Here is a 57,671-nt window from a genome sequence, read left to right on the forward strand (position 1 = left end):
TCGTGCCATGGCGTCGTCGCACCCTCACAATGCCGCGAAACTCAGCATTCCTTACCCATTTGCGTCCGCATTTCCACTGTCTTCGCGCGACGGGCCCGGCCAACCGCCCGCTTCTGGCGCGCACCACCCCGTGCGCCTGGCATCACAAATCACCGCGACGATCATTCAATGCCCATAAACGCCAGCGCTTGCGGAGCGGTTTAGCACAAACATTTTTTTGATTACCGATCGCGGACTGGTCCCGATCGGCCTGTTCACGTATCAGTGGCCGCGATCGCCAACCAAAAAAATCTCTGCTCTATTGCCTGCAGGCAATAGACTGGAAAGCACGGTTCGCTATCTTCGGCATTGGGGTCGACGATGCCCTCGAGATGGCGGAGCAGACCGAAGTATGATGACTGACGGCCGGCGAGCGGTCGCTTGCCGGATCGAAGCGATTTGCGTGACATCGTCCTTCTGGAACCGTGGCGTCGGGACGGCGTTAATGATCACCGCCTCGGAAAGACTCTATGCTGAGGGCTATTCGGCAGTCACGCTCTGGGTGCTGCGAGACAACAAGTCGGCGCAGTCTTTCTACGATCAGCGCGGATTCAGACCGACGGGGCAGCCAAGGTCATCGAAATTGGTGGCGCCTCCCTGACGGAAGTGCGCCTCAAAGGGAGTATTGCTGTCCGATTGCGAAACGCTCCCAGATGACCGACCGCTATTGAGAAGCTTGGGTGGCGGCAACGGGTCTCGGCGCAATGCGATTCAAGGTCATCGTCACGGGACGGGCCGAATGCGATCCAGCCAACTACCGTGTCATTCACTACGCGACGAATACGTGTGGCGTTCCAGCCGTCAGCGTCTTCAGCCATCTCTCAGCCCTGGTGAACACATCGAGAGCGGCGAGGTATCCGCTTGGCACGATGCCCTTGTAGGCATCCCGCCATGTGTCCACGTGAACCGTGGCTATTCCTTTGGCGTCGGCAGTCGTTGCGGGGCGAATCTCATGTTCGAACGATGAGGTTGTTTTCATTGGACGAGCAGACCCTGTTTTGAAATTGAAAGCTAGAGAGAGCGTCTCGTGCTGGCCGACCGCCGCTGCAGTCAGCGACTGAGCCCAGACGGTCCTTCTGATTTCGCCAAGCGGGCTCCTGATCCCTGATCTTACTGGCCAATTTGTTTGGCCGGTAACGCTGTCTCAATCACCGTGTCGCCTGCGCGGTAAGCTTGATACGCGGTCGATCCCGTTCGCCACGAAAGCACGCTGTCGAGGGAAGTGCCCAAAAACATAGCGGCCGCAAAGTCATCAATTGCAATCGAAGGTGGGAAACCGTGCGGGCTTGTTGTGATTGCGCCTGCACTCATGCCCGCGAGCAGCACGCCCCTCTCCCATGTCTCTCGCGAAACTGTATCAAGCCCCCACTCGCGCCAAACGGCAAGTGCAGACTTGGTATTACCGCCGCCTACATAAATGGTGTCCTGTTCAAGCAACTTTGAGCGGAAGTGGGAGACAGGAATCGACCTCGAGTCGGGCTGCCGAAAGAATACAAGATGAGAAGTTTCACAACCCATACTGCCGTAGACGGCGTGGAGCTTGTCGAGATGCGCAGGCAAATCTCCGCTGGGCATAGCCAGATAACAGATGCGCGGCCGCAACTTTCCCGTGAGGCTAGTGATATGCCTGTCGATTGGCGATGGTGAGTCCTCCATCATGAAGCCGCCACCGCCTATGGCAAGGATACGTTGCATGGATCTCCCGTCGTTGATCGTCGATTCCTATGCGCTTACCCTTTTCCCCGGGAGTCGGCTCGCGAAACACTGGCTATGAAATTGCAACGACTTCCATCCGTTAATGTCCAGCGGGCACCGTCGCCATCGGACCTTGATGCGGGCAGTCTGCCGCGTATTCGTCCCAAAGTCGGCGCTGCGCCCTGTTGAGATCGTCGGGATAAGCTGCATCGTCGCCAGTTGCTGGGTCGTAGCCAAGCGCTTCCAGTTCCTCCAGTTCGTTGATGAGTTGCCGGTGCGTTACGGGTCCCTGCGGCTTCACGAACGGGTAATCGTTGCACTGTTGCGGTGTCAACGTAGGTGCGGCGAATGCGCTGGCACCGGCAACCAGTAACGAGATCGTGGCGACGCATTGGGTAATACGGTTCATGATACGTTATCCTAATCAACACCCGGAGCGGTGATTCAATGGAAAATCGGGGGAGGTCGCGCTCCCTTTTCCAATGCATCCCTACATCAATTTCCGTTATACAGAAGCGCGTTCAAGCGGGCCAACGAACCGTCCTTCTCCGCCTGTATCAACTCCTGACGGACGTCTACACGTGTTTTGCCGACCGGTGCGACACTACTTGTCATCGGCGTCGTTTGCGGCGCTGATGGCGAGCCCGCTTGCGACAGATCGTAGCGTCGTTGCCCGATACGGCCGGTGCAACGTTCTGCTCTGCGGCATTGATGTGCGACGTGCCAACCGCCAGGGTGGCAACCGCGATCCAGGTTATGTGTCTCATGAAAATCTCCACCTACTCTACCGGACCCCGCAACGCCCTGCCCATCGGGGTCGGGTAGTTCCGCGCGGGAACGCCACGCCGCGCCAATGGCAGGCGCCTGACGCCTATCAATCAGCTGGACGTGTACTCTTAATACCGGGACAGCGGGTGTCTTATTCCCAACACATTCACTCGTTGCCACCACCGCAAATAAGGAGGAGTAACCCGGACCTCGGTATTCGCCCATTGCCACCTCCTTCGCGATGTCCGGTGTCGCCGACCAGTTACTTTCAGTTAGCGCACTGCGGCGCGATGGATCGGAGGAAGATTTGATGGCATATTGACCTCGCGAGGGAATGCCAGAATCGCCCTGCCGGACCATCCCGCGGGCCTGCCTTTACCCCTGGTCAGCAGAAGGAAGCACGCCAAGGGCTCGCACAGGGCGCCTCAGTGTCGGAGGTAGCACGGGTATTCAAAACGACGCGACAGACCATCATGCATGTCCGCGCAGTTGAGGAGTCAGCAGCAAGACCCCGAACTACAGCAAAATGGACGAGTGGGTTAGCACTGCGCGCAGACGGTGGCGATATGACAGCGGCACGCGATGCGCTGGAATCAATTGCGGACCACCTACGGAAGTGATGCCAGCCTGTGTGACTGGTATCTGGCCTTTCCGCTCAGCCTGCGTCACCTTGAGCGGATAAAGGCCGAGCGCGGCGTCGCAATTGACCATTCGGCCGTGCACTGCTGGGCACTCGAGCTGCTGCCTGCATTGCAGAAAGGAAAGCGTGCGTTTCGCGCAGTATAAGCGCCGGATGGGCAAGATCTGGTGCATCGAGATGCGTGGGGAGTAGAGCATGTCAAACTTTCGCTATCTTCGACGGTTGGGGCGGGGGGTGTGCGGTCGGTCCGACTGGCCACCGGTCTGGTGCTGTTGACCTACGTGGGCACGCACCTCCTGAATCACTCGCTGGGGAATATCTCGCTCGCATGGCTGGAGCGTGATCTGCTAGTGCAGAAGTTCATCTGGCAGGGATGGCTTGGAACGGCGGTGCTGTACAGCGCGTTGGTGACGCATTTCTTCCTGGGTCTGTGGGCTCTGTACGAACGGCGCTCATTGCACTGGACTCCGGGTGAGGTGGCGCAACTCGTTCTCGGCTTGTGCATACCGCTAGCCAACCATGTTGTGAACACGCGGGTCGCCTTAGCCGAGTTCGGCTTGAACAAGGGTTACGCGCAGTTGCTGTACTCATTCTGGATCGATTCACCGTTCTTCGGCCGTGTGCAACTGATGCTGTTGGTGGTCGCTTGGCTGCATGGGTGTTACGGCATTTGGTTCTGGTTGCGCTTGAAACTATGGTTCGGGGCGTGGCGGAGCGTGCTGCTGAGCGCTGCTGTCCTGCTCCCGGTGCTAGCGCTGCTAGGCTTCTTGCAAGGCGGACGGGAAGTGATCGCGCTCGCGCAAGATTCCAAACGGGCGAAAGGTATTCGCACCGCTCGGATTTTCGGTGCTCGAGGCTAGCCGCATGGCCGGCGTTCCCCATGCCAGCAGTTGTGGTGGCCGGGCCCGATGCACGTTGTGTCGGGTACGCGTGCTCAGCGATGTGCCGCTGCCCGCGCCTGCCGAGGCGGAGCGACGCGTTCTGGAGCGACTGGGAGCTGATTCGCAGATAGTGCGCCTCGCCTGCCAGTTGCGGCCAACCCATGATCTCTCCGTGTGGCCGCTGGTGCCACCGGAAGCATCAACGGCCTTCTTGAAACGGCGCCAGCGGGACGTCATGCCGCAAGAGCGATTCGCGGCGTTCATGTTCGTGGATATGCGGGATTCCACAAAGCTTGCGGCGGCACAATTACCGTTCGACAGCCTATTCGTGGTCAGTCGCTTCCTGAGTGCGGTCAGCTCCGCGGTAGTCCACGCGGGCGGCCTGCCAAACCAGTTTCTGGGGGACGCAGTGCTCGCGATATTTGGCTTAAACAGCGAGCCGTCCACCGCCTGTCGTCAGGCGCTCGGCGCTGTGCCGCTGGTGGCGGCCAATATTGACGAACTCAACGCTGCGCTCGAGCAGCAGTTGCACGCGCAAATTCGGTTTGGCATTGGATTGCATTGCGGCCGGGCGGTAATGGGTGAGATTGGTTTTCGCGAGCATGTTACGTTCACTGCGATTGGTGACCCGTTGAATGTGGCCTCGAGACTTGAGCAGTTGACAAAGGAAATCGCTTGCGAGGCGATCGTCTCAGAACAGGTCTTCCAGCATGCCGGCGTTTCAGCCGCAGGCCTGCCGCGGCTTGCTGCACGCCTGCGAGGCCGCGATGACTTGGAGCCCGTCCGTATACTGTCCAAGGCGGCGCAGATGCCCCGGACCTGACAACGCCCTCCGCGCCGCGCTCACGGACCGCGTCGTGTCGCTTGACGCGCCCGAGCCGCAGGTCCCTTTTTGGCGCGAGAGCGGCCCCTCGCAGCAATCCGTTGACCGGCAGCATCGGGTCGCTTGCGGGCATACGCGTCAGGCTGTAGGCGGAGTGATGCGGCCGTCCCAACGGCAAACTTCCTCCGCCGCTGAGCGGCCGGTTGTGGCCGGGCTAGCGCCCGACGGCCGAGTGCGACGATCGCATAGGGTGCGTACCTCATGCAAACGACATAATCCGACCCATAGGCGACCCTCGCGCTTTCATCGTCCCAATGTCAGCTATCGGACGGCGAGCGGCCCGTCACACCGCGTGTGGGCGGCGGGGGTGTCTCGGTTTTGTTCGGCACATAGGGCGCGGGTACGCACGACTACAGCCGCACTTGACCGTAGTCGCACTTTAGAGCGCATGGCACGCTCAGCGGACCAACAGCTTCAACCCGCCAACCTCGTGATCGCCACCTGGCTGCCCGCTTGCTCCCGCAGACGAAACTTCTGGATCTTGCCTGTAGCGGTCTTGGGCAATTCTCCGAAGATCACGCGACGCGGGCATTTGAAATGCGCTAGCCACTCCCGGCAGAACAGGATGACATCCTGCTCCGTGATGTGGGAGGCATCCGGCTTCAGTTCGATAAACGCACAAGGAGTCTCGCCCCATTTGTCATCAGGCTGAGCGACCACGGCTGCGTTGAGCACGCCGGATATGCGATAGATGACCTCCTCCACTTCTACAGACGAGATATTTTCTCCCCCCGAGATGATGACGTCCTTGGAGCGGTCTGTGATCTGGATATAGCCGTCTGGGTGAACGACCGCAAGATCTCCGGTATGAAACCAACCGCCGGCGAAAGCTTTTGCCGTTGCGTCGGCATTCTTGAAGTATCCCATCATTACCGTATTCCCCCGGACCATAACCTCGCCGCAAGATTTGCTATCGGCTGGCACCGGTTCAAGCGTCGCAAGATCGGCCACCGACATGTTCTCGAACGCGGCCGCTCGTACACCTTGCCGTGCTTTCAATTTTCCTTGCTGCTCCGACGGCAACGTATCCCACTCGTCGTGCCATGCACAGCTGATTGGCGTACCGGCAATCTCGGTGATTCCAAAGACGTGGTCGACGTCGAAACCCATTGCGCCAACGGCCTCGAGAACAGCCGCGGGCGCCGGCGAGCCCGCGGTAAGGACCCGCACACGACGCGGCAGCGGCTGCCGTTCCGATTCGGGCATGCTCGCGATGCCTGCGAGGACAATCGGTGCCGCACAAAAATGATCGACACCGTGTTCGGAGATGGCCGAAAGAATATTCGCGGCATTCACCTTGCGCAAACAGACGTGCGTTCCCGCCGCGGCCGTAATTGCCCATGTGAAGCACCAGCCGTTCGCGTGGAACATGGGAAGTGTCCACAGGTAAATCGGCGCACGGGGGAGCGGCCAGTTCGTCATCTGCAAGAGGCTCATCAGATACGTGCCCCGGTGGCTCGGAACGACGCCTTTCGGGTCGCCAGTGGTGCCCGAGGTGTAGTTCAAGGCGATCGGAGTCCACTCATCGGCCGGGCGGCGGCCCGCAAATGCCGGATCACCGCTCGCCAGCAGCGACTCATAGTCAGTTTCCCCGATGGTGGGACCGTCAGGTGCTTCGTGATCGTTGATGTCTATCAAGCGCGGCGGATTGGGAACTGACTGCAACGCTTTCTCAACGAGCGGTGCAAATTCCCGGTCCACCAGCAGGAGTTTGGATTCTCCGTGGCGCAGAATGAATGCAATGCCCTCAGCATCAAGGCGGCAATTAATGGCATTGAGAACGGCCCCCGAGAGAGGGACGCCGAAGTGTGCCTCAAGCATGGCCGGCGTGTTCGGCGCAATGATCGACACCGTGTCGCCCGGTTCAATCCCCAACTGAACGAGCGCCGACGCGAAGCGATAGCAACGCTCGCGCGTTTTCGCCCACGTCTGCCGGAAGTCGCCATGAATGATCGCGGTTCGATTTGGATAGACGTCGGCAGTTCGGTCGAGAAAGGTCAAGGGCGTCAATGGAACGTGGTTTGCCGCGTTCTTCTCAAGTCCTCGAGAATAGGCCGTTGCACTCATGACTTTGTCTCCATTCATTCATTATAAAAAGTAGTGAAGTCGCGTACCGGACTGCGCTCCGTTACCAGAGTGTTCTCGATGCAGCTGTGATCGGCATAACCCAGACTCATTCCGCACACCAACATCTGGTTGTCGGGAATGGACAGTTCTTTGGCGATGACACGGTGGAATTTGTTGAAAGCCGCCTGCGGGCAGGTGTCGAGGCCCCGCGCCCGGGCGGCGACCATGACGCTTTGCAGGAACATCCCCGTGTCGAGCAGACTTCCTTCACGCATGACCCGGTCAACCGTGAAGAACAGGCCCACGGGTGCATCAAAGAAGCGGTAGTTGCGACCGTGCTGGACGTGCATCCGCTCCTTGTCACCCTTCTCGATGCCCAGCAGGCCATACAGGTTCCAACCAACCTCACGCCGGCGATCCACATACGGTGCGATCCATTCGCGCGGGTAGTATTCATAGGGCTCGTCCAGGCCGGAGCTGCGAACGGGATCGTCATTGATTTCGTTGATGGCGGCAGACAGGCGGGACTTCATTGCGCCTGTCACGACATGCACATGCCAGGGCTGGATATTGACGCCGGTTGCGCTGAAGCGAGCAACGTCGAGGATGGCCTCGATTTGCCCGCGAGGAACCGGCGTGGGCAGGAAAGCACGGACGCTGCGCCGCGTGACGAGCGCCCAATCGACGGCTCGGTTCACGTCGGCAAGCGAGCTCAACGGAGGAGGAGATAGACGGTCCATTTCGATGCCAGCATTGAAAGTTGCTTTGCACTGAGCCATGTGGCGTTTGTTGAGGGTAGAGTTCATACAAGCTGCACTATTCGTGAGAATCTCGGCCATAAAGCTGCGTATGGCAGAAACATTGCCGCCTTGTGGCGCCGGGATCGACCGTTGCCGTCGCGCTGTAACCAGTGTCAGGCGGACGCAGCTGACAATCCATGTCCATCAACTTCAACCTGAATGAGGTCACCGAACACCCGCTTTCCGGCGTCGCGCCATTAGGGGCAGCTCGCGAATTTGTCAGGCGACGACACCGATTTCCAGTTGGAGAAATCGGTTCTCGGGGCGTCAGGAGATCGACCATCTCGGGCCAACTTGCATCGGTTTGCCGTTGCGAGCCACAACCGGGGATGATCCGCATCGATCAGCTCCGCGCGATGGTCGAGCCGCATGCCGTATAACGGAGGTATCTGGAATGCGATGACCCCGGTCAGTGTGGCGGCGAGCTGGATGCCGTAGCGCTTCGTTGATGACGTGATGCTGTGCATCGGGCCGGAACATATGCGCCCAGTCGCGTCAGCGCTCGCAATTCCGCGCGGATTCTGAACCGGGTCAACCTCTCGTCTCCATATTTGTATTGCTACCGCAATGCGCTGCTCATCGAGGGCAATATCTCCTCCCCCCCGCTGATTCGGTGACGCGTTGGCGAGAAACCTGCTGCCCAAATAAGCGATAACACTTCACTTATTTTTCGGCGGTGATCAAGGGCGGGGCTTTCGTGGAGCCGGCTCCGGTTACTCTGTGGAACCGGGCGCGAGGCTTGTTCTGATCTGCGGTGCCGAACGCACTGCAGTGTCACCCCGGCTGGGACGCCAATCCATGCCCGCCGACCTCAGTTTGCATGAGGTGTGTGGACACGCTGGGCTTTCGTTCTGCTTCGTGTGTTGGCTGCCCCATCACCCCGAGAATTCAAGTGAGGATGGGGGGAATGCCGCTTCGGCGCTGCCCGTCTATTTGCGATTCATCGGTTGCACGGCTTTGCTTTGCCTAGCCTCGGCACCCATGCTTTCGCGCAATGCTTGTTTGGAAACGAGGATCGAGCCTTTCGACCGCTCAGACGTACAAGCAAGTCGGAGCGCGCTCCAATTCCGCTATGACAACAGTACGAGTTCTAATGTTAAGAGTCCGGCCTGCCGTGGCGGTACATTCCCGGGCTGGCCCCCGTCCACTTCCTGAAGGCCCTGTGAAAAGCACTGGTTTCCTGAAATCCAGTCCGCGCAGCGACTTCGGCGACCGTGAGAGAACTGCTGGAAAACAAGTCGATTGCGATGTCACGGCGCAATTCGTCTTTCAGTTGCCGGTAGTTCGTGCCTTCGGCCAGCAGGCGGCGTTGCAGCGTGGCGGCGGAGAGATTCAGTAACCGCGATAGCGCGTCGAGGTCCGGCCAGTCGTCGGGGGCCTGGTTTCTTAGTCGGCGCCTGACCAGGGCCGTAGTGCTCGATTCATTGCGATACTTGACCAGGATATTGGCTGGTGCTTTCTCCAGGAATACACGCAGGCTCGCTTCCGTCCCGGACAGTTTGAGGCCGAGGAAACTGCGATCGAAGCGGATCAGGGTCTCCTCTGCGGAGAACGTCACATCCTCGCAGAAGCGCATGCGGTAGTCGCTGTCATCGATTGGTGCGGACGCGCGAAATCTCATCTCCACCAGTGGAATCCGTCTGCGTGCGAGCCAGCATGCAAGACCGTGCACGAGGATGAACCATGTCCCGTAGGCAAAGAGCCGGCGTGTCCGCCCATCGTCATGCAGGATGATCACTGCATGCTCGCCTTCGCAGCGCAACTCCCCGTGAATGTCGTCGAGAACGGCACGCAGGAACTTCAGCATGCGACGCAGCGCGTGTTCCAGATTGTCCGCATGCAGCACCGCGTGACACATCAGCGCGTAACTACCCCGGCGCAGTGCGTGGCTGTCGAGACCAAAGAACTCGTCGTCCATCAAGTCGGCCAGAGCCGCCCACAGGCGCGAAAAGGCCAACGCCGGCACACGCGCTCTCGGCGCATTCAACAATTCTGCAGCGATTCCAGCGTGCTGGAGGACGGCCGACACATCAAGATTGCGTTGTGTTGCCACGAGAATTGCCTCACGTACCAGGCTGATAGACGTTGTGCCCTTGTCTTGAGCGTCATTCATGGTCAGGCTCACCCACGGAAAGTGTACTGATGTTAATTGCTGCCGGGCGCAAGTGGAACCGGCTACCCGACTCTGCGCGGGCAGTCATCGGCTAAAGAGCGCTGGCGGGCGACCCACGCCCCGCCCCAATATGTCCGAAGGGCTCACGCATGAAGAGGTCTATGGGCATGTGCGCACGCCCGTCTGCCGCTTACCATGGCCACTCAGTTCGTCGTCGCGAGTGTGGCATTGTTGGCCGAGGTCATACAGCATGGCGGTCATATCACATGACCCATGCAAGGGGCATCCGTGGCTCTGGGAGCCAGAGCTTCCGGCGAAGCACAGGCCGGTCCGTTGCGCGTCCGGGTGGTTACTTTTGGGAGACAGCAGTGCAGATTCAACATAGAGGATTCGTCATCACGGGTGGCGGCTCAGGGCTGGGCGCCGCCACGGCGCGCCGTCTGGTGGCGGGCGGCGCCTCGGTGCTGCTTGTAGACCTGGACCAGGACGCCGGTACTGCGCTGGCGGCGGAACTCGGCGGCAATGCCCACTTCGCCAAGGCTGACATATCGGACGCGACGGGCGCCGAGCGTGCGTTGAACGCTTTTTGCGACACCTTCGGTGGGTTGCACGGACTGATCAATTGCGCAGGCGTTGCCCCCGCCGAGAAAGTGCTCGGACGCGAAGGCCCGCACCGGCTGGAGAGTTTCGCGCGCACCGTTCAGGTCAACCTGGTCGGCGCTTTCAACATGGTACGGCTGGCCGCAGCCTGCATGGCCAGGAACATGCCCGAGGCTGATGGCGAGCGCGGGGTGATCATCAATACTGCTTCAGTCGCCGCCTTCGATGGCCAGATTGGGCAAGCGGGCTATGCTGCGTCCAAAGGCGGTGTCGTCGCGATGACGCTGCCTATCGCGCGGGAATTGGCCCGCGATGGCATTCGCGTGCTTGCAGTCGCGCCAGGAATCATGGAGACGCCGATGCTCAAAGGCATGCCCACCGAGGTACAAGACGCCCTTGGCAAGATGGTCCCCTTTCCCGCGCGCCTTGGTCGGCCAGAAGAATTCGCGGGCCTTGTGGTGCACATCCTCGAAAACACCTACCTCAACGGCGAGGTGATTCGCCTTGATGGCGGCATCCGTATGGCGGCAAGGTGAACTCGGCGTCTGGAGTGCACGTCATTGTTCCGGCTACCGCCTTGCTTGAGTTCGGCGAATCGCCGAATCCGGAAGGGCTCAGATGACCTGTGGACTGCCAAACTTTCCCCACACCTTGCAACGCCGCCGCGCAGCGGCGGATGGAGACTCGCATGCCTACCTCTTCGACTTCAGATGATCCCGTCGTAATCGTCGGTGCCGCCCGCACGGCGCTAGGCGGCTTTCAGGGCGACCTTGCGTCGCTGGCGGCTCCGCAACTCGGCGCCATCGCCATCCGTGCCGCATTCGATCGCGCAGGGCTGCAGCCAGAGGCGGTAGACGAGATACTCATGGGTTGCGTGCTGCCCGCCGGCCTCGGGCAGGCACCCGCACGCCAGGCGGCGCTGAGAGCCGGTTTGCCGCTTTCGGCGGGGTGCACCACGATCAATAAGGTCTGCGGCTCGGGTATGAAGGCAACGATGCTTGCACACGATCTGCTGCTGACTGGGAGTCAACAGGTGATCGTGGCCGGCGGCATGGAATCCATGAGCAACGCGCCCTACCTGTTGCCCAAGGCCCGCTCGGGCCAGCGCATGGGACACGGCCAGGTACTGGACCACATGTTCTTCGACGGCCTGGAGGATCACTACAGCCTCGCCTCCCGTGGCCGCCTTATGGGCACCTTCGCCGAGGACTGCGCGCGCCACTACGGTTTCACGCGCGATGCACAGGACGCCTTTTCTTCCACCTCGACGCTGCGCGCGCAACAGGCGCAGCGTGACGGCTTGTTGCGGTGGGAGATCACGCCGGTGGCGGTGCCGGGCCGCAGTGGCGAGAAACTCGTCGACGAGGACGAGGCGCCAGCGAAAGCAGAACTAGCCAAAATTCCCAGCCTCAAACCCGCCTTTGGAAAGGACGGCACAGTCACGGCGGCGAGTTCGGCCTCGATCGCCGATGGTGCAGCGGCCGTGGTGCTGATGCGCCAGTCCACCGCGCACGAGCGTGATTTAGCACCGCTGGCCGTTATCCGCGGGCACGCCACACAGGCTCAGGATCCGGCCTGGTTTACCACTGCGCCCGTGGGTGCGATCCAGAAGCTGCTAGCCAAGGTGGGGTGGCAGGCGGCCGATGTAGACCTGTGGGAAATCAACGAGGCATTTGCCGTGGTCGTGATGGCCGCAATGCGCGAGCTGTCGCTTCCGCACGAGCGCGTGAACGTGCATGGTGGTGCTTGCGCGCTGGGTCACCCGATCGGCGCGACGGGCGCGCGCCTGGTCGTGACGCTCCTGAGCGCACTCCGCCAGCGCGGCGAGACGCGAGGCGTCGCGAGTCTGTGCATCGGTGGTGGTGAGGCCACGGCGCTTGCAATTGAGATCGTCTAAGCAACATGATCGGCGCTTCGGGAACACCGTGAACCCACCGCTCGCGCAGCATATCGGGATTGAATTCGCTCTCAAGAGTTGCTTGAGCCGCTCGCCGACAAGCTCAGCGCGGCACTTGGCGCGTCGCGCACAGCGGTCCAAGCGGGCTACTTGCCGAAGAGGTTGGCCAGACCCGCAAGATCGTCGCGCCGCAACCGTACATCGCTGTGGGCGTCTCGGGCGCGATCCAGCACCTTGCGGGCATGATGGACTCGAAGGTGATCCTGGCGGTCACGAGGACGAAGAAGCGCCGATCTTCGGCGGGGCCGACTACGTGCTCGTCGGCGATCCGTTCGCGCTCGTACCGGACTTCGTGGATGCAGTTTGATTGCGCTCGAGTTGCAACTCCTGGATTTTGAATTCGCTGGAGTATGCCGATGGTTGCACGGGAAAGATCGCTCCGTGACGTCGTTAATATTTGGCTCGGTTCAGATGTGGCAGGCCGGTCTCGGGTGACTCGCATTACACGCTCACGCCGCGAGGCGTGGCGTTGCGTTTGCGTTGAGTCCGAAGGTGATCAACGCTCCTTGAAGATCATGTTCTTCCGCCACGACGATGGTTGTTGGTTCGTCTTTCCACCTGCACCCCAGCGCCCTGCAATGGGGGTTGCGGTGCACGCCGAATATCAGGGAGCGACCGGCCAACGATGAACACATGGCGTCCGGGGCGATTGGACCGGCGGGCCTGTCCGCGGCGATTCGTCTGAAGCAACTGGCGCAGGAAAGGGGCGTCGCCATCGGCGTATGCGTGCTGGACAGAGCTCGGAGATCGGGGCCAATGTGTTCGTGGGACGCATCCGAGCGTTGCTGACGGCATAGCGGTCCGTGGCCTTCAGGGCGCAAGGCACGTGCTGCCCGATCAGCGGAAGTGCGAAATACAAACGCGAATACTCCTCATCACGCAGGAAATTCTCTCGCCGCATCTGCGTACGGCTCGAGTATTTGACCACCACAGAATGAGCGGCCGCTCTCTCGGCAGTAACTGCCGTTCGAACGACTTTCTGAGCGCGCTGGTGAACGTCGCCTCCTGGCCGAGAGCACTAGTTCGATGAAGGTTCTGCTGAGCTGCCGTTGATATCTTCAATGGCAGCTTTCGAGCGGCTTCTGTGAATGAGTACAGTCGGCCAGGAGACTCATTTTTTATTTATGGCCCGTCCGCTCAGCGCAGACAAGCGCCAAACGATCCTCGAGGCGGCCACTCGGCTGATCGCGGAGGCGGGACTGTCCGCTTCCACAGCTCGCATCGCGAAGGCCGCCGGCGTGGCCGAGGGGACCATTTTCACCTATTTTGAGAGCAAGGACGAGCTGGCCAACCAGCTGTATCTGGACCTCAAAGGCCAGCTGCGACTGGCTTATTCGGACCTGCCGGGCTCGAAGGATCTGCGCGAAAGTCTGTGGCAGTTTTGGGCCGCCTACGTGAGCTGGGGGCTGGCGCATCCAGCTCAGCGCCAGGCGATGGCGAAGCTCCAAGTCTCCGACCGAATCGGCCCCGCAACGCGGGAGTCGGTCGCGGAAAGCTTCCAGGTCGTCAGCGGCCTGTTGATGAAGGCCAGGTCGCCGGGGGCGCTGCGCAAGCAGCCGCCGGCCTTCGTCGCCGCGCTGATGGTTGCGATGGCCGAGGCCACCATCGATTCGATCGCCGCGGAGCCGAAGCTCGTCAAGACCGCTTGCGCTGACGGTTTCTCGGCATTCTGGCGCGCCATCGCGATGGGCTGATTCTTAACGAGCGACCCGCCGTTCTTCGACCGAATTCAAGAAGGAACGAGAGATGAATGAACCAACCTGACGCGACTTTCTCGCGGTCGCGGCCCTCGGCGGCGTCGGACTCGCCGCGGGCTGCGCGTCGCCGGCCGAACGGAATCTACACAACTTGGAAGGAAGCGTGATGATGCGCGAAGTGAGTTTCAAACGAGATGGCTTGACACTGGAGGGAAACCTGTTCGCGCCAGGGAACTTCAATGAGACCGGACGCTATCCGGCGGTCGTCGTGGCGGGTTCTCTCAGTTCCGTCAAAGAGCAGATGGCGGGCGCTTACGGACGCAAGCTGGCGGAAAACGGGTTCGTGGCGCTTGCACTCGACTACAGCCACTATGGCGAAGCGAAGGGCAGCCTCGTCAATTAGAGTCTCCCGCTGCCAAGCTGAGCGATCTGAAAGCCGCCGTCTCGTATCTAACGGCCTTGCCTTATACGAAGGCTGTCGGGATGGTCGGAGTGTGCACATCGGCCGGAAACGGCGCCTACCTCGTCGCCGACGATGCGCGCGTCAAGGCGTTTGCGACGGTCGCTGCATTCCTGCCAGACCCCGAGTTAAACGAACGTCTTATCGGCACGGCGGAAATTGCGCGGCGTCTCGCGGCCGGAGCGGAGGCGAAGCTGAGATTCGAGCGGAGCGGAGAGCAGGTGACGGTGCCGACCTACAGCGTGAATGATCCGAGTGCCCTGAATTACAACCCGAGGGGGAACTACGACTACGACTTCAACAAGGCACGCGGCGGCGTTCCCGAGTGGAAGAACGAGTTCGCCGTGATGTCATACGGGCCCTGGCTGGATTTCGACCCGATGAGCAAGGCGCCGGCCATCAAAGTTCCGACGATCATGGTGCACTCCGACGGATGCGCCTTCCCTGAGCAGGCCAAGAAATTCTACTCGCGCCTGGGGGCAGTGAAGGAATTGGCGTGGGGGGACGGCACCCATTTCGACTATTACGATCAACCGGCGCAGGTCGGCTATGCGGTAAAGAACGTCGCCGCTTTCTTCCACAAACATCTGTCTTAGGATGTTCTACGACACGGGTGAGGCTACCGACGAGATCAACCGTCCGATCGACTGATCGCCGGCGTCAATGTGGGACGACTGGATGCTCACCCTCAATCGACCAAACAGTCGTCTGCCTATGTGTTCCCATTCCGCTGGCACGACTCGGCGAGCCCGAGGAAATTGCGAGCGCAGCGCTCTTCCTCGCCTCGGACGATTCAAGCTTTGTGAATGGCGCCGAACTGTTCGTGGACGGTGGTCAGCAGCAGATCTGAGCGTCGGGTTTGGTTGTGGGCGCACCGAGCAGTCGATACGTCCGCATCCGCCATTTCACGCGCCCACGGGGGAGACGCGTTGTGATCGACATTGCCCTTTTCTTGCACGCGGTGACAATTCCGCTTCGGCGACGTCGGGCGGCCTCAGACGGTGTCTGAACGTTTTCAGGTACCGCCGATTATCCAGACGGTGTCTGGATAATCCCTTACTCCGGGCACTGGCGACCGGGTAATCAGCCTCCATCGCGCCAAGCTCAAATGAGCTACAATGGAGGCTCATTTGATTTAAGACGGGAGCGCGCCATGCAACTCGTTTCCCCCGAGAAGATCGCTGCAGTCATGGGACTCAGTCCGGTACCGCATTCGATCGCCGAACTCGAGGCGCAGGTCGCAGAAGGCCTGCCCAAATCCGCGCTGCGTAACGGTGTCGAACAGATCGCCCTGACTGCGGAGGCAAGGCGCGCGCTTCAGGCACGCATCGTCCCTGAGGCAACCTACAAGCGGCGTCGCGACAGGCTGACACCTGATGAATCGGAGAAGACAGAGCGCCTCGCACGGGTCTACGCGAGCGCGGCCTACGTCTGGGACGATCCGGCGGACGCACGCACCTTCCTTGCCACGCCCCACCCCTTGCTGGAGGGGCGCGTTCCCCTTGAGGTTGCCCTGACCGAGCTAGGTGCGCGGCGCGTGGAAGAACTCCTCTGGAAGCTTTTCTACGGGCTACCGGCCTGATGAGGATTTTCCGCATTGCCGACAGGCGGCATCCGCTATGGAGCGGCACCGGCGCCATGCTCGTTGGCGGTCGCTTCAACAGTCCCGGCCGTCCCGTGATCTATGGCGCGCTCACGTTCGCGGGAGCCATGCTCGAGGTGCTGATACACGCACGGATTGGCAAAGTGCCGAAGACACACGTCTGGGTCGAGGCGCAGGTTCCTGATGATCTTCCCGTCGAAAGGCACACCCCGGGCACACTGCCTGCGGGATGGGACGGGCCATCCACTGAAATCGCGCGTGATTTCGGCAACCGCTGGCTGGAGGAATGCCGCTCCGCGGTCCTGATCGTGCCTTCGGTAGTCGCACGTGCCGAGTCCAACGCGCTGGTGAATCCCGCCCATCCAGACGCTACGCGGATCATCGTATCCGAAGCGCAGCCGGTCGTATGGGACGAACGCCTGTTCGTTCTACCTGCGATAGCCGGTCCTGGAAAACCGGAACACCACTGAAAGCGCAGAAACCGGGCCGCGACAATGCCCCTGACTGGCACACCTCGAGGCTTTGCCAGACAGAGCAGAACTGGCCGTTGTTCCTTGCGTGATGCAATCCGGGAAGATCCTGCGCGACCTCTCACCGACCTGTCAGTTTCAGTAATCGAGTTTTCACCGCGGGTCAGCCCGCGCCCGACCACATCGGGCAGTAGTCGGCTATCTTCAGGCCTTCGACCGCGCGCCATGAAGTACATCCGGACGTCGGCTCTGAGCCAGACATCGGACGCTCGCCGGCCGGCCATGATGTAACTCGTAGCCATTGACGGGCGGCGGAGGCCGGCGATGCGATACCCTGCGGCGCGGAATACGAGGCCGGCTTATGATGAAACGGCGGGATGGACAGGTGCCGTGAACTGAAAGATCGCGCCGCGCGGTGCGTTTGCGCTCGCCCACAACAGGCCGCCGTGTGCGTCGATAATCGAGCGGCAGATCGACAGCCCCGTGCCCATCCCGCTAGCCTTCGTCGTATAAAAAGGCTCAAAGAGGCGCTCGATGTGCTCGGGAGCGACACCCAGCCTGGAATCGCGCACCGTCACGAGGCGGCACTTGGCTCATGCATGGCGGTCCTGACCGTCAATTCCCGCGCCCCATTGTCCACCGCGCACATCGCCTAACTGGCATTGATAATCAGGTTCAGCTTCACCTGCTGGAGCTGCACCCGGTCGCCTTTGATGAGCGGCAAGTCCTCTGCAAGCTGCAGCCGCACCGAGACGTCGCTTCTGTTAGCTTCACTCGACGGGTGGTCGAGTGGACCCCAACCTTGCGCCCTGTCCCTGTCACCAGTTCACATACGGACAGAGCACACAGGCGGCAAATCTACTTCTTGAAAATGGAGATGTTTTCGGCAAGCCACTGAGTCAAGGGCAAAGGAGCTTCCCCCGTCACCTCCTGGACAGTCGTGGTTGTTTCACTCATTGCGGAGTCGCGGAACACCTGGTCCAGACCGACAAGCAAATCTGCGACGAACGCTGGCAACCCTTCTGCTAATAGAACCTCTCGTTGCTGCTCGAGGGTCCGCTCTCCGTAAATGACACTACGACCTAGCAGTTTTGAAAGTTCGTCCGCAATTTCATGCATAGTCACGGCGCGCGGACCCGTGAGGTGATAAACACGCTGAGACTCAGGTTGCACGTGCTCGAGCAAAGCGATGCGCGCCACTCTCGCAACGTCGCGCGTATCGATGAAATTGACCCGTCCGTTGCCAGCAGCGCCAGCCCACGAGTCTGAAGCGATGTAGGCGGCAGACCGTTTGAGAACGTCCGCAAATGTGGATGGCCGCAGTACGGTCGAGGCAACAGATTGTCTGGCCAGATGCGCCTCAATTTGCATATGCCACGCCATCGGGTTCAAGCGGGTCGGAGGCCCAAAGGACGAAAGCTTGACGATGTGACGGACCCCCGAAGCGACAGCGGCATCAATCAGCGCGATTTCGTTTGCCACCTGCTGCAATGATGTGCCATGTGAGACGAACAGGCGCTCACTACCTTGAAGCGCATCGACGAGTGTCCGCGGTTCATTGAAGTCCACTCTGACTGCTTTCACTCCTGGTGGCAAATTTAGTGCATTGGGCGTGCGGGTCAAAGCGACGACGTCAACAGGCTCTGGGGCAAGGAGGCTGACCAGCGTCGAACCGACGCGGCCGGTGGCCCCGGCGATCGCGATGCGCGGTCGTTGAGACGTGACGGGTGAATCGACGGTCATGACGGGTCCTTTGATGTATCATGGAACGAACGGTACAAGAATGCTGGAACTATCGTTCCAGATTGTCAAGCTGTTCCTGAGGATTCCATGAGCGGAAAGCCGCAATTCGACGACGCGGCCGTAATCGATGCGGCCATGAGGGTCTTTTGGCGCCACGGCTATGCGGCGGCATCAATCAATCACCTTACCGAGGCGACGGGCCTGTCCCGCTCCAGCCTCTACCAAAGATTTGGTGACAAGGACGGTCTCTTCCGGGAGGCGCTTGCAGCGTACACGAAGCGAGTGCTCAATCGGATGAACGGAGTAGAAGCAGATACGGCGCGGGGGCGTCTCGAAGGGATCCTGCGGGCCTACTTGCTGCGCGCGACCCCCGACCGGAAACGTCCAGCGGGTTGCCTGATATCGCGAAGCTGCGCAGAGATGGTGGACCTCACAGCGGACGGGAAAGCAGCTGCGCGAGCAAGCGCGGGGCTGCAGTATGAGATGCTTGCAGGTCTCTTGCGCGATGGGATCGCGAATGGCGAATTGCCGAACGACACGCGCGTTGACGCACTCGCGTGGCTTTACCTCGGGGTCTTGCATTCACTTTTGAATTTGCCGCAGGCCGGCGCAAGTGCGGACGCGCTCGATCGCATGATTGACATCGCTATGTCGACGTGGCCACCCTCCTCACACGCTCAGCCGGCGTCAACGTAGGCCGCAAGAAATCTGTCAATACCCCGCGCGGCAGTGGTTCGGGCGTGTTTGCCGTCAATCTTGCGGCTGCGACGCCATGCGTGCATCGAACACTACGCGGGCGGTATCGAATTCGCCGAGATGTTCGAGCATCCAGTCATGGAGCGCCTTGAGCGGCCGTTGCAGCGCACGCCCCAAAGGCGTGATCTCATATTCGACGGCCACCGGCGAAACGGGTATCACCGTGCGGGAAACAAGTCCGTTTCGCTCGAGCCTGCGCAGACATTGCGTCAGTGCTTTCTGGCTAACGCCCTCCAGATGCCGCTTGCTCGCGTTGAAACGCAACGGCCCGCCATCCAGCACCGTGAGAACCATCATCGACCACTTGTCGGGCGCGTCGGACAAGCGGCCGGGAAACGCTCAGGCTCAGCGGACATGGTTACCTCGAATATCCCTGGTGGAAGAGAAGTGCGTTATTGACACTAAGTTTCCGGAGGATACCATCGGCTCTGTTTTCAACTCCGGGCGATTCAATTCATGCCGCTTTCTTCCGAAATCCTGTTTCAGCCCTTCTCCGTCGGTTTGCTTACGCTACCGAACCGCATCGTTATGGCGCCCATGACGCGCTCCTTTGCCGCGCAAGGTGTGCCTGGGCCGGCGAATGCCGCTTACTATCGGCGCCGTGCCGAAGGCGGCGTCGGGTTGATTATTTCCGAAGGCACCGTGGTCGACCGGCCCGCGTCCAGCAACGACCCCGATGTTCCCTCTTTCCACGGCGAGGCGGCGTTGGCCGGTTGGCAAGGCGTGATTGATTCGGTGCATGACGCTGGCGGCAAGATGGGGCCGCAGTTGTGGCACACGGGCGCGGTGAAGGGTTTTCAAACCGACTGGACGATGGCGGGGGAAAAGCGCCTCCAGAAGGCGGCCGTAGAAACGTCCCCCGATTTGAGGGGATAACGACCTGGAGGGATACGGATAAGATGCAATCGACTGGAGAGGCGCCCATGGACAACCTGTATTTCCGCCACGTACTACTCGTAGAGGACGAAGGCTTGAAACGAATCGCGATGAAGAGCCAGATTCTGACCTCAGAACCGACGCTCGACATCGACGAGGCCGGCTCATATGCCGCCGCTGTCGAGCGGCTGCAGAACAAGGCTTACGACCTGGTTTTTCTCGACTACCAGATCGGGGGCGATCACACCGGGCTAGACCTGCTGCGCTGGCTGCAGGAAAACGAGCGTGCTGCGCGTGTGGTCATGCTGTCCGCGCAGGACGACCGCGAGACCGTGCTGGAGTGCATCAAGAATGGCGCCGGCGGCTTCATCTCGAAGGCCAGCGAGAAAGGCGGTGCGGTGTTCAGGGAAGCGCTGCAGGCGATTCTGAATGGACGGGTTTTTCTGCCGAACAGCGTGCTCGGCAAAGGCGGCCATACCCCGCAGTCCCCGGGCCCGAGCAAGGGCATTCCGATCGACTCGCTGAACCTGACACCGCGCCTCGCACAAGCCTTGGGTTTTCTCCTGCAGGGCATGTCAAACAAGGCCATCGCGCGAAAGATGGATATCACAGAGAACACGGCGAAGGAGTACATCAGCTATCTGCTGAGCCGCTTCAACGTGTCGCGGCGCACTTTCCTGATCGTGGAAATGGCGCGGCGCGGCGTTGAGATTCCCACCGTCGCGAGCGCTCCAGCGGTCTAATTCGCCCGGGTCGATGCCTCCGTCAATTCGAGCATGTGCTCAACCAGCACGTCAGGAGACAATGGCTTGCTGAGCACGCCGCGCTCCGGCAACGCACGCTGCGTGCTTGCCATGGCGTTACCCGTCACCACGAGGCACGGCACCAGACGCGCAATGTGCTCGCCCATCAGACGGATGACGTCGCGTGCGGTCGACGTCTCCGGCAACCGGTAGTCGCTGATGACGAGGTACGGCATACGCCGCAACGTTGCTGCAGCGGAGGGTGATATCGCCGCATTCGGGAGCGATAACGGATCCGCTACCGGCATGCAGACCGAGAAGCGCGACCCTCGATCGACTTCAGTTCGAGATGGTGTCCCTCAAGCAATGACATCACCGTATTCACGATCGACAAACCGAGTCCGAGCCCTTTCTTGCGGTCCCGCTCCGGGTTTCCGAGCTGCACGAACGGCTGAAAAGATCGCCTCCCGATGCTCCGGCGCGACTCCTATGCCGTTATCGAGAACGTCTAGCTGCACATAATTCCGCATGCGTAGCAAACCCACAATCACCGCACGGCGACCCGCTTTCGCCGGATCGCTCATGTCGATAACGGGGAGAATCGTGTTGACCGCACTCGGATCGTTGTGATCAGCCATGAGTGAACTCCTGGCGTTCGTGTCGATTTCAGGGGTGGGCGGTGAAGACACTCATCCCCGTGCTGTAACCCAGCTCGCGATAGGCTTCCCACTGACTGTCGCTGAAGAACTGGTCCGCCGTGGTCTGCTGGGGAAAATCGCGGTAGTTTTCCGCGTATGTGCTTACGTCGGTGGGCGTGCCGATGCCCACGCTCGGCTTGACGTACAGCATCCAGCTCGGCCGGTCGGGCTGGTTGGAGTAGGTGATACAGGCAAGCGCGGCGCCGCGCGAGCCATCGCGCTGCAGTTCCGAGAACGTACCAATCGCTTCTGGATCGAGCAATGGCTTTATCCAGTCTGGCAGTTTCGGCTCATGTGGCGCGCGGTCAAAGGCGCTCCAGCCGAATCGGCGTCTCGGAAGTTTCGCACGCACGGCGGCCGGATCGATCCAGGTGATCGTCGCGCAGAAGTCGTAGCGCACCTGCCTCGTCAGCAGTGCGAGCGATTCACAGCGGTAATCCGGGTCCGCGGCCGCGTCGACAGCGACGATGAAGGGCAGTCTGCGGCGGATCAGCTCGTAGATGCCCGTATTGTCGAAGTGTCCGCCATCGCTCAGATACCACAGCTTCGCGGAAGGCCCCTCGAAATATGCACGCCATTCGTCAAGCAGCTTGGCCTGCAGTGTGAAGATGATCGAGGGTAGTGACTTGATCACGCGCCAGCCCCCGCGCCGATATTGTCCCGGCCGCCCGCCTGCTGGAATGCCGCTGTTCCACCAGTAACCGATCCGGACATTCAGCAGGCCGAGCAGCAGCGATTCCGCGAGCTTCGTGTTGCGGCCAAGACCGGTCGATGCGGCGGCGCCCGAAATCGCCATCCACTGGCCAAGGCTGAGCCGCTCGACATCGACCTGCGCGCCGCTGGATTTTACGAAGGCGTGAAACGCGTTGGGATCGGGCTCCACTCGCACCGCGGTGACAGGCGCGAAGCGCACGGAAGTCGTCGCGTCGCGCGCGCCCCAGAGGGCGTGAAAGCGCCTGCCCGCGCTGATGCCGGCGGGCCCGACACACATCGGCATGCCCTTGTCGTCGCGCAATTGATTCCCGGAGAGCGGGTCGACCGTGTTATTCAGGCACGAGCAGACCAAATGCAGCGGGCCACCATGTCTTTCGGGATGGTAATCGTCGAACATGACGTCGTCGCCCAGATCGCTCACTCCCACCGGAACAGGCTTGCTGGTGCCTGGCGGATTCACGCGGGCATCGTTGGACGCGCCCAGATAGGTCCGCACCAGCTTCTGCGCGTAGCTCTGCTGCAGGGAGGACAAGTTGAGAAAGAGCAGCACGCGGCCCTTCACCGCCGAAATGAGCAACGCGGCAATCACGCAGTAGCGCGCAGTCGTCGGATCGAGGCCGAAGACCAGATAGACGAGCACATCGAGGAACAGGAACAGCACGAATGCCAGCGCAAAGGCGAAGAGCGCAAGCAGCACCTCTTTCACGAGGCCGCTCCCGAGAGTCTTTCCCGCTTCTGGCGCTGGCGTCGTGGCCGTTTTCGCCTGACGCTTCAACACGCTCGCCGCGATCCCCCGTAGCAGCACCAAAACCGGCGCGACACCAGCAAGGGACCAGGTCATCGCACGAAACTTGCATGCCGGAAGGAATTGCGCGAGCGTATCGACCACCACAAATAGGGCGGTCACGACGAAACCGAACAGCGCCACGCCGAGCAGCCGGGTCAGCCGGTTGCGTATCACGATGGTTCCGCCCTCGGGCTGCGCCGTGCCGGGATCAAGCGGCGGCGCACTCGCGCCGGATGACACGGGTTTGGCGACGAACAATCCGGCCGCCTGCTGCTCGAACCACGCGAGCAGAAGCACACCGAGCGCGAGGGCGCTCCAGCCTCCGATGTCGGGTAGCGTTAGTCCATAGATCGCGCACCCGATCATCACGAGCCACACTGCGAAGGGCAACCACAAGCGCCAGTCCCATTTCGGGCGCCGCCTCATGGTAAGCCAGTAGCCGATGGAAGGCGGCAACATGCCGATCACGACGAACCACAGCGGCAGCCGCCACCAGGCCGACAGCGTAACACCGTACCATTGCGGCGGCGCGCTCTCGCACACAAGCGAAACGACGCTGACCTTCGAACAGTCGAGCGCGAACCAGTGCAGCGTGCCCAGCACGCCAAACAACAGCGCACCGATCCATACATGCACCGCCGCGAGGTTGCGCAGGATGACTACGATGTCGAACAACACGTCGTGACGGCCGCCGCCCACGAGATATTGCGCGTTGTAACGCAGCCACTGGATTGTCGACGAGCCCAGATTCGTGAGCGTGCGTTCGACGCGGTCCGCGGGTATCTGGCGATCCTGGTCCGGCATCTCCGTAAACAGCTTGCCGAGAAATGACGCTATATAGCCGCCCCCCGAGACCGAGGACATGAAGTCGATATCGCGCAGGCGTCGCCGGCTCGCGAGCGCCTGAAGAACGCCTAGACAGAAGGTGGCGCTGCGCACGCCGCCGCCCGACAACGCGAGGCCGACCGTGTCCCCTGGCAATCGCGCGCGATCCGCATTGGCCGCCTCCTCCCATGCAGGCCGCGCAGAGTCCCGGCGCTCGCGCACCGCCTTCGCTTCGACACTCTCGAGCTCGCGTGGGTAGTTCTCCGAGTCGGCCAGCAGCACGTCGGCGGCCTTCTCACTGATCATGAAGGTAGGAGTCACGATGAAGTAGCCCGGAATGGTCGGAAAGACCGATGTGTCGACGATGCGCAGACCCTCCACCCCATGCACGCGGAACTTGCTGTCCACCACGGCATACCGGTCCTGGAGGTCGCGTGGATTCTTGCACCACGGATCGTAGCCAATCCGGCAGGTGCCGCATGCATGATGCCCCCACGCTTCGTCCTTGATCCACTGACGCAGCGTTGGCGAGCAATCGGGTTTATCGACGCCCGGCTGGACCTCGCAGCTGAACGCGCTAACGTGGCCATTGATCTCGCGGATGCGCTTGATCGCGTCGCACAGGGAATCCACGTCGCTCGTGCAGTCTTGCGCGCCCTCACTCGTGTCGTCGAACGAGTGAAAGTTGATTTCCGGCATCTGGAACGGATCGCCACTGAGCAAGCGAACCGTGCCGTTGTTGTTGTTCGTATAGGCCTTGAGAATGACCCAGCTCCATAAATTACGCGTCCTTTCGCTCGACGTCATGCTCCGGCACAGCAACTGCTGCGAATAGTCCCAGTAGTAGCCCCGAAACGCGACCGGCAGCCCGAAGATGAACAGATCCGGGTCGCTGCGCAAACAGGCGCCGTTCGCGGACGACATCATCATCGCGAGCGCGCCGCCGTTGGTCGAGTAAAGGCCAGTCTGGTCGGCGAGCCACTGGAGCAGCATGGGGTCTTTGGCGTCGCCCGGGTCGAAGGTCACGCCGTCAAGTGTGGAAAACGGCTCGCTCGCCTCGCTGATTACGCTGACTTCATAGCGGTCCTGAAGATTGCGGCCGACGCCCGGGAGATGCACGACTGGCCCGACAAGCGCTCCGTCGCGGTCGCGCGGTCCGTCAACTTTGCCCTTCAAATTCTCCGAGTCGCCAATACCGCTCAGCATGAGCAGTTGCGGCGTGTTGAATGCGCCACCGCATACAATCACTTCGCGCCGGGCGAACACTTGTTGCGTAACGGGCGTCCCGTCCTTGCCGGCGTACTTTGGGCTGGCCGCATAGAGGTAAGGACCGATGCGGACTTCCACGCCAATCGCGCGCGGCACGCCGCTCTCGCTCCTCTCGAACACGATCCGCGTAGCATGCGCGGGGTTCAGGATCACGAGCCGGTCGGGGAATTCGGCCATGACGTTGAGCAGATGGTCGCGCAGACCGCAACGGCGCTTGCCGTCGGTGCCGATCGAGATCAGCGAAACGTGGGCGCGGCTCTGGATGTCCGGCGAGCGGACATTGGGGTCGAGGAACTGCAGAATCTGAAACCGGGCGAGCGCGCGGCCGAACATCGAGGCCGCGTTGCGATTCGCCAGCGAGGCGAACAGCACGTCCTTGAGCACGCCGACAAAGGTGCGGTCGCCTCGAACGATGGCGGCGATCACGAACGGGTCGATGAAACTCGTTTTTTGCCAGCCCGCGGAACCGTGGCCGCCGGGATCGATCTGGCCGCGCGGATCGAGCTTGCGTGCGGTCCATTCCAGAAACCTGAAAAGGAGCCCCAGTGTTTTGCCAGCGAAGGTCCGGTAGACCGAGTAGTAAAGACAGTTCTCGATCTTGGCGAAGTAGCCCTGCATGTTCTGCGAACGCCACGAATCGTCGCCGGTGTATTCGGCAATGCGATCCCAATCGGCATCATTCGGGCGAATGATGATCATTGCGTGGTGCGACGTGCAACCGCCAATGGCCGCCGCGCGCGGATAGAAGATGCCGCCCTGCCCTTGCCCATCCGTTGCCGCGCTAGGGTCCTTCGCGCCGTCATATTTCGGATCGGCTTGCTGTCGGGCCGTACTCGTGTAGTGGCGCACCGAGAATTCCCAACTCATGTCCGGGTCTTCAGTCGCGCTGGCATGGAAGGCGGGCACCGCGTACACCTGGCGCATCTGCTGTTGCGCGAGATCGGGAGCGCCCCGCGTCATCGGCTGAGCCCGCGCATCGGGCTGCGCGACGGCGGGGTCGTTGCCTGCCTCGATCAGCAGAACGCGGCGCCCGTTGAGCGCAAGCCGTGCGGCGAGCGGGCCGCCGCCCGCGCCCGATCCCACGATCACGTAATCGAAGGGCGTGGTTTGCGGATTCCTGGCTTGCCACAGCGGGTCATCGGGGTCCATCGCAGCTCCCGTGGACAAAACTGACAAGTCAGAGCGTTTCGAGGAAAGCCTTCAATTGCCGCTTTTCGTCGTCGGTAAGCGACTCGCCGAACCAGTGACCCCGGTCCAGCACGAAGTCGGGACACTTGCTCGCTTTGAGCAGCGCCGGGCCGGCCTCCTGCTGGAATTCGTCGAGCGCCCTGAAGCTGCCATCCTTCGGGTCGTCGCGACGCACCCGCAGCACCCCGCGCGTGAGCCCGGCCACCGCACTGAGGAGATCGAACGTGGGTGCGTCGGGGTTGATGTTCATGAGGAGATTCACCGGCGTGCCGCGCGGAATGGGACCGACGTTAATGCCAATCAGGCGGCCATCGAGGAAGGCCTTCCCCACGCCACCCATAACGACGAAAACCACGGCGCTAACTGCGAAGAACGCACGCGCCCAACGCCGCGCATTGGGAAAGCGGAAGAACGCGGCCGCAAGCCCCAACACGACGAGAGGAATGACCCATAGCCATGGGTAGATCGCGGCCACGCCCGAAACGTGCAGCAGCGTCGCGAGCACCGCCACGAGCAAAGTGAGCAAACCGCCTGCGAGGCGCGGTTGCCCCACGAAAATCATCACGACGGCAATCAGTGCTAGCACCAGCCACACATAGATGAACAGGAAAGGTGTCATGTGTTCGCCCACTATGCCGGTGATGAGCGGCTTGATGAACCTCGGCGCAAAGTCGATATATGAATCCTTCGTCGTCCTGTAGATAAAGCCGACGTCCCGGAAACCCGGTTGATCGGCTACGCCTGCCGCCGCGAACGACCGGCGAAAGTCCCCGCGCAGCGCGCTGCATTCCAGGCTCTGGTCAGCAGGGTTGTCGCGACAGAACTCCTCCTTTTGCGCGGGATAGAAGTTCACGCGCTGCGCCGCGCCATGCGCGAGCGTGCCAATGACAGCACGCTTGCCATTGTTGAGCAGCTTGTCGATGGCGTCGTCGTACGCCTCGAGCCGGCCCTCCACCGACGGCTTGCGGTTATAGATGCCTAGTGCATTGTTATGTAGCAATGGTGCGGTCGCCCAGACGCTCACGAGCGAGGCCGGCCGGTAGTAGCCCGGGCCGCCGCCAGGCGGCGCATATTCGTCGTTGTTCCCCCACTTGTCGACGGCGCTCGTCTTGCTGAACGGATTGAAGAAGTGAACGAGTCCCACCGCAGGCAGGGACTTGTACGTTTCCGAAGAGAAGTTGTCCCAGACCTGGCCGCGCATGCCGTTGGTGCCCACTGCGCGCTGCGAATTGCTGCCGACGAGGGTGATTGGCACACGCACATCCGTCGAGAGATAGTTATTTTTCTCGAAGAAGTCCTGCCCTCCGTCCGGCTGTGCCACGATGTACTTCTGAAGCCGGTCCACATAGGCGAGCCACGGCTTGCTCAGCTTGAACGCTTCCCAGTCGGCAAAGTCCATGGGCAGCGTAATTCCGCCCTGGTTGCCCGCGTTTGCGGTGCGCCATTCGCGTGAAAATGTGATTTGCAGATCTGGCGGCTGCCTGCTCGAATGGCAGATCGCGCAATTGCGGATGAACACCTCGCGGCCTTTGCCGCTATCTTCCTTGTTGGCATTGATCCGCGCGAGCGCCTCCTCGGTCGAGGCCAGCTTCATCGGCTGGGCTATCGTGGCGCCAGATTGCGTGACGTAAGTAAAGAGGGCCTCCAGCTCTTGCACGCGAAAGGCTTCAGTCGTATTCCAGTAGACCGACTTGGCCTTGATGGTCGCGATATCGAACGGCCGCTGCGGCTTGAATCCGACGATCGTGTTCTGCACCATGCGCCATTGCTCCGAATAAGCGCCAATGTTGAGATACACCCGCAATAGCGCGCCTTCGATGCCGATGCTGTCGGCGCCATCGAGCAACACGCGTGGCGTGTGGCGCGGGTCGAGCGTGAAAACGGGGGCATCCTCGATACCCCGCAGCATGAGGTTGCTCCTGCCTTGCTCCTCGGGTGGGTTGATGGCGGCGCGCTCAAGGCGCGCGTTCACTTCAAAAATCGCGTTGATCGTGTTCGGATTGTTGATGTGGTCCGTGGCCACGAGTGACGTGTCGATGGTCCCCGGCTGCTGGCTCGCGACGAACTGCCAGAGGAAGCTATCCGGCGTCTTCAGGTTTGTGAAGGCGTTCGAGGGTAGCCAGTACTGGTTACCAATCATGCTCGACATCTCCCCCCACTCGGGATACTCCGTACTTTGCGGCGACACGAGCGGATGCGGACCGACATGGCAGAACGAGCACGCCATGCTCACGCGAAATGGCCGTACAAGCAAAGGGTCCGCGTGAAAGTCGGCGTCCTTGGGATCGGTCGAGTAGTATCTCGCGCCATTATCGCTGACGACCTGCTCCTTCCAATGCTCGCGTGCTTTCTCCGCGGCTGGCGACTTGCCGAAGAAGTCCGGATTCGGAAATAGCCGCAGCCCCACGACGCCGGAAGGATAGCCGTAGACGAGCGGGTCGACGCCATCGTCGCCGAGTTGAGCGATTGCCTGGTCATACAGCGCGGGGTCGCCGACCTCGAAGAATGTCTGGTGATCGTGCGCCGCGTCCTTGGGCATGGTCACACGCTCGACAGGTTTTCCGTCCGCGCCGACGTCATTCTCCGGCGCGTGCATTTTGATCTTGTCGCCGTCGGGTCCATCGATATAGAGACCCAGCCCGGTCATCGGCGTGTCGCGCTCCACCATGCCAGGCTGATTGATCAGCCCGCCGTCCCTGAAACGATGTGTCCTGTTCTTCGAATTCAGCAGGACAAGAAAGTCCGCGATGCCGTACCCGTTCTCCTGGACCCAGCCCCAAAACGCTTCATTGCCCTCGCCCCACAGCATCCAGGTGTTCTGCCCCATGATGGCTGAGCGAGCGCCCTTCGGAACGGTCTGCCCGTCGAACCAGTCCATTGGTCGCGGCTTGGGGTCGTCGCCAACGACGACCTTGTCAACCTCGCTGAAAATGTTGCGCGTCTCCGTCGGGAAGCACTGCTCGTTACGCGGAAACAGGCGTACGCCACCTGCCGTTTTCGTGGCCCTGGCTTCGTCGGGTGGAGCGCCCTTCTCGACCTCGCCCTCCGGCGGGGCATCCCTATCGAGCGTTGGCGCGATCGACGCAGCCGGATAGCGTTTGATCGCATTCTCCAGCTCGGTCGCATCAGCCTCACACGTTGCGTTAGCCGCCGATGCAACGTGATTGCACGCCGCCGGCTTTGACGCCGCTGGCGGGCAGCTCGACGCTGCGCACGCCGCCGGAGCCAATGCAGACGCTCCAGCGGCATTCGCCGCTCTCCATGCCAAAAGGCAAGAAGCGACCATTAGCGCACCCACTAGCGCGGGCCGCAAAACACGGTGCTGCTTCGCCAACACAGGTCGTTCGCTTCGTGAACTGCATAGTGAACGCATGGACGCGCCCCCCTGAAGGTGCGAAACCCGAGGCGCGATGGCTTCAGTGTTGCTCCCGCAAAGCGAGGTGCCGTGGCGCGCGCGGCCGGCACCCTCCGGCCGCACTCTCGAAACGCCCAATACCGCAGCCCGATGGCGGGCAGTCTGGCCCGCTCGTGTACTGGCGTCATCTACATACGTTGTCCGATCGTGAGGAGAATATAGGCGACGCCTATCGAATGTCAATTATGTTCCACTGGTTCGGAATCCTCCTCATTAATCAATTCTCACAAAAGCCACGGAGAGGATGCGTCAACGATGCAGACTGACTCGACAATGCGGCCAAGAAGCCTCTGCGCGCATCTCTTGCGCTGCACCCTCCAACTATCCGTAAAACCCCAACATTTACGCCAATGCGCAAAGCATATTCGTTGTTGAGACACCCGGACAACCTGTTCGCCCGGCCAATTGCAGCCGCAGCGACCAGGTACTTCGTGGATTGCCTTGCGAATACGGGAAAATGTGCCACAGTCAGCATTCAATACCTTTCATGGCTAGCTGATCACCCCACATCCGCTAGGCGGCTGCAACATGGGCCCCACGAAAGCGGATGGCGTAGTGAATGCCAGCGGTAAAGTGTTCGGCTACGAATGTCTGTACGTGATGGACGGCGCGGTCATTCCGCGCGCGTTAGGGCCGAATCCGTCGCGTACGATCGCCGCGTTGGCTGAGCGTAATGCGGCGCTGCTGATCGCGAGCGCTTAAGTTACATAGGCAATGAACCGTAATGTGCCAACTTCGCAGGCTGCTTGAGCGCCGGTGATTCAGCGAGACTCATCTGCGGCGCCTTCTTACGCGTCCACTTACGGCCGCAGCGACTCGGCCGCCTGGTGGATTGCCCTGCGAATCTGGGGAAACGCGCCGCAGCGGCATGCGATGCCCTGCATGGCATCGTTGATTTCGCAGTCGGTCGGATGACGATGACAATAATGCAACGCCGTTGCGGCAACTAGTTGCGCGCTTTGACAATAGCCGCACTGCACGACATCGCATTCGATCCATGCCTTCTTTAGCGCGCGAGCTTCCGGACTCTCCAGTCCTTCAATCGTGACGACTTCCGCCTTGTCGATGGCGCATATGGGTATCTGGCACGACTGAAAAGCTACGTTATCGATCAAGACCGTGCAGGCACCGCAAACGCCAATACCGCAGCCGAATTTGTTCCCGTCAGTTTTGGTTCGATTTCGCATCGGAGTGCCCAGAGCAGGGGAGTTTCGGGGGCAGAATGCATGACAACGGTTTTTCCGTTGATACGGACTGACACCACGTATCAGCTCCGGAAGGCGCTGGCGGATCAAGAAGTGGAAGGTGCCGAACCCGGTTCCCTGTGAGTGCGAAAAGCGCATTCGCTACGGCAGGCGCAATGGGCGGCGTACCCGCTTCGCCAACGCCTTGTGGTTCAGTACCACACTGAAGCACTTTTGTGCAGATCTCAGGACAGGTCGACATATTGACGAGTGGAAATTCAGAAAAATACTAATCGATCACGCAGTGAACTCGCGTAACCCGAAAGGTGTCGCCACGCCGCTCCACCTCCGCAACCTGCGCTACCACGCTGCCAAACGCTTCGCGCATTGCCATGCCTCTGGCCGTTGTTCCATCACCCTTCGGCCGGCTCTGCCACCTGGAAAAATCCATGAGTGTTCGCAGTAACTCCCGGAAGATGGCGCGAAGCCGGGCCAGCACGTGCCCGGTCGCTTGCGCATTCGCTATGGGGGGGCCGTCCGTTGCGACGCGACCGAAACGCAACTTGTCGGCAACGTTCTACGATGCGCGCCGGGTGCCAAGGCGCTCGCTCTGTATTGGACAAATGAGTCCGGATGACGTTCTGGTAATTGGCGACGGACCTGCCGGATGTGCTGCGGCAATTGTTGCCGCCGATGGAGGGTGCGACGTCATGCTGTTGGGCCGCGGTGTGTCGCTTGCCGAACCGGAGTGTGTACCGAGCAACGCGTTGGGTTTGCTCAAGCTGCTTGCGCCCTCCCTGATCACGCAGACCGATACATGGCTCGACGCAAATTCCGGATTCAACCGCGGTCGCGCGGCTATACGGAGCCGGCTAGACGACGGCTTGCACATTGCCGTGAAGAAGGCCGGAGTAACCTATGCGCGCGCGCGTCGATCCGATGCTGCCTTGCGTCGAAAACGGACGCATCATCGGTGTGGGATTCGGAACTGCCGAACAGAAAGCCCGCATCGTCATCGACGCAACCGGAATCACCGGTTGCCTGCGTCGCGGGCTCGCGCTCGCTGAGTCCGTCGATTCGGCACCCATCTGGCTACGTCGCGGCTTCGCAAGCGGATGCTTGCCGCAAAACGATGCCGTTTGGCAGATCACGCAGGATGGCTGGCTCTGGCTACGGCCGACATCAACCCAGATCATCTGGACTTCCTTGTCCGCACGACGGTGCAAGCCCATTGCATTGGGTCGGGGCATTTCCGCGATTGGCACCGTCTGGCAGCAATGCAGCCGCTGGCGCCATCTTGATCAGGCAGCTGGCCCCGGTTATTTCGTCTGCGGCGACGCGGCGGGGTATCTGGACCCAGCGTCAGGGGATGGCCTTCGGTTTGCGATCGAATCGGGCATACGAGCGGCAACGCTTGCTGCAGATGTTTTAAAGCATCCCGGCAGGTCAAGCCTTGCCGCTGCGCTCTATTGCGACTGGGTTTTGCAGGACTACCTCGTGATGAGAGAGGCGCTGCAGCAAGTTTATAGCCGCGCGAATCTTGATATCTGTTGCAGCCACCACGACGACATGATTATGGCTCCAGACAGGCGGGCCAACAGTGAGCCGCCGCCCCTGAACCATGCCGTGATCGTCGGCAAACGCGAGGGTAGCGGCTGGTGCCCCCGCGAGAGCGACTGACTTCTGTGCTTTGTGGATTCAACCGGTGGATGCAACACCACTCACTGCTGGCGCAACCTCCAACCTGTTGCATCCACCGGTTGAATCCGCACCGATAACCCGTCGTTGGGCAACGGTACGGAATGACCTGTTCTCCCCAATAATCGCCCTTAGGCCTACCACGGCTGGCGGAATAGCAACGGGGCGCGTAGCTCGCCAGCTTTCACACCGCCCCTACTCTCGACCTTCTGGGCGTCCGATGCCTGACTACGCTGCAGGCGGGCGGATCACCGCCCCCCCGACATGCACGAGACGCCGAGTTGTTCGCCACGCGAATCTTGACACTACAGATCGAATGTTTGCGACTCGAACGGCCAACAAGACTGTTTTCCATTGAGCGATCCGACAGTGACGATATCGCCGCTGCTCTGAAGTACGACCCCCGCGTTCGCCGATGCGACAGTCGAGCCACTCTGGACGTTTATCGAGTTCGAGCATCAGGCCGTTCGCGCTAGTGCCGCAAAAGACTGCACCATGAACTGGTTCTGATGTCGGTTGTATCTCAAGCACAAAACGCCAATCCATATGAGCTGCACCCAAAAAGTTCGACACCGATCCAACCTTTGCGGTGTTTTTTGGAACTTACGTGGGAACCGTACAGCGTTGAACGTCATGGCGCGCTTAACATCACCCCCCCAGCACAACATTCAGGATGACCATATAAGATCTATGAGGCATTGAATGCAGCGGCGCGTTCAACTTGAGGCAGATGCAGCTCTCGACGCTTACCTGAAGTCCGTGGTTCCCACCGGGCGTACTGACGCTGCGCCTCACCTGCGCGCTCGTCGAGCTGCACATCGCCGGCGCGAAGATCATCGTCGGCCGGGATCCCCTCTCTGGTCGCCCTTCCGCTACCCGGGTGGACTGGAGCCTTTACATCACCGTCTCATACAGGAGTCCACCATGTCTTCTAACCAGTGCTGCCTTCGCGGTTGAAAAGCGGAAACGCATATCCGTCATCGGGCTCCCCAAGACTAGCGGCTAAGGGGCGTAACCGTGATCGAACTGTACGCGCCCCCCACCAACAACTCACTCCCGTTCAGGCAAGTCGACAGGGATTGCGCCCTTTTTTTGCTTCAAAAGCGCTTGTCGGTCTCTGATGCCTAATAGGTATAATCGCCGCCCGGGTGGCGCAAAAATCAAACAAGGGGACATGTCGTGCGAGCGACAATGGCAGTGGTAATGGCAGTTGCGGCAATGAGTGTGACGACGGCGGCCGCGGCCTCCGTCGAGTATCGCGAACAATCGACGCCGCCGGATGTGTGTCACGGCGCCGTCGCGAAACGGACCGAGGCAACAGGTCAGATCGCGGTCGGCGCGGCTGCGGGCAACGCGTGTGTTTGCCAGCCTGCGGGCGCCGGACCGCGCGCCGCGGCAGCCCGCCCTGCACCGCCGTCGGGCGATCATAAAGACCAGGATGACGACGGAGCGCTCAAGGCGGGGGCAGCGATGCTCGGGCTTTGGCCGAAAGACTCCGGGAACCATACAGGTCACGTCGTGACCGGAAAGATTGTCCGCAACGTTCGGCACGAGCCGGTTGCTGCCGCGCACGCGCCGGAGGGTGGATCGCATCACGCGTTTAGCTATGGCCGTCGCGCAAACGTTTGGCATGCGCCGAGTACTGTCGCGCGAACGACAACGGACGCGCCGCCGCATCGCACTTCAGCCGGCAACAGTAAGGACGACACCCGGCATAAGCCGGTCGCTGGCGCGCGCCTGGCGGCAAAGATACCGCCGCACAGTGACGGCTCGCGACGTTCGCTCGCAACTGCCGCCGCTCATCCGGTGCCGCATCATCGCCTAGTGGTCGAGACGAAGCCGATGCAACCGAAGGTGCTGCCGAACTCGCCACGACGGGAATTGCCGCCCATTCTCAGTTGATACTGCATATAAACTGCGCAGAGATTCGCTCTCTGCGCTTCGTTTCGCGCAGCGGCACGTCGTGTGACATTCCCGCCAATCGCTCGATCTGGTCACGGCATGACGCATCGAGAGATCACCAGGCGTTCTCCGGGAGGATGTTCCTGCAGATACGTTTGGGAAACTCCGTTCATGCGCGTGCGCCGCACCTTCGCCCGTTGCCAGAGCACGTGTCGCCGAATGGCGCTGCGTGCATGCGAATCTGACAGGCCGTTAGTTGCGTTGAGTTGTCGACCCTTTGCTGCTGCCGCTCGACATCTGCCCTCCGCGATTTTTTTGATGCGCCTTGTCCGTCAGCATGACGTGCGAGCGTCATTATGATGGCGGCACGATGTAATTCATCCGCCTCAACCCTAAGACGGAGGCTCAAATGGAATACCTCTTGATGATCTATTCGGAAGAAAACGGCTGGAATCAGATGACCGACAGCGAGCGACAGCAAGGCGTCGCCGCTTATCACGCATACACCGAATCGCTCCAGAAAGCGGGAGCGCTGGTGGGTGCCAACCGGCTGCAGCACACGAATACGGCCACGACCGTGCGGCTGGTCGACGGCAAGCCGCAGGTGCTCGACGGACCGTACTCCGATTCGAAGGAGCAGCTCGCGGGCTACTACCTGATCGACGTACCCAACCTGGACGCGGCAATGGCGTGGGCGTCGCGGTGTCCAGGCGCGGCGCACGGCATCATGGAAGTGCGCCCGGTCTGGACCGCTCCGTACGATGCGCCATCTGCTGCATGAGCCAGTCCGGCGGCGGCCGTCACGCTGACGCCGCCGCACATTCCATTGCCGAGGCAGTCGCGCGCCGCAGTTATGGCAAGCTCGTCGCGCTGTTGGCGATGCGCACGCGCGACGTCGCCGCGGCCGAGGACGCACTCGCCGACGCGTTTGCAGCGGCGCTCACGGACTGGCCGGAGCACGGCTGCCCCGCGAGCCCCGAAGCCTGGCTGATGACCGTTGCGCGGCGCCGGGCGATAGATAGCGCACGCCATCGCCATGTCGGCGACGCAGTGGTGAACCAGCTCGCGATCCTCGCGGAAGAGATCGACGAGTGTGAACCCGGCGCGTTGCCCGACCGGCGGCTCGCGCTGCTCTTCGCGTGCACTCACCCTGCACTCGAGGCCGCGATTCGCACGCCGCTGATGCTGCAGGTAGTGCTGGGCCTGGAAGCGAAGACGATTGCATCCGCGTTTCTGATGTCTCCCGCCGCCATGAGCAAGCGCCTCGTGCGCGCGAAGACCAAGATCCGCGAAGCGGGCATTCCGTTCAGCGTGCCCGAGCGTGAGGAACTGCCCGGCCGGCTCGACTCAGTGCTTGAAGCTGTCTATGCAGCGTATGCGGAAGGTTGGACGGACCCGGTCGGCGGTGATACCCAACGGCGCGATCTAACCGACGAGGCGCTGTACCTTGCACAATTGCTCGTCGAACTGCTGCCCGAGGAACCGGAGACGCTGGGTCTGCTTGCGCTGATGCTGTTTGCGCAGGCGCGGCGAGATGCCCGACGCGATGCGGCTGGCGATTACGTGCCGCTGTCGGCTCAGGACCCGGCAACATGGAACGCACCGATGATCGACGCAGCCAACGCACTGCTGCGGCGCGCGAACGCGTTAAATTCAATCGGTCGCTTTCAACTCGAGGCCGCGCTGCAGTCGGCGCATGTGCATCGCTGCCGATCGCATTGCCCGAACTGGGACGAGATCGTGCAACTCTACGATGGGCTGCTCGCCATTGCAGCTTCGCCCGTGATCGCGGTGAACCGCGCACTCGCACTGGCGGAACGCGACGGCCCACAGGCGGCGCTCGACGCGCTCGCGCCGTATGCTGACGATCCGCGGCTGACTGACTACCAGCCATACTGGGCCGCACGCGCCAATCTGCTCGCGCGTGCCGGCGCTACGACCGAAGCGCTTGACGCGTACGATCTTGCGATTGGCCTCGAGCGCGATCCGGCCGTGCGCCGGTTCCTGCAGCGCAAGAAACGGGAGCTTGCATCGGCGAGCAGCTAGCGGCGCGAGTTGTGTGGCTGTTTCGCCCCAAAAAAGGCAGTCTGCAGCGTCTCTGAGACCCGAATGACAGTAGCGAGTTGCGGAACAACGATACAAGGAGCGCCGCGAAAGCGCGAATAGATCACGGAATCGACGAATCGTTCGATCGTGATTCTGGAATCCGAAATTAATTCCGCTTCAGCCCGCAAAATATTCAGGACGCCTTTAGGTATGTGACGCAACGTGTATGGACGCGCTGCACGATCGGTGAGCGGTACTCGAGAAATCAGCCGGCGCGCAGGTTGAAGAACCGGTGCAGATCGGCATCGTCTTCCGGGAAGTGTGCGCCACTCTCCTCCGTAGCAACCGCGCGGGACACCGCCACCAACAGGGCTCGCTCAAGCCAGTCACATTCCGCGCCGTTCGAGGCCAGCCAGATCTGTGCCGATACGATCAGGTGATTGGTGTGCAGCCATACGCCCTCGCGGGCGAACACAAAGAGTTGGCCGACCACGAGAAAGCACAGCAGTTCGGCGCGAGCTTCATCGTCAAGCGTTCTCACCACTTCCGCTCCATTGTGTGGGACGCTCGCGGGTACCGTTCAGTAAGCGTCAATGAAGCTCGCTGTCATCGTTCAATAGCCACGACGGGATATCGCGTTTGCCGTTGAGCACGCGCCAGACCTCGACGTAATCCTTGCGCTCAATGTAGAAGATCACATGCGGGTAGCGATCAAGTGGCCACGATCGCAGGCCTGGTATGTCCAACTCGTACGCGTAACGGGGAGATCCAGTTTTCGGATGTTTAGCGAGATGGGCGTAGGCATACTCGATCTCCGCAATGAATCCGAGCGCTGCCTGTTCCGAGCCTTCGTCTACGAGATAGTAGGTCAGCTCGTCCTCCACGTCCTCCCTGGCCAGCCTCGTCGGAACGACGGGCTTTGCTGTCATTTGCGCGACGTCCGCACGCGGGCGCGCAGCGATTCGAAGTAGTCGGAATCAACCGGATCCGTGAGCCCCGACGCCGCTCCCTGCAGGATAACTGCGCGCAGGCGCTTTCGATCCTGATCCTTACGGATGAGCTCGCGCACGTATTCGCTGCTTGTGCCGTAGCCGCACTCGCCGACCTGCTCGTCAACGTAGTCCTTCAGCGAATCGGGGAGGGAAATATTCATGGTACCCATGCAAATCAGTCTATCAGGTTTGGCAAATTTTGCCAAACCTGACGCGTGGTGCGGATGCGCCCTGATGGGATCGCATACCGGGTTACGGGAGGCAGTCGCGGTGCAAGGCGTCTACTATGGTGGGCAAGACCCCGGCCAGTGTGCATCCTCCCGCGGCGACATGAGCGCTCGCGTGCGTGCATTCGCGCAACACCTTGGCGACGCGCTGGAGAGAATCGCAGTGGCGTCTTGACGTCGCTACCGACGAGATTATCAATGCAGCGTCTGGACGCTGCTGATCGCCTCATCAGACGAGGCTTGATCAAGGATTGCGCACCGGAAGTCGAACTTGACGCGAAGGATCGCAGATTCAACCCGTGAGTCGCCGCGATAGCCTTTCAGACGAGTATTGATCGCCTCCTCGCCGGCAAGGTGCCTGCTCGACACTCTCCGGATCATCGCAACACGCGGCATCTGCATCACAACCCGACCACGCCTGGTACCACTGGTTGCGACACAGTGCGGGTTCGCATATGGCCGACGCCAACGTTGACCTGCGGCTCATCCGCGACAACCTGGTCTAGAGGCAAGCGCTCGCGCCTGCTCATACTTACGCGGCCTCATCGCGCACGCGTTGCAAAGATGCAGGCTCGCCGCCCCGCCCCGCACCAACGCAGGTCGCCAGGTCCAGCGGTCGATAAGGCCGCCCAACAGGCATGCGGATCTGTCCTTGTGCGATACGGTTGCGGGCGGTAGCAGCCGCTTTCCTGCCAGAATCCAGTTCAGCAAGCTGCTAGTGCGCTACGATCCACCAGGTTAGTTCTGGCGGGAAGAGCTTCTCGTAGTGCCCAATCGAAAATGCATCAACGCTCGCTTGCGCCGGACCGCAGCTTCGACCGAGCGCACATCATAGTCGCGATATGACAGACCGCCGCCTGCGGAACCTGACGCGCCAGCGGTCGTGACCTAGCCGTACAGTCCTGACTTGCGCTTGTCGGCATAAGCCGAGGCCCACCCAATACCAACGGTCCTTCGACACCGCTGTTGTGCGGTTGCTGCTTTGATTGGCGGATTCAACCGGTGGATGCAACATACTACAAGCTGTGCGAGCAACGGGAGTGTTGCAGATGAAACAGCGACGCCGGATTTACTGCACTGATACTCAGAAGGCGCTGATGTGGGAGCGTTGGCAGAAGGGAGAATCTCTCCAGAAGATCGCTCAGCTTTATGACCGGAATCACTCGGCGCAGATCGTTGCAGGCGAGCCACCGAGCTCCAGCGGCAGTGGTCACCGCAGCAGATTGCCGGGTGGCTCAAGGCGTGCGTACCCAGACAACAAGGACTGCCACGTGTCCCACGAGACTATCTATCGCAGTCTCTTCATTCAGGCCCATGGCGCCCTGAAGAAGGAGTTGCTGGAACACTTGCGGCGCACCCGGGCCATGCGCCGCTCGCGCCATCACACGCAAAAGACAGACGATTACGGCGGGATTCGCGACACGGTATCGCTCAGCGAACCTCCGGCAACAGTTGAAGATCGCGCGGCACGGGGCCACTGGGAAGGCGACCTCCTATGCGGCAGCGGGTGCAGCCAGATAGCATTGTCGGGAAATCAGATGCGTCTCGCTCAGCCGAAGCGCTCCATGGCTTTGCGGACCTTTCGCCTGAAGGCGTTGCGTTTTTCCGGAGTGGCCACGTTCATGTGGTAGTAGGGCAGATAGAGAATGCGGGCGCGCCCACCGGTGAGCAAATGCAAATAGCGCTTGATGACGCGACGCGGCGGGTCGCTCATGTACCAGGCAACGTAGCGGGGGCGTCCGTAGGTCACGACCGCTGCGATATGCTTGAGGTGCGTGAGGGCCGGCTTGACGTGCGTGGGATCGGTGACGTCGAGCGCCACCCCCGGGATCATCACGCGGTCGAAGAATCCCTTGAGCATCGCAGGCAGACCCATGCACCAGGTCGGGAAACAAAACACAAGCGCCTCGGCCCAGAGTAGCCGTTCGACGTAGCGTTGAACGGGCTGGCGGTTGATCCGGACATCGTGATAGTTCGACCGCTCTTCTTCGGAAAGGACCGGGTTGAAACGCTCGGCGTACAGGTCGCAATTGTCGACGTCGTGACCGGCGTCGCGGAGGCTCTGCAGGACCTCCCGGTGGAGCGCCGCATTGAAGCTGGTGGCAACCGGATGGCAGTAGATGACGAGAATTCGCATGCGCTGGCTGGATTCCGATATCGTGTTAAAGAAGGACGTCCGGACTTGGCCGCGGATCGCGCAACCGATGCTGGGACGAGCGAACGTTGTTTCCATACGTATTCAGGCAATTCGGGATGTGTCGTTTCCCCGTTGGCGCCATGTCCGCTGCCGGATTGTCAACGTCGCGGAATCGGGACGTCGCCGGCACAATCGGATCCGGCGTGAAACCGGTAGGTGGCCGGGCGGTACGGCCGGCATCGTCGTCATCGGCGCCGCGTTTCGGGAATCGTCGCCAACGTGACACGAACGAGGCGCTCACGTCTTTGTGCGCATTTGCAGCAGCTCCGCGGACACCGCCACCGCGATCGAGCCGGGCGCCTTGTCAGCGATGCCCGCGATGCCGATCGGACACACCATCTCGTGCATCCTCGCCGGATCGATACCGCGTGCCACGAGCCGCCGCTCGAACTTCACGCGCTTCGTGTGTGAGCCGATCATCCCGAAGTACGCGAAGTCGCGCCGCCGCATGATCCGCTCGGCCAGCGCGAAATCGAGCGCGTGGTTGTGCGTCATTACGAGGAAGTGCGCGCCCGGAGGCGCTTCGTCGACGATCGCCTCCGGCGTGTCGGTTGGCTCGGGCTGCACGTTCGGCGGACATTCGTTCGGTAACAGCTCGTCGCGTGTGTCGACCCATAGCACGACGCACGGCAGCCGGCCGAGCAGTGTCACGAGCGCATGGCCGACGTGCCCCGCGCCGAACAGCACGACGTGCATCGGCACGGGCGTGCCCGTCGCGCGGTTGCGCCGGCCGGTCCGTTGGGCGATTGTCATGTCAGGGCGCTCCGATCGTCCCAGGCGTCCTGACTCCCCCTCGAGGGCAGCGAGCAAAGCGAGCGTGGGGACCGTTTCATGTCAGCCTCACGCAGCGCGTACGGCCTGCACCGCGCGCAGGATCGACTCGCCGGTCGCCGGCGCGTCGAGCGGCGGATTCACGCGATAGTCACCGATCGCTGCGACCGCGTCACGCACCGCGAAGAACACCGAGAACGGCAGCAACAGCGGCGGCTCGCCGACGGCCTTCGAACGGTGGACGCTGTCCTCGACGTTGTGGTTCTGGAACAGCCGCACATTGAACTCGGGCGGCGTGTCGTTGACGGTCGGGATCTTGTAGGTCGACGGCGCGTGCGTCATCAGCTTGCCCTCCGGGTTCCACCACAGCTCCTCGGTCGTGAGCCAGCCCATGCCCTGGATGAACGCGCCTTCGACCTGGCCGACATCGAGCGCCGGGTTCAGCGACGTGCCGACGTCGTGCAGCGCGTCGACGCGCAGCGTGCGCATCTCGCCCGTTAGCGTGTCGATCACGACTTCGGATACGGCCGCGCCGTACGCGTAGTAGAAGAACGGCCGGCCCTGCAGCTTCGCTTGATCCCAGTACAGTTTCGGCGTCGCATAAAAGCCGTCCGACCACAGCTGCACGCGTGCGAGATAAGCTTTCGCGATCACCTCGCCGAACGGCACACCGGTCTCGCCGACCCACACGCGGTCGTTGCCGAAGCGCACGTCCTTCGCATTGTTCGAGCTGCCGCCGTATTGCTTCGCGGCGAACGCCGCGAGCCGTTCGCGCAGTTGGCGCGCCGCGTCCTGCGCGGCCTTGCCGTTCAGGTCCGAGCCCGTCGATGCGGCCGTCGCCGACGTGTTCGCGACCTTGCTCGTGTCGGTCGCCGTCACGCGGATCCGCCCGAAGGGGATCCCAAGCTCGTGCGCGACAACCTGCGCGACCTTCGTGTTGAGTCCCTGCCCCATCTCCGTACCGCCGTGGTTCACGAGCACCGAGCCGTCCGTATAGATATGGACGAGCGCGCCGGCCTGGTTGAAGTGGGTCGCGTTGAATGCAATGCCGAACTTCAGCGGTGTCAGCGCGATGCCCTTCTTCAGGACCGCGTTGCTCGCGTTGAATTCGCGCACCCCGGCGCGGCGCGTGCGGTAGTGGCTGGTCGCCTCGAGCTCGGCGAGCAGCTCGGGCAGGCAGTTGTCCTCGACCGTCTGGCCGTACGGCGTCACGTTGCGCTCGGTCTTGCCGTACAGGTTCGCGTAGCGGACGTCGAGCGGATCGCGGCCGAGCGAGCGGGCGATGTTATCCAGGAGGTACTCGATCGCGAACGCACTCTGCGGGCCGCCGAAACCGCGGAACGCCGTGTTCGACTGTGTGTTGGTCTTCCCGCAGTAGCCAGCGATCGCGACGTCCGGCAGCCAGTACGCGTTGTCGAAATGGCATACCGCGCGCGTCATCACGGGACCCGACAGGTCGGCCGAGAAGCCGCAGCGCGATGTCATGTCGATCGACACGCCGCTGATGCGGCCGTCGTCTTCGTAGCCGACGTCGAAGCGGTAGTAGAAATCGTGCCGCTTGCCGGTGATCATCATGTCGTCGTCGCGGTCCGGACGCAGCTTCACCGGGCACAGCAGCTTCCACGCGGCGAGCGCCGCGCAGCACGCGAACAGGCCCGACTGCGATTCCTTGCCGCCGAACCCGCCGCCCATCCGTCGGCATTCGACCAGCACGTTGTGCGACGCGACGCCGAGCACGTGCGCGACGAGGTGCTGCATCTCGCTCGGGTGCTGCGTCGAACAGTAGACGTGCATCCCTTCGTCGTCCTTCGGCACCGCGTACGCGATCTGCCCTTCGAGATAGAACTGTTCCTGGCCGCCGAGCGTCATCTCGCCAGCCTCGCGGTGCGGCGCGGCCGCGAGCCGCGCGGCCGCATCGCCGCGCGCGAGCTTCAGCGGCGGGATCACGTACGACTCGGCTTTGCGCGCGTCCTGCGCGGTGAAGATCGCGGGCAATTCCTCGTAGTCGACCCTCGCGCGGCGCGCGGCGAGTCGCGCGGTTTCGTGCGACGTCGCGACGACGATGAACATCGGCTGGCCGACGAACTGCACCACGCCGCTCGCGAGCACGGGGTCGTCGTGGATGATCGGGCCGCAGTCGTTGACGCCCGGAATGTCGTCGGCCGTCAACACCGCGACGACGCCGGGCGTCGCGCGCACCGCGTCGAAGTTCATCGACAGGATCTTCGCGTGCGCCTGCGCGGACAACCCGAGCGCCGCGTGCAGCGTGCCCGCGACGAGTGGGATGTCGTCGGTGTAGGTCGCGCGGCCGCTCACGTGCAGGTGCGCTGATTCGTGCGGGCGCGACAAGTGCACCTGGCCCGCGTCGGCCCGCGTATCGAGGGCGTTCAGAAACGGCTCTGCTTGCTGGTTCATGGTGTTCTCCGGAGCTTCAATCGTCACGCGCGCGCCGTCTCGGCGGCCACTTCGCGCACGCTCAGCGCCTGCGGCGGCAGCGGATCGTGCGGACGGGTCTCGAGCCAGAACCGGTACAGCAGGTTCTTCGCGGTGTCGAGCCGGTACACGCTCGTCGCGCGCATGTCGGACAGCGGCTGGTAGTCCCGTTCGAGCGCCTGCATCGCGGCCTGCGCGGTCGCCTCGTGCCACGGCACGCCGTCGAGCACGGCTTCCGTCTGCGCCGCGCGCTTCGGCGTCGCGGCCATCCCGCCGAACGCGATGCGCGGTTCGCGGATCGTGTCGCCGTCCGCGATGAACGCGAACGCCGCGCACACGGCCGAGATGTCCGAATCGAAGCGCTTCGACAGCTTATAGGTGCGGAACTGCAGGTTCGCGCGTGCGCCGCTGCGGGTCGGCACCTTCAGGCCCATGACGAATTCGTGCGGCGCCATGTCCTTCTGCTGGTAGCCCGTGTAGAGCGCCTCGAGCGGCAGCTCGCGCACGACGTCGCCGCCGCGCAGCACGACGCGCGCGCCGAGCGCGATGAGCCCCGGCATCGAGTCGCCGATCGGCGAGCCGTTCACGACGTTGCCGCCGAGCGTGCCCGCGTTGCGGATCGGCAGCGACGCGAAGCGCTTCCACATCTCGGTCAGTTCCGGATAGGTGCCAGCCAGCGCCGCGTACGCGTTCTCGACCGTCACGGCCGCGCCGATCGCGATCCAGTCGTCGCCGTGCTTGATGCGCTTCAGTTCGGCGATCTGGCCGACGTAGATCAGATCGTCGAGCCGGCGCATCTGCTTCGTGACCCACAGGCCGATGTCGGTGCTCCCCGCGAGGATCCGCGCGTCGGGGCGCTCGGCCTTCAGCGCGGCAAGCACGTCGAGCGTGCGCGGCGCCGCGAAGCGCGCGTCGCCGACCGTGTAGTCGAAGGTGTCGTCGCGCTTCAGCGATGCGAGCGTGCGCGCGAGCGCGGCCGTGTCGACGGGTGCCGAAGGCGGCGGCGCATCGAACATCTGCACGGCCGCATCGACGATCGGACGGTAGCCCGTGCAGCGGCACAGGTTGCCCGTCAGCGCGTCGGCGATCTCGGTGCGCGTCGGCGTTTCCTTCGCGGCCGCGCATGCGCTGCCGCGCGCCTCATGGCCGTGCTTCTCGTAGAGCGCCCACATCGACATCACAAAGCCGGGCGTGCAGAAGCCGCACTGCGAGCCGTGGCAATCGACCATCGCCTGCTGCACGGGGTGCAGCGAGCCATCTGGCTGGCGCAGGCCCTCGACGGTCAGCAACGCCTTGCCGTCGAGCGTCGGCAGGAACTGGATGCACGCGTTGACGGCCTTGAACTCAACGGTTCCCGCTTCGGTTAGTTCGCCGACGACGACCGTGCACGCGCCGCAGTCGCCTTCCGCGCAACCTTCCTTGGTGCCCGTGCAATGCGCGTCCTCGCGCAGGTATTGCAGCACGGTGCGGGTGACGTCTGCGCCGTCGACTTCGCGGATTGCCTGACGATGATAGAAGCTGATTGACTGGCTCATATTCAGATATTGTTACTGTCGATCAATGGGGCTAAATCTGGATACAACTGCTCTGCACGCCGTCACCGACGGGCTGAAGACGGGACTCACAACCGATGGCGGCCGTCGCCGATTTCACGGAGCAATCCGGCTACGGCCGCCTGCGCTTGACGGCCGAGTTCGGCCATGTCGACGCCGGCGATCTCGTCGTCCTTGACGATTCGTCGTCCGGCCGAGAAGAGGGCAGCGAGCGACGGGCGTCCTCCCGATGCGACCGGCCCGATAGCGGGGTCGTGCAGCCCGAAATAGCGGGGATCGTCGAGGCGATAGACCGCAATGTCGGCCGAATAGCCCGGCGCAATTTTTCCAACATTCGGCAGGCCGAGGATCCGGGCGCCTCCTGCGGTGCCCCAGTGAATCACGTCCGTCACCGTCGCAGCATGCGCGCCGCCTTCGAAACGGCCGCCCTGGAATTCCGGTTCGGCAGCCATTCCCAGCCTCGCGCGTTGCGCGAGCCACGCCATATGGACTTCCGAAATCATGTCGGCCGCTTCGTTGGATGCGGCGCCGTCGACCCCGATGGAAATCGGCACGCCCGCATCCGCCATTTCGCGCACAGGGCTGATCCCGCTTCCGAGGCGGCCGTTGCTCTGCGGGCAATGCGCCAGTCCAGTGCCGGTCTGGGCTAGCAGGGCGATTTCGGTTGCGTCGACCTTGACGAGATGCGCGAACCACACGTCGGTGCCGAGCCAATCATGCTCACCGCAAAACGCCACCGGCGAACGCTGATGCCACCGATGCGCGTGATCCCGATAGGCGACGGTCTCGGACAGATGCGAATGCATCCGCAGGCCCAGTCGCCGTGTAAATGCGGCGATCTCGCGCATTTGCGCCGGCTCGACCGAGTACAGCACGGTCGTGGGCGCAACGACGACGCGGCGCATGGCGCCCGGCCCGGCGTCGTGATACGACGACGCGAGCCGCTCTACGTCGGCGAAATAGGCGTCGAGCGTTTCGGGGCGCAGCGCCGTCGGCAGCTCGGCTTCGAGCTGGCGCGTCCTGGTTGCGCCTCCGCGCAGCAGCACGAAGCGAAGGCCAAGTTTTTCCGCCTCTTCGAACAGGATCGCCGAACTGTCGAACGGCATCCCCGGGTAATACAGGTAATTGTGGTCGGCGATCGTCGTGCAGCCCGAGCGGATCAGTTCGATCATGCCGATGCGCGCGGCGAGCCGGAAGCGTGCTTCGTCAAACAGCGCGCGAAAGCGGTAGGGCGTCGCCGCGAGCCACGGAGTCAGCGACGCGTCCAACCCCAGCGGATCGCCTTTCAGGATCGACTGAAACAGATGATGATGCGTATTGACCCAGGCGGGGTACACGACGCAGCCGGTCGCGTCGACGATCGTCTCGCCGGGGCGCGGCGTCAGCGCGCCGACTTCCGCGATGACGTCGTCGACGATCCGAATGTCCGGGCCGGCAACGCGCGCCGGGTCGCCGGCGTCGTTGTCGCCGCCGGTCATGATAGCCACCGCGGCGCGGATCAGGGTCGAGTGTGCTGGATCGGTCATGGTCGAGTGTGCTGTATCAGACATGGTCGAGGAGGCAACGGGGAGTCAGAGTTCACTTTCGTGCCAGCTTCCGAGGCACAACCGCGACAACCAGGTCGTGAGGCCGAACAGCGCCACGCCCGTTACGGTAATCAGCGCGAGCGCGGCGAACAGCCTGGGAATATTGAGCGCGAAGCCCGCCTGCAGGATCTGGTACGCGAGGCCTGCGCCGGTGCCGCCCGTGCCGGCCACGAACTCCGCCACCACCGCGCCGATCAGCGCGAGGCCGCACGAAATGCGCAGGCCACCGAAGAAATACGGCAGCGCGCTCGGGATGCGCAGCCGCACCAACGTATCCCAGCGGCTTGCACGATTGATCCGGAACAGGTTGATCAGCCCGGGGTTGACGCTGCGCAGCCCGAGCACGGTGTTCGAGATGATCGGGAACACAGCTACGAGCGTCGCGCAGATGACGAGCGCAAGCGTCGGTTCCTTGACCCAGATGATGATCAGCGGGGCAATGGCCACCACAGGCGTCACCTGCAGCAGGATCGCGTAGGGAAAGAGGCTGGCTTCGATCACGCGGCTCTGGACGAACAGGAAAGCCGCCGCCGTGCCGCACACCACGGCCAGTGCAAACGCCAGCAGCGTGATGCGCAGCGTCACCCACAGCGAGCCGGACAGCAGCGGCCAGTCTTCAACGAGCGTCTTGCCGATCGCAATCGGTGAGGGTACGAGGTACGGCGGCACGGCGAGCGCCATGCAGACGCTCTGCCACACGAACAGCAGCACGATGCCTACGGCCATGGGCGCGGCTACGCGCTGAACGGCCGGCCGCGCAAATAGCGGGGGATGCATATGAATTCTCCGACAATCAATCGACAACGGGAGCGCCGGTATTGGCCTGCGTCAGCAGGGCCGACAGTTGTGCGCAGTACTGCATGAACTCGGGCGACACGCGGAACGCCTCGTCGCGGACCGCGGGACCTTCGATCTGCACATCGGCGATGACGCGGCCCGGGCGGGCCGCCATCACGATCACGCGGCTCGACAGGTAGACCGCCTCGTAGATGCTGTGCGTCACGAACACCACCGTCAGCCCCCGTTCGGCCCACAGCGCACGCAGATCTGCGTCGAGCTTGTTGCGCGTGAACTCGTCGAGCGCGCCGAACGGCTCATCCATCAGCAGCAGGTCGGGATGCGTGGCGAGCGCGCGCGCGATTGACACGCGCATCTGCATGCCGCCGGACAGTTCGCGCGGATACACCTGCCCGAACTGTCCCAGCCCGACGAGTGCCAGCGCGCGATGCACGCGCTCGTCTGCTTCCGCGCGCGACATGCGGGCGAGGTCGAGCGGCAGGCGGACGTTGGCGGCCACCTTCGCCCATGGCATCAGCGTCGCCTCCTGGAACACCATCGCCAACGTGCGGCCTGGGGTGCCGACGCCGGCAGCGAGCGTGGGCTCGCCCCACCAGCGCAGGTGCCCGGCGGACGGCAGCTCGATCCCCGCAAACAACTTGAGCAGCGTGCTCTTGCCGCAACCGGACGGACCCAGCAGCGAGACGAATTCGCCCGGCTGGATGGCGAGCTTCACCCGTTCCAGCGCGACGGTGCCGTTGGGATAGGTTTTCTCGACCTGGTTCGCGAACAGCGCGGGCGCGTCGGTGGGGCGCTGGCCGCCGCGTGAAGGCGGGCCGCCGGCCGACGGCCTGGCTGTGTCGATATCGTTGCCACCAAAGACGAGCGACACGGCGGTTTCCCCGAAATTTGCCGATTCAGTTCCGGCTGCGGTACTCACGGCATCACCTTCAAGTCCTTGGTGAACTGCGTGGTGTATGCGCGCTTCCAGTCCACACCGGCTCCCAGCATGCCGGCGCTGACCATGAAGTCGCGCGTCTTCTTCCAGCGCGTATCCGTCATCACGCCGATGCCCATCGTGGCGGCGTCGCCCCCGGTGATCATGCGGAACTGCTTGAGTTTCTGCACGGCGTAGGCGAGCTGGTCGTCCTTCATCGCCGGGTTGTCACGCTTGATGAGCGCGTTAGCGGGCGCCGGGTCGGCGAGGTAGCTCTTCCACCCTTCCATCGACGCGCGAACGAAACGCGCTACCAGGTCGGGCTTGTCCTTGACGGTGTTGCTCATCGTGACAATGGTGGTGCCGTACGGCGGATAGCCGTCGTCGGCAAACAGGAAGAAGCGCGTCTTCACGCCGGCCTTGTCGGCGCTGAACTGCTCGGAGGAGGCATAGGCCTGCTGCGCCGCATTGGGATCGGCAAAGAACGGCTGCAGGTTGAACGTGTACACGCGCGATTGCGAATCGTCGAGCTTGTACTTGCCCCTGAGCCACGGCCACCACGTGGTGCGGCCGGACGTCGAGACCAGGATGACGTGCGTTTTCAGATCCGCCAGACTCTTCACGTCGTCGTGCGTCATCATGCCCTGGGGATCGGTCTGCATCGCGGCGCCGACGGTGGTGACGGGCACGCCCTGCTCGATGCTCTTGAGCACCTGGAAGTCGTAACCCATCAGGAAATCGGCCTGTCCGCTGGTCAGGATCTGCATGCCGTTGACCTGCGGACCGCCCATGCGGATCTGCACGTCGAGCCCGTATTTCTGGTAGATGCCGGTGGCGACGGCCTGATAGAAGCCGCCGTGTTCGGCCTGGGCATACCACGAAGTGAGGAAGACGACTTTGTCGAGCGCGAAGGCGCTGGCGGACCAGCAAGCGGCGGCGACAGCGGCCAGTCCGAGGAGACGGCGGAGAACGGTACGAGGATTCATGGCTGGACACGGGTTGATCGTGATTCAACACGCCTGTGACCACGCCATCATGAGAGTCTGAGCGGTACCAATGTAGCCGGACGTGACGCGTCATGAAGGCTCGGCCATGCATCCGGATACCGGACGCCCAGGCGCGGCTTTCAAGAGCAATTTCCGGCTGCTGCGCGAATCGGCCGAAGGCTCGATGCCACCTCGTGCAGTAGTGAACGCTTCTACTCTGCCCGCAATAATGCAACTACCGTACCAGGGGGTGGCGTGCAACGCGCCGGCGGGGCGCGAGCGGTCATTCCGAGCAAGATGGTCTCGTCCGGAAGCCGCCGTAGTGCGTGCGATGTGGGCCCATGGTGCGTCGCGCCCGCGTGTGGTGCATCGTTGCGCGGAGACCCGCGCCGCATCGACGTTCACAGTTGGCGTGGATATTGCTCCCAAGCCGGCAAGAGTAGAAGCGTTCACCAGTCGCGCAGAGAATGTCGACTGGCCGGGAATTGCTCTTGAAGTCGGACCGGGCCAAGCCTCAACGGGCGGCCTGGATGCCATTGGAGCTTCAAGACCGCGATGCCTGGATCCGTTTCGATCGCCCCGCGTTGTTGCGTTGCTCCCGGTCCGACGTCCATCGACCTTTTTTGCACGGAGCACATGCATGACCACGCCGAACGACCGCCGTTACACGTTGACCGAACTCGACAAGGAAGCCCGCATGGGTGGCCTGGGTTCGGAAACGCATGCTCGCGAGGTTCGCATCATCGATCTCGCCGACTTCGAGGAACGTCGTGCGCCGATTGCCGACGAACTGTGGGCCGCCGCGACCGACGTCGGCTTCTTCCAGCTGGTCAACCACGGCATCGACCTCGAGCAGGTGCGGGGCGCTTTCGAGATGGCGCAGCGCTTTTTTGCGCTTCCGGAACGCGTCAAGGCCCAGTATCCGTTGCAAAAGGCGCAGAACAGCGGCTGGGAGAGCAAGGCCCAGGTGCGCCCCTCTACGGGCACGCAGGACCAGAAAGAGTCTTACCAGATCACATTGCCGCACATGTGCGGGCTGTGGCCAACCGAGGAGCAGCTGCCCGGCTTTCGGGCTGCGATGCTGGCGTTCGAGACGCAGTGCTGGCGCCTCAGCGTGCGCGTGCTGTCGTGCTTCGCCGACAAGCTCGGTTTTGCGCGCGACTTCTTCGAGCACGCCCACGATCCGTCCCTGCCGACGTACCAAAGCACGCTGCGCCTGCTGCATTACTATCCGAACGATCCGTCTTTGCCGAGCGGCCTGTGGCGCGCAGGGGCGCATACGGATTTCGACTGCCTGACGCTGCTGTTCCAGCGCGCCGAGCAAGGCGGCCTGCAACTGTGCCCCGGGAAGGAAATGGACGGGCAGGAATGGACCAGCGTCGAACCAGCCGACGAGGTGATCACTTGCAACATCGGCGACATGCTCATGCGATGGAGTGACGACCAGTTGCCGTCCAACTTCCACCGCGTGCGCAATCCACTACCGCATGAATATCAGGGGTCGCGCTACAGTCTGGCTTTCTTTTGCCAGGCGAACCGCAACGTGATGATCGAGGGTCCCAGCCGCAAGTACGATCCGATCAGTGCAGAGGACTATCTGCGTCAGCGCGTTGCGGCCAATTTCCATGCGATGAAGTAAGGCCTGCCAAAACTAACGACATGGATCGGCAAAGGCGAGCTCGACTAATGTTGCAAGCATCATGACAGCCGCGTTGGCGGGAGGCGGCTCGACCTTTGAGGGGCGGTAGATCGCATCGCCCGCGGCGATGCCCTGTCCGCTCAAGGCGCATATACCCGATCGTTTGGCTGCAGCAAGGCGCCAGACCTGTTCGCCGTACTTGCAACCTCGGGGGTCGCTCCACGATACGGTGGCCGTTCGTGGGCTGGGTCGATCGAGCAGCGCGATCGTAACGTCGCCATTCTTGACCGGCAGACTGCTCGATCCGTGCGAATCGACTATATGCCTGACTCGAGCCGTCAATTGATGCGCGCATCCCGCATCGAGTTGGCCGACAGTGCGCTGCCATGCAATGTCGGCCGTCACGTATTGATCCATGGGTACTCCCGTCGAAAGTGAGGTGGCGTTCAGCTCAGCCGTATCTTCGGCTGCACGAGGCCATTGATCTGCTCGGCGGTCCACAGCATCATGGCCTTGCCAAAACCGTGCAAAGCCTGCTGATGTTGCCGGTAGAGCATGGCGTGACTGAGCTGCGCGAATCGGCCCTTGATGAACCCGCCACGGAAGAACCCGAACTGCCCGAGCGTCCCAAAGGCGTTGTAGTCGCTCAGCGATACCAGCGCGCCGAAGTCGTGAAATGCAAAGTCGGGCAATGAGCCGCCGCCGAGCCAGCCCGGCAAGTGCTTGGCGAGATGTTGTGCCTGCTGCGTGGCGACTTGCGCCGTGGGTGCGAGAGGACGTTCATTGCCGGCGAGCGTCAACGTCGAGCAATCGCCGAGCGCGAATAGTGTGTCGTCGTCCTGCGCCTGCAGGGTAGGCCTGACGGCGATCTGATTGGAACGATTGATCTCGATCCCATCCAGTTTGCTTAGAAAATCAGGGGCCTTGACGCCCGCCGCCCACACCATCAAATCCGCCGGTTGGTGGCTGCCATCGCCCAACCGGAGTCCGTCGGGTTCGGCGGCGGTCACTCGCGTGCCCGTTCGCACCGTGAAACCAATATGCCGTAACTGTGCCTCACTGGACTCCGACACCGCCGGCGGAAACGCCGCCAGTACGCGAGGTGCGCTTTCATAAAGGGTGAGGTTCAGACGTGAGCGGATGCCGGGGTCGCCGTAACTCGACGCCACTTCGAGCAAGCGGCTCAATTCCGCTGCCAGTTCGACGCCAGTCGCTCCGGCGCCGACGATAGACACGCGCAACGCGCTATTCGTCACAACACTCTGGAATATGCGGATTCGCAATGCTTCGTTGAAGACTTCAGCCTGTGCCTGGCTGTCAATGAAATGGCAATGATCGAGGATGCCTGGGGTGCCGAAGTCGTTGGCGCGACTGCCTAACGCAAGAATCAGTACATCGTATTCGACGGTGCGCGGGCCGATCACAATTTCACCCGACTTCGAACGCAGCGCAGCCAGCTTTACGATGCGCGCATTGCGGTCCAGGCCTTCCATCTCGCCTGGCTGATAGTTGAAGCCGTGGTCGCGAGCGTGGGCGAGATAGATGACCTGCTGTTGCTGGACATCGCGCGTGCCCGCCGCGATCGTGTGCAGCATGGGCTTCCAGATGTGGGTTGCGCTTTTGTCGATCAACGTGACCTGAGCGCGGCCGCTGCGGCCAAGCGTGTTGCCCAGCCTGGTCGCAAGCAAAAGTCCAGCGATACCGCCGCCGACGATGACGATCCGGGTGGTCTGGCGCATGGTTGAATATTCTACGAGTGATGAATTAATGCGATACTAAGGTTTCGAAGGGTTCATGTCAAACCGGTGCCGCTGCTATTCGCGGTGCGGCACCCGTTAAAATTCTGAGCTTTCCTTGAACACGATCTACCGTCGCCGATGAAACACCCTCACGATCAAACCCAGTGCGCCACGACGACACCCACGCCCCGTCGGTCGCGCGGCCGTCCAGCGTGCAGCGACGCGGGTGGCGCCGACGCATTGCTTCGCAGCGCCCGAGGGGCGTTCGCGAGGAGCGGCTATGAGGCGACGAGCGTGCGCGAAATCGCCAGGGCGTCGGGCGTCGACCCCGCGCTGGTCGCGCATCACTACGGCTCGAAGGAAGCGCTGTGGGTTGCCGTGGTGGACCAGATTGCCGACGATGTGGCTCCCATGGTCGCGAAGACCGCCGCGTTGCGGGAGATTTCAGGTCCAGGACCGCGAGCGCGCGTCGAGGGCGCCGTGTCGATCCTGATCGACCAGGTGTTTCTGACGCCAGACGTTGGCATGTTTTTTTCGACTGCCGCAACCGAAACTGGAGAGCGCCTTAACTTGCTGATCGAACGGGTGGTGCGGCCGTTTCATGACGTGTTCGTGCCGTTGCTCATCGATGCGATCGACGCAGGTGAGATTTCGCGGCAAGATCCCGACATCGTGTTCACGATGCTCGCCAATGGCATCAGCAAAACTGTCGCCTATAGCCATGTACTGAGTCCGTTCTCTTCCTTACCGCGGCGTCCCAAGGCATTCAAACGCGCCGTTCTGACGACGGCTTTAGCCATGCTCGGCTGAACCGCTGCGACTGGAACACCCCTCTCGCAAATCTGCCGCAAAGCGGTCCTTCAGATATTGTCGGTGAGCGACCGAGTTGGGTCGACTTCGGAATTTGGGCCGGCTCGGCGACGCGCAATCGTCGACTAGCCTCGAACTTCCAGGACCAGCCACGAGTGACCGTCCTAGTTCGACCATTTTCAACAACACTGCGGATATAGGGCCAGCGACGGCCAGTTCGTCTTCAGAATGGTCTGATGCTGATCAATCGTCCTCGGGGTAATGCAGCGCGTTTCGCAAAGGGCGAACCAAGTCTTTGATGCAATCACCCGATAACTTAGCCTTTCGTAACAGGGCTCCGTTGTCGGTAGGCATCTCCGGAACCAATCGGCCGTGCTTCTGATACGTCTGTTGCTCGATAAGCTTAAGGCGGCTTTGCGCCGTTGCCTGAAATAACGCCTGCTGCCATAGAAGCTTGCCATCGTCGTTCATCTCGGGGAAGAACAAGGAGACGCGATTAGACTGGTCGTGCCACGATTCGATTGCTCCTACGGTCGTCAACGCGACTACGATACGGCTGAAATTGGCTGACTGCTGCCACAAGGAAGAGCTGCCATGGGCGAACAAGTGCCGGTTCAACCAGGTCGCACCGTCATACTCTCCAGTGTTACAAAAAAAGGATCTCTGCAGCCAGCGCCGAAAAGCTTCGCGAGCAAGGGGAGCAAACTCCTGCAAGCTACGCGCTTGCGGCATTATCTGTGCAACGCATAACGCTTGAAACGGAATGTTGTAGACGGTCGAGGTATGGTAGTCGAGATAACGACAATTCACGCCAGATGCGGGAGAGTGCTTCCTGGGAATTTGTACAGCCACACAGGTGGGGTTCAGCGTCACCCCGAGCCCTCACTCCATCCGTGTAACGAGTCCGGACCAACTGGGCATCATCACGCAATTGACCCAGATATTGGCGCGGCGAGTATCAACCTCCGCGGCGTCTCGGCCGCTGTACTGGGCACGCAGTTCATTGCTTATCTCGAGGTCGACTCGTTGGACGATGCCGAAAAGGCGATTGCCATCCTGCAAAAGGCCTGAAGCGTCTGTACCGGACGACAAGGCTGCGCGGCCATTTGAATGGCAAACAACGGGCCGGGCATGGCGGCGAATCCCGCTACCGGCACGAAGCGGTTTATACGCCCCTTAAAATCTCCCCCTCTTCATTTCTGATCATCGGAATGGCCGGCACCGAGTGCCTCGAGCAACGGCCGAAGGGCATCCAGTTCCGCGCCGAAGCCGCTCCAGTCTCCCGCCTTCAGGCGCTCGAGGGCGCGGTCATAGTGGGCAAGTGCCTCGCGCGCACGCGCGTCCCCTGTGCCTCGCGGGGCCGCCGCCGCTTGCGCGGTCTCCTTGAAAAGCGCCGCCAGGGCTTCACCCAGGCTGTCCTCCATCACCACACGGTCACCATAAGTGGCAATCACCCGCTTCAACTCCGGCAACTGACCGGACTCCGCGCGTAAATAGAGCGGGGAAACGTAGAGGATCGAGTTCTCGATCGGCACGACCACAAGATGACCGCGGATGACGCGTGAGCCCATCTGGTTCCACAGCGAGATCTGCTGCGAGATCTCCGTATTCTGCTGAATACGCGCTTCGATCTGAAACGGCCCAAAGACCAGCCTGTCCTTGGGGAATGTATAGACGCTGAGCTTGCCATACACGGACGGATCGCAACGCGCCACCAGCCAGGCAATCATGTTCTCCCGCTGGCTCGGCACCATCGGCAGCATGAGGATGAACTCGGCGCGTGCTTCGCCGGGAAGTCGCATGATCGTGTAGTACGGCGGCATCGTGCTGGCGGCGCTCACGCCATCCATTCCGGACAACTCCCGGGGAAACTGCCACAGATCCTCGCGGTTGTAGAAGACCTCCGGCGCATCCATGTGATAGGCGCGGTAAAGCAGCGCCTGGATCAGGAACAGATCTTCGGGGTAGCGGATATGACGCCGGAGCTCCGGTGGCATCATGTCCAAAGGCTTGAACAAACCCGGGAAGGTGCGCTCGTATGTGCGCAGCAGCGGATCGGCGGGATCGCTGACGTAGAAGTCGACCGTGCCGTTGTACGCGTCGACCACGACCTTGACCGCGTTTCGGATGTAATTGGCGCCTTGGTCGAAACCCGGCCGGGAATAAGGAAACCACTGGCTGACCGTGTAGGCGTCCTGTACCCAGAACAGGCGCCCATTGCTCGCCACGACATAGGGGTCATGGTCCAGACTCAGGAACGGCGCGATCGTCCGCACGCGGTCCTGAACGTTGCGGTGAAGCAGGATCCGGCTCTGGTCCGTGATATAGCCGCTCAGCAGGATGTTGGGATCGTCAAACTGCCAGGCGAAGAGACTGCGTTGCGCCACGCTGCCGACAGGGACGCCGTCGCGCCCGCTATACGTCGTGTACGCATTGTCCGCCCCTTTCGGGTAATCGAATTCAGCCACATTGCCGTTCACGATGACATAGTCCTGCCGGCCTTCACTGAAATAGAGACGTGGTTCGCGAATGGTCGGGCCGCCGTTGGAGACGGGTGGAATATCCCGCAGATAGAAAAGGGGTAAGCCTTCGGTGGACTTCTCGGTGACTGGCGACATCACGACACCGATGCCGTGAGTAAAGATAAGGTGCAGGTTCACCCAGGTTTGGGCGTTGGGCGCAAGCATCGCCGGTTCCAGTTCACGCGCCGACAGCATCACCTGCCTGTATCCGGTGTCAAGCTGATAGCGGTCGATGTCCACCGAGAGAAATTTGTAGTAGGTCCTGATCTCCTGCAACTGTGCGTAGGTATCCATCAGCGGTTGCACGTCCCATAGCCGGATGTTGTCGATGGTCGGTCGATTGGCCTGCAGCGAGTCGAGAGTCAGTCCCTGGCCGACCTCAAACGGCTTAACCTCAATCTTTGCGAGACCGTAAGCCTGTCGCGTTAGCGCGATAGTGTGCTCGATATAGGGTGTTTCCAGTCTCAGCTCGCTCGGTCTGACATAGAAGCGCTGAAACAGCAACGGATAGATCACAGCGAACACAAACGAACTGCCGAATACGAGCAGCGCGAGAACGGCAGGCAGCAGATAGCTACGCTGGCGCATGTTGATCCAAAGAGCCACGGATGAGGCCGCCGAAAGGCCGACAAGCATCCACAGGACCGGTAACTCGACGTGGACATCGGTATAGCTGGCGCCGACCACGACGCCGTTGTCACCGTAGAGCAGCAGAAAGCGGTCGAGCCACCACGACCAGGCCTTCACCGCGAAGAACAAACCGAGCAGTGCCGAACCATGAGTGATGGCGGCGCGCGAGAGCGTCCGTGGTGGCCGCTCCGGCACGATGTCACCGCTCAACCCGTAGACGGCACCTGCCACGATCGCGCTGCAGAAGACCAGCCACAGCAACCAGTTCTTGAGCGCGACATACGCGGGGAGCGAGAAGAGATAAAAGCCGATGTCCCTCTCGAAGATCGGATCGCGCTCGCCTACAGTCACCTGATTAATGAAGCGAAGGGCGACGTCCCAGTTCGAGATTTCGCTGGCAGCGATAAGCAGCCCCAGTACGACCGCTGCGCAGGCAATACTGAAACGCCAGGGAACGTACGGCGCGACCAGTTCGGCCAGATCGCCGGTGACCACCGTCGCGCCCGAGGGACCGGCTGTTTCCGCTCGCAGGCTCTCCCTCGCGTAACGATGCGCCAAAATTCCCGACAGCCAGATCGCGCACGCCGAGACCGCGAACACCGCGGCAAACAGCAACGCTCTCGCGCAAAGCATGGTCCAGAAAACGCCACCGTAGCCGATGGAGGAGAACCACAGCCAGTCGACCAGGATGCCGGTGATGCGTCCGACGACAATCAAGCCTGCGATGACGGAAATCGCCGTGATTGCATAACGTCTCAGGCGCACGCCGGACTTCACTCCCGACCGCATAGTCCCTCCTGTGCTGGCCGTCGCGCATACTCTGATGCGATCGGATCAATCACGCACTGCCGAACTGCCGGGGAGCATGGTTGAACGGCCTGTCAACGCACCCGGACAGTCCTCGCGTAGCCGCCCCATGACCTGTGCGACCCGAATTCGGGTGGAGCGGGTTCAGGCCCGTTGAATGATTGTAGTTCGGTGTGGCCATTGACATCGGCCCCGCGCATAAGCGAGCGTAGCTGCCATTGATTTCATGCACGCTTGAAGGGTGGCTCAGGGTCGAGGTCGCGATAGCAGTGGACAATGCCGATGCGGCTGGCGGGCGCGTCGTGTCTGCCTACACCATGACGAATCCATGACGAATCCGTGCCGCATGCCGAGCATCACCGCTTCGGTGCGATGGGTCGTGCCGAGTTTGTCGAAGATGGAGGAGCGGTGAGATTTCACCGTGTTGTCCGGGATGTCGAGTTGCCGGGCGATCTCCTTGTTGCCGAGTCCGCCGGCGAGCGTCGCCAGCACTTCGGTCTCCCGTAACGTCAAGGCTTCGAATGGTCCGCCAGAGGCCGTCTGACGCA

General features: G+C 61.9%; 49 protein-coding genes and 6 pseudogenes (1 of these 55 running past the window's edge). 26 read left to right on the forward strand and 29 right to left on the reverse strand.

Going from position 1 to position 57,671, the window contains the following annotated elements:
- Positions 1–394 precede the first annotated feature (394 nt).
- A complete protein-coding gene (locus M3A49_RS10805) occupies positions 395–640 on the forward strand; it encodes a GNAT family N-acetyltransferase (protein WP_266228876.1) in 246 nt (81 codons plus the stop codon).
- 509 nt (positions 641–1,149) lie between these two features.
- On the opposite strand, the gene M3A49_RS10810 is transcribed toward M3A49_RS10805, so the two are convergent.
- Positions 1,150–1,734: a Type 1 glutamine amidotransferase-like domain-containing protein gene (locus M3A49_RS10810; protein WP_266228679.1), complete on the reverse strand. Its 585-nt coding sequence runs from the start codon at positions 1,732–1,734 to the stop codon at positions 1,150–1,152.
- 100 nt (positions 1,735–1,834) lie between these two features.
- Positions 1,835–2,143, reverse strand: coding sequence for a DUF4148 domain-containing protein (locus M3A49_RS10815; RefSeq protein WP_266228680.1), 309 nt, complete (start codon positions 2,141–2,143; stop codon positions 1,835–1,837).
- A 995-nt stretch (positions 2,144–3,138) separates the two neighbouring features.
- On the opposite strand from M3A49_RS10815, the pseudogene M3A49_RS10820 reads away from it, so the two are divergent.
- From M3A49_RS10820 to M3A49_RS10830, 3 genes and pseudogenes are all read left to right on the forward strand, one after another.
- Positions 3,139–3,310 (forward strand): annotated as a pseudogene (locus M3A49_RS10820) (IS6 family transposase); the annotation flags it as partial.
- A 98-nt stretch (positions 3,311–3,408) separates the two neighbouring features.
- Positions 3,409–4,002, forward strand: a complete 594-nt coding sequence (locus M3A49_RS10825; RefSeq protein WP_266228681.1) for a hypothetical protein — start codon at positions 3,409–3,411, stop codon at positions 4,000–4,002.
- Between the two features lie 4 nt (positions 4,003–4,006).
- Positions 4,007–4,846: an adenylate/guanylate cyclase domain-containing protein gene (locus M3A49_RS10830; RefSeq protein ID WP_266228682.1), complete on the forward strand. Its 840-nt coding sequence runs from the start codon at positions 4,007–4,009 to the stop codon at positions 4,844–4,846.
- A gap of 474 nt (positions 4,847–5,320) precedes the next feature.
- On the opposite strand, the gene M3A49_RS10835 is transcribed toward M3A49_RS10830, so the two are convergent.
- The 3 genes from M3A49_RS10835 to M3A49_RS10845 form a co-directional block, all read right to left on the reverse strand.
- Positions 5,321–6,973, reverse strand: coding sequence for an AMP-binding protein (locus M3A49_RS10835; RefSeq protein WP_266228683.1), 1,653 nt, complete (start codon positions 6,971–6,973; stop codon positions 5,321–5,323).
- A 14-nt stretch (positions 6,974–6,987) separates the two neighbouring features.
- Positions 6,988–7,752 (reverse strand): nitroreductase, encoded by a 765-nt coding sequence (locus M3A49_RS10840; RefSeq protein ID WP_266228877.1) that lies wholly within the window; start codon positions 7,750–7,752, stop codon positions 6,988–6,990.
- 1,117 nt (positions 7,753–8,869) lie between these two features.
- Positions 8,870–9,886: an AraC family transcriptional regulator gene (locus tag M3A49_RS10845; protein WP_266228684.1), complete on the reverse strand. Its 1,017-nt coding sequence runs from the start codon at positions 9,884–9,886 to the stop codon at positions 8,870–8,872.
- A 368-nt stretch (positions 9,887–10,254) separates the two neighbouring features.
- Between M3A49_RS10845 and M3A49_RS10850 the strand changes: the two genes are divergently transcribed.
- From M3A49_RS10850 to M3A49_RS10890, 9 genes and pseudogenes are all read left to right on the forward strand, one after another.
- Complete coding sequence (locus tag M3A49_RS10850) at positions 10,255–11,022, forward strand: SDR family NAD(P)-dependent oxidoreductase (RefSeq protein ID WP_266228685.1); 768 nt, start codon at positions 10,255–10,257, stop codon at positions 11,020–11,022.
- Between the two features lie 152 nt (positions 11,023–11,174).
- Positions 11,175–12,383, forward strand: a complete 1,209-nt coding sequence (locus M3A49_RS10855) for an acetyl-CoA C-acyltransferase (RefSeq protein WP_266228878.1) — start codon at positions 11,175–11,177, stop codon at positions 12,381–12,383.
- 75 nt (positions 12,384–12,458) lie between these two features.
- A pseudogene (locus M3A49_RS10860) lies at positions 12,459–12,750 on the forward strand (FAD-binding protein); the annotation flags it as partial.
- 781 nt (positions 12,751–13,531) lie between these two features.
- The gene (locus tag M3A49_RS10865) at positions 13,532–14,137 is read left to right on the forward strand and encodes a TetR/AcrR family transcriptional regulator (protein WP_266228686.1); all 606 of its coding nucleotides are present in this window, start codon (positions 13,532–13,534) and stop codon (positions 14,135–14,137) included.
- A 169-nt stretch (positions 14,138–14,306) separates the two neighbouring features.
- Positions 14,307–14,543: an alpha/beta hydrolase gene (locus tag M3A49_RS10870; protein ID WP_266228687.1), complete on the forward strand. Its 237-nt coding sequence runs from the start codon at positions 14,307–14,309 to the stop codon at positions 14,541–14,543.
- Between the two features lie 89 nt (positions 14,544–14,632).
- The gene (locus tag M3A49_RS10875; RefSeq protein WP_266228688.1) at positions 14,633–15,196 is read left to right on the forward strand and encodes an alpha/beta fold hydrolase; all 564 of its coding nucleotides are present in this window, start codon (positions 14,633–14,635) and stop codon (positions 15,194–15,196) included.
- Between the two features lie 128 nt (positions 15,197–15,324).
- Positions 15,325–15,450 (forward strand): annotated as a pseudogene (locus M3A49_RS10880) (SDR family oxidoreductase); the annotation flags it as partial.
- Positions 15,451–15,753: 303 nt separating this feature from the next.
- Positions 15,754–16,182 (forward strand): antitoxin Xre/MbcA/ParS toxin-binding domain-containing protein, encoded by a 429-nt coding sequence (locus M3A49_RS10885; protein ID WP_069269414.1) that lies wholly within the window; start codon positions 15,754–15,756, stop codon positions 16,180–16,182.
- Complete coding sequence (locus M3A49_RS10890) at positions 16,182–16,673, forward strand: RES family NAD+ phosphorylase (RefSeq protein WP_266228689.1); 492 nt, start codon at positions 16,182–16,184, stop codon at positions 16,671–16,673. The genes M3A49_RS10885 and M3A49_RS10890 overlap by 1 nt, the downstream gene beginning before the upstream one ends.
- 359 nt (positions 16,674–17,032) lie before the next feature.
- Here the strand turns inward: M3A49_RS10890 and M3A49_RS10895 are convergent, their stop codons facing one another.
- Both M3A49_RS10895 and M3A49_RS10900 read right to left on the reverse strand, forming a co-directional pair.
- The gene (locus M3A49_RS10895; protein WP_266228690.1) at positions 17,033–17,251 is read right to left on the reverse strand and encodes an ATP-binding protein; all 219 of its coding nucleotides are present in this window, start codon (positions 17,249–17,251) and stop codon (positions 17,033–17,035) included.
- Between the two features lie 280 nt (positions 17,252–17,531).
- Positions 17,532–18,416 (reverse strand): NAD(P)H-binding protein, encoded by an 885-nt coding sequence (locus M3A49_RS10900; protein ID WP_266228691.1) that lies wholly within the window; start codon positions 18,414–18,416, stop codon positions 17,532–17,534.
- Between the two features lie 87 nt (positions 18,417–18,503).
- On the opposite strand from M3A49_RS10900, the gene M3A49_RS10905 reads away from it, so the two are divergent.
- Positions 18,504–19,112: a TetR/AcrR family transcriptional regulator gene (locus M3A49_RS10905; RefSeq protein ID WP_266228692.1), complete on the forward strand. Its 609-nt coding sequence runs from the start codon at positions 18,504–18,506 to the stop codon at positions 19,110–19,112.
- 54 nt (positions 19,113–19,166) lie between these two features.
- Here the strand turns inward: M3A49_RS10905 and M3A49_RS10910 are convergent, their stop codons facing one another.
- Positions 19,167–19,496, reverse strand: a complete 330-nt coding sequence (locus tag M3A49_RS10910; protein WP_266228693.1) for a winged helix-turn-helix transcriptional regulator — start codon at positions 19,494–19,496, stop codon at positions 19,167–19,169.
- 132 nt (positions 19,497–19,628) lie between these two features.
- Here M3A49_RS10910 and M3A49_RS10915 point away from each other — a divergent pair, with 132 nt between their 5' ends.
- Entirely contained in the window at positions 19,629–20,048 is a 420-nt protein-coding gene (locus M3A49_RS10915) for a hypothetical protein (RefSeq protein ID WP_266228694.1), read from the forward strand.
- Between the two features lie 47 nt (positions 20,049–20,095).
- On the forward strand, positions 20,096–20,791 hold the full coding sequence (locus M3A49_RS10920; protein ID WP_266228695.1) for a response regulator: 696 nt from the start codon (positions 20,096–20,098) through the stop codon (positions 20,789–20,791).
- Here the strand turns inward: M3A49_RS10920 and M3A49_RS10925 are convergent.
- From M3A49_RS10925 to M3A49_RS10940, 4 genes are all read right to left on the reverse strand, one after another.
- Positions 20,788–21,027: a hypothetical protein gene (locus tag M3A49_RS10925; protein WP_266228696.1), complete on the reverse strand. Its 240-nt coding sequence runs from the start codon at positions 21,025–21,027 to the stop codon at positions 20,788–20,790. The genes M3A49_RS10920 and M3A49_RS10925 overlap by 4 nt on opposite strands.
- A 123-nt stretch (positions 21,028–21,150) precedes the next feature.
- The gene (locus tag M3A49_RS10930) at positions 21,151–21,429 is read right to left on the reverse strand and encodes an ATP-binding protein (RefSeq protein WP_266228697.1); all 279 of its coding nucleotides are present in this window, start codon (positions 21,427–21,429) and stop codon (positions 21,151–21,153) included.
- Between the two features lie 28 nt (positions 21,430–21,457).
- A complete protein-coding gene (locus M3A49_RS10935) occupies positions 21,458–26,233 on the reverse strand; it encodes a GMC oxidoreductase (protein WP_266228698.1) in 4,776 nt (1,591 codons plus the stop codon).
- Between the two features lie 28 nt (positions 26,234–26,261).
- Positions 26,262–29,150 carry a hypothetical protein gene (locus M3A49_RS10940; protein ID WP_266228699.1) on the reverse strand — a complete coding sequence of 963 codons (2,889 nt, stop codon included), beginning with the start codon at positions 29,148–29,150 and terminating at the stop codon, positions 26,262–26,264.
- 1,035 nt (positions 29,151–30,185) lie between these two features.
- Between M3A49_RS10940 and M3A49_RS10945 the strand changes: the two genes are divergently transcribed.
- Entirely contained in the window at positions 30,186–30,389 is a 204-nt protein-coding gene (locus M3A49_RS10945; protein ID WP_416338946.1) for a GMC family oxidoreductase, read from the forward strand.
- A 98-nt stretch (positions 30,390–30,487) separates the two neighbouring features.
- On the opposite strand, the pseudogene M3A49_RS10950 reads toward M3A49_RS10945, so the two are convergent.
- Positions 30,488–30,951 (reverse strand): annotated as a pseudogene (locus M3A49_RS10950) ((2Fe-2S)-binding protein).
- 543 nt (positions 30,952–31,494) lie between these two features.
- On the opposite strand from M3A49_RS10950, the pseudogene M3A49_RS42670 reads away from it, so the two are divergent.
- The 5 genes and pseudogenes from M3A49_RS42670 to M3A49_RS10970 form a co-directional block, all read left to right on the forward strand.
- Positions 31,495–31,632: pseudogene (locus M3A49_RS42670) on the forward strand (FAD-dependent oxidoreductase); the annotation flags it as partial.
- A 157-nt stretch (positions 31,633–31,789) separates the two neighbouring features.
- On the forward strand, positions 31,790–32,551 hold the full coding sequence (locus tag M3A49_RS10955) for an NAD(P)/FAD-dependent oxidoreductase (RefSeq protein WP_266228700.1): 762 nt from the start codon (positions 31,790–31,792) through the stop codon (positions 32,549–32,551).
- Positions 32,552–33,787: 1,236 nt separating this feature from the next.
- A complete protein-coding gene (locus M3A49_RS10960) occupies positions 33,788–34,471 on the forward strand; it encodes a hypothetical protein (protein ID WP_266228701.1) in 684 nt (227 codons plus the stop codon).
- A gap of 409 nt (positions 34,472–34,880) precedes the next feature.
- A complete protein-coding gene (locus M3A49_RS10965; protein WP_028207700.1) occupies positions 34,881–35,252 on the forward strand; it encodes a YciI family protein in 372 nt (123 codons plus the stop codon).
- Positions 35,249–36,517, forward strand: coding sequence for an RNA polymerase sigma factor (locus tag M3A49_RS10970; protein ID WP_266228702.1), 1,269 nt, complete (start codon positions 35,249–35,251; stop codon positions 36,515–36,517). The genes M3A49_RS10965 and M3A49_RS10970 overlap by 4 nt, the downstream gene beginning before the upstream one ends.
- Before the next feature lie 265 nt (positions 36,518–36,782).
- On the opposite strand, the gene M3A49_RS10975 is transcribed toward M3A49_RS10970, so the two are convergent.
- The 3 genes from M3A49_RS10975 to M3A49_RS10985 are packed head-to-tail and all read right to left on the reverse strand — an operon-like array spanning position 36,783 to position 37,679.
- Positions 36,783–37,058, reverse strand: a complete 276-nt coding sequence (locus M3A49_RS10975; protein WP_266228703.1) for a hypothetical protein — start codon at positions 37,056–37,058, stop codon at positions 36,783–36,785.
- 49 nt (positions 37,059–37,107) lie between these two features.
- Positions 37,108–37,446 carry a type II toxin-antitoxin system RelE/ParE family toxin gene (locus M3A49_RS10980; RefSeq protein WP_266228704.1) on the reverse strand — a complete coding sequence of 113 codons (339 nt, stop codon included), beginning with the start codon at positions 37,444–37,446 and terminating at the stop codon, positions 37,108–37,110.
- Complete coding sequence (locus tag M3A49_RS10985; RefSeq protein WP_266228705.1) at positions 37,443–37,679, reverse strand: type II toxin-antitoxin system ParD family antitoxin; 237 nt, start codon at positions 37,677–37,679, stop codon at positions 37,443–37,445. Before M3A49_RS10985 ends, M3A49_RS10980 begins: the two co-directional genes overlap by 4 nt.
- Positions 37,680–38,785: 1,106 nt before the next feature.
- Here M3A49_RS10985 and M3A49_RS10990 point away from each other — a divergent pair.
- Positions 38,786–39,259, forward strand: a pseudogene (locus tag M3A49_RS10990) (transposase); the annotation flags it as partial.
- 26 nt (positions 39,260–39,285) lie between these two features.
- Here the strand turns inward: M3A49_RS10990 and M3A49_RS10995 are convergent.
- Positions 39,286–39,873, reverse strand: coding sequence for an NAD(P)H-dependent oxidoreductase (locus M3A49_RS10995; protein ID WP_266228706.1), 588 nt, complete (start codon positions 39,871–39,873; stop codon positions 39,286–39,288).
- Here M3A49_RS10995 and M3A49_RS11000 point away from each other — a divergent pair.
- A complete protein-coding gene (locus M3A49_RS11000; RefSeq protein WP_266228707.1) occupies positions 39,872–40,156 on the forward strand; it encodes a hypothetical protein in 285 nt (94 codons plus the stop codon). The genes M3A49_RS10995 and M3A49_RS11000 overlap by 2 nt on opposite strands.
- A 14-nt stretch (positions 40,157–40,170) precedes the next feature.
- On the opposite strand, the gene xdhC is transcribed toward M3A49_RS11000, so the two are convergent.
- The 7 genes from xdhC to M3A49_RS11035 form a co-directional block, all read right to left on the reverse strand.
- Positions 40,171–40,686, reverse strand: a complete 516-nt coding sequence (gene xdhC, locus M3A49_RS11005) for a xanthine dehydrogenase accessory protein XdhC (RefSeq protein WP_266228708.1) — start codon at positions 40,684–40,686, stop codon at positions 40,171–40,173.
- A gap of 87 nt (positions 40,687–40,773) precedes the next feature.
- Entirely contained in the window at positions 40,774–43,119 is a 2,346-nt protein-coding gene (xdhB, locus tag M3A49_RS11010) for a xanthine dehydrogenase molybdopterin binding subunit (protein ID WP_266228709.1), read from the reverse strand.
- Between the two features lie 23 nt (positions 43,120–43,142).
- Positions 43,143–44,672, reverse strand: a complete 1,530-nt coding sequence (xdhA, locus tag M3A49_RS11015; protein ID WP_266228710.1) for a xanthine dehydrogenase small subunit — start codon at positions 44,670–44,672, stop codon at positions 43,143–43,145.
- Between the two features lie 86 nt (positions 44,673–44,758).
- Positions 44,759–46,216, reverse strand: coding sequence for an amidohydrolase family protein (locus tag M3A49_RS11020; RefSeq protein WP_266228711.1), 1,458 nt, complete (start codon positions 46,214–46,216; stop codon positions 44,759–44,761).
- 45 nt (positions 46,217–46,261) lie between these two features.
- Positions 46,262–47,053 (reverse strand): ABC transporter permease, encoded by a 792-nt coding sequence (locus tag M3A49_RS11025; RefSeq protein ID WP_254353394.1) that lies wholly within the window; start codon positions 47,051–47,053, stop codon positions 46,262–46,264.
- A gap of 16 nt (positions 47,054–47,069) precedes the next feature.
- Positions 47,070–47,846 (reverse strand): ABC transporter ATP-binding protein, encoded by a 777-nt coding sequence (locus M3A49_RS11030; protein WP_266228879.1) that lies wholly within the window; start codon positions 47,844–47,846, stop codon positions 47,070–47,072.
- 143 nt (positions 47,847–47,989) lie between these two features.
- Positions 47,990–48,976: an ABC transporter substrate-binding protein gene (locus M3A49_RS11035; RefSeq protein ID WP_266228712.1), complete on the reverse strand. Its 987-nt coding sequence runs from the start codon at positions 48,974–48,976 to the stop codon at positions 47,990–47,992.
- Positions 48,977–49,616: 640 nt separating this feature from the next.
- Here M3A49_RS11035 and M3A49_RS11040 point away from each other — a divergent pair.
- Positions 49,617–50,615, forward strand: coding sequence for an isopenicillin N synthase family dioxygenase (locus M3A49_RS11040; protein WP_254342809.1), 999 nt, complete (start codon positions 49,617–49,619; stop codon positions 50,613–50,615).
- Positions 50,616–50,627: 12 nt separating this feature from the next.
- Here M3A49_RS11040 and M3A49_RS11045 read toward each other — a convergent pair whose 3' ends face one another.
- Entirely contained in the window at positions 50,628–51,032 is a 405-nt protein-coding gene (locus tag M3A49_RS11045; protein WP_266228713.1) for a DUF3331 domain-containing protein, read from the reverse strand.
- A gap of 29 nt (positions 51,033–51,061) precedes the next feature.
- Positions 51,062–52,354: an NAD(P)/FAD-dependent oxidoreductase gene (locus tag M3A49_RS11050; protein ID WP_266228714.1), complete on the reverse strand. Its 1,293-nt coding sequence runs from the start codon at positions 52,352–52,354 to the stop codon at positions 51,062–51,064.
- A 138-nt stretch (positions 52,355–52,492) separates the two neighbouring features.
- On the opposite strand from M3A49_RS11050, the gene M3A49_RS11055 reads away from it, so the two are divergent.
- On the forward strand, positions 52,493–53,164 hold the full coding sequence (locus M3A49_RS11055) for a TetR/AcrR family transcriptional regulator (protein WP_266228715.1): 672 nt from the start codon (positions 52,493–52,495) through the stop codon (positions 53,162–53,164).
- A 243-nt stretch (positions 53,165–53,407) separates the two neighbouring features.
- Here M3A49_RS11055 and M3A49_RS11060 read toward each other — a convergent pair whose 3' ends face one another.
- From M3A49_RS11060 to M3A49_RS11070, 3 genes are all read right to left on the reverse strand, one after another.
- Positions 53,408–54,037: a hypothetical protein gene (locus M3A49_RS11060; protein ID WP_266228716.1), complete on the reverse strand. Its 630-nt coding sequence runs from the start codon at positions 54,035–54,037 to the stop codon at positions 53,408–53,410.
- Between the two features lie 320 nt (positions 54,038–54,357).
- Positions 54,358–57,105, reverse strand: a complete 2,748-nt coding sequence (locus M3A49_RS11065) for a UPF0182 family protein (protein WP_266228717.1) — start codon at positions 57,103–57,105, stop codon at positions 54,358–54,360.
- Between the two features lie 264 nt (positions 57,106–57,369).
- Positions 57,370–57,671: the 3' portion of a response regulator transcription factor gene (locus tag M3A49_RS11070; RefSeq protein ID WP_266228718.1), read on the reverse strand. The gene runs 103 nt beyond the window's last position; only the last 302 of its 405 coding nucleotides appear in the window; the start codon falls outside the window, past its right edge; the stop codon is at positions 57,370–57,372.

This window comes from Paraburkholderia sp. CNPSo 3076 (assembly GCF_026343935.1).
GTDB lineage: Bacteria > Pseudomonadota > Gammaproteobacteria > Burkholderiales > Burkholderiaceae > Paraburkholderia > Paraburkholderia nodosa.

What these genes read in the sequence shown, in the direction of transcription:
- M3A49_RS10805 (WP_266228876.1), top strand. Translation starts at nt 395, where the DNA reads ATGACTGACGGCCGGCGAGCGGTCGCTTGCCGGATCGAAGCGATTTGC.
- M3A49_RS10810 (WP_266228679.1), bottom strand. Translation starts at nt 1,734, where the DNA reads ATGCAACGTATCCTTGCCATAGGCGGTGGCGGCTTCATGATGGAGGAC.
- M3A49_RS10815 (WP_266228680.1), bottom strand. Translation starts at nt 2,143, where the DNA reads ATGAACCGTATTACCCAATGCGTCGCCACGATCTCGTTACTGGTTGCC.
- M3A49_RS10830 (WP_266228682.1), top strand. Translation starts at nt 4,007, where the DNA reads ATGGCCGGCGTTCCCCATGCCAGCAGTTGTGGTGGCCGGGCCCGATGC.
- M3A49_RS10835 (WP_266228683.1), bottom strand. Translation starts at nt 6,973, where the DNA reads ATGAGTGCAACGGCCTATTCTCGAGGACTTGAGAAGAACGCGGCAAAC.
- M3A49_RS10840 (WP_266228877.1), bottom strand. Translation starts at nt 7,752, where the DNA reads ATGGCTCAGTGCAAAGCAACTTTCAATGCTGGCATCGAAATGGACCGT.
- M3A49_RS10845 (WP_266228684.1), bottom strand. Translation starts at nt 9,886, where the DNA reads ATGAATGACGCTCAAGACAAGGGCACAACGTCTATCAGCCTGGTACGT.
- M3A49_RS10855 (WP_266228878.1), top strand. Translation starts at nt 11,175, where the DNA reads ATGCCTACCTCTTCGACTTCAGATGATCCCGTCGTAATCGTCGGTGCC.
- M3A49_RS10865 (WP_266228686.1), top strand. Translation starts at nt 13,532, where the DNA reads ATGAGTACAGTCGGCCAGGAGACTCATTTTTTATTTATGGCCCGTCCG.
- M3A49_RS10870 (WP_266228687.1), top strand. Translation starts at nt 14,307, where the DNA reads ATGATGCGCGAAGTGAGTTTCAAACGAGATGGCTTGACACTGGAGGGA.
- M3A49_RS10885 (WP_069269414.1), top strand. Translation starts at nt 15,754, where the DNA reads ATGCAACTCGTTTCCCCCGAGAAGATCGCTGCAGTCATGGGACTCAGT.
- M3A49_RS10890 (WP_266228689.1), top strand. Translation starts at nt 16,182, where the DNA reads ATGAGGATTTTCCGCATTGCCGACAGGCGGCATCCGCTATGGAGCGGC.
- M3A49_RS10900 (WP_266228691.1), bottom strand. Translation starts at nt 18,416, where the DNA reads ATGACCGTCGATTCACCCGTCACGTCTCAACGACCGCGCATCGCGATC.
- M3A49_RS10905 (WP_266228692.1), top strand. Translation starts at nt 18,504, where the DNA reads ATGAGCGGAAAGCCGCAATTCGACGACGCGGCCGTAATCGATGCGGCC.
- M3A49_RS10915 (WP_266228694.1), top strand. Translation starts at nt 19,629, where the DNA reads ATGCCGCTTTCTTCCGAAATCCTGTTTCAGCCCTTCTCCGTCGGTTTG.
- M3A49_RS10920 (WP_266228695.1), top strand. Translation starts at nt 20,096, where the DNA reads ATGGACAACCTGTATTTCCGCCACGTACTACTCGTAGAGGACGAAGGC.
- M3A49_RS10925 (WP_266228696.1), bottom strand. Translation starts at nt 21,027, where the DNA reads ATGCCGTACCTCGTCATCAGCGACTACCGGTTGCCGGAGACGTCGACC.
- M3A49_RS10930 (WP_266228697.1), bottom strand. Translation starts at nt 21,429, where the DNA reads ATGGCTGATCACAACGATCCGAGTGCGGTCAACACGATTCTCCCCGTT.
- M3A49_RS10935 (WP_266228698.1), bottom strand. Translation starts at nt 26,233, where the DNA reads ATGGACCCCGATGACCCGCTGTGGCAAGCCAGGAATCCGCAAACCACG.
- M3A49_RS10940 (WP_266228699.1), bottom strand. Translation starts at nt 29,150, where the DNA reads ATGGACTGGTTCGACGGGCAGACCGTTCCGAAGGGCGCTCGCTCAGCC.
- M3A49_RS10955 (WP_266228700.1), top strand. Translation starts at nt 31,790, where the DNA reads ATGCGCGCGCGCGTCGATCCGATGCTGCCTTGCGTCGAAAACGGACGC.
- M3A49_RS10960 (WP_266228701.1), top strand. Translation starts at nt 33,788, where the DNA reads ATGAGTGTGACGACGGCGGCCGCGGCCTCCGTCGAGTATCGCGAACAA.
- M3A49_RS10965 (WP_028207700.1), top strand. Translation starts at nt 34,881, where the DNA reads ATGGAATACCTCTTGATGATCTATTCGGAAGAAAACGGCTGGAATCAG.
- M3A49_RS10970 (WP_266228702.1), top strand. Translation starts at nt 35,249, where the DNA reads ATGAGCCAGTCCGGCGGCGGCCGTCACGCTGACGCCGCCGCACATTCC.
- M3A49_RS10980 (WP_266228704.1), bottom strand. Translation starts at nt 37,446, where the DNA reads ATGACAGCAAAGCCCGTCGTTCCGACGAGGCTGGCCAGGGAGGACGTG.
- M3A49_RS10985 (WP_266228705.1), bottom strand. Translation starts at nt 37,679, where the DNA reads ATGGGTACCATGAATATTTCCCTCCCCGATTCGCTGAAGGACTACGTT.
- M3A49_RS11000 (WP_266228707.1), top strand. Translation starts at nt 39,872, where the DNA reads ATGCGCTGGCTGGATTCCGATATCGTGTTAAAGAAGGACGTCCGGACT.
- M3A49_RS10995 (WP_266228706.1), bottom strand. Translation starts at nt 39,873, where the DNA reads ATGCGAATTCTCGTCATCTACTGCCATCCGGTTGCCACCAGCTTCAAT.
- xdhC (WP_266228708.1), bottom strand. Translation starts at nt 40,686, where the DNA reads ATGACAATCGCCCAACGGACCGGCCGGCGCAACCGCGCGACGGGCACG.
- xdhB (WP_266228709.1), bottom strand. Translation starts at nt 43,119, where the DNA reads ATGAACCAGCAAGCAGAGCCGTTTCTGAACGCCCTCGATACGCGGGCC.
- xdhA (WP_266228710.1), bottom strand. Translation starts at nt 44,672, where the DNA reads ATGAGCCAGTCAATCAGCTTCTATCATCGTCAGGCAATCCGCGAAGTC.
- M3A49_RS11020 (WP_266228711.1), bottom strand. Translation starts at nt 46,216, where the DNA reads ATGACCGATCCAGCACACTCGACCCTGATCCGCGCCGCGGTGGCTATC.
- M3A49_RS11025 (WP_254353394.1), bottom strand. Translation starts at nt 47,053, where the DNA reads ATGCATCCCCCGCTATTTGCGCGGCCGGCCGTTCAGCGCGTAGCCGCG.
- M3A49_RS11035 (WP_266228712.1), bottom strand. Translation starts at nt 48,976, where the DNA reads ATGAATCCTCGTACCGTTCTCCGCCGTCTCCTCGGACTGGCCGCTGTC.
- M3A49_RS11040 (WP_254342809.1), top strand. Translation starts at nt 49,617, where the DNA reads ATGACCACGCCGAACGACCGCCGTTACACGTTGACCGAACTCGACAAG.
- M3A49_RS11045 (WP_266228713.1), bottom strand. Translation starts at nt 51,032, where the DNA reads ATGGATCAATACGTGACGGCCGACATTGCATGGCAGCGCACTGTCGGC.
- M3A49_RS11050 (WP_266228714.1), bottom strand. Translation starts at nt 52,354, where the DNA reads ATGCGCCAGACCACCCGGATCGTCATCGTCGGCGGCGGTATCGCTGGA.
- M3A49_RS11055 (WP_266228715.1), top strand. Translation starts at nt 52,493, where the DNA reads ATGAAACACCCTCACGATCAAACCCAGTGCGCCACGACGACACCCACG.
- M3A49_RS11065 (WP_266228717.1), bottom strand. Translation starts at nt 57,105, where the DNA reads ATGCGGTCGGGAGTGAAGTCCGGCGTGCGCCTGAGACGTTATGCAATC.